We start from the raw sequence: 57,671 nt of genomic DNA, 5'->3' as shown, positions 1-57,671 counted from the left end.
TCTTTACCAAGCTGCCCTTCTTTGATTCTATAAATTAGGAGGTAAGTTTCCTTGTCACTGATATAATGGTAAGGAAAAAGTGGACAATTGCAATATCTCCAATGGAGATAGCCCGGGACTGGATTTGTCTGAATCTGCTCGGAATTAGAATTGCTGCATTCGACTTTTCTGATCAGACCCTCTATGCTTTTCCAATCACTAACTTGGATAAGATTTTTACTTTTCCCCACGTTAAGATTGAAGTGCATTTTCAATGGCAATTTCCCCCATTTCTCCCATCCCATCTTTAAATATCCTGGCATGCTTTCAGTATTCGGCGTATTGTAAATAAGATCAACACCTTCAGCTTTTAATTCTTCGATCAGCGAAAGTGTAAGGCTTTTAAAAATACCCTTGCCCTGATAGTCTGGATGTATAGCCGTATCTACAGCTCTACAAGCTTTGATTACTGACTCACCCTGTCGGAATTCCCATCGTAGAAAAACCCGCACTCCACAGATAATTCCCTTGTCATCAGCTACGAGTACCGGCGACTTTCCGAAAGGATTGTCCTCATGCTTCCATTTCCAAAGTTGCTCTGACTTTGGGATCATACTTTCCCCCAATGAAGCTTTTAGTAAGCAGATTATTGCCGGGAGGTCTTCAGCAACGGCCTTTCTGATTTGCATAGGATGAAGATAAGAAGATTTGCGAGACACGAAAAGTTAGCGAAAGTCTAATATTGCCTCACTAATTTCTTTCTAAATGAAATAAGCCTTAGAGTTTCGGGAAATCATCTCTACTTGTTGATGGCGGAACACTCTCAATGAACTTGACCTTTGAAAATGGATAATTAACAAGCAAACCCTTGTCCTAAAGTATTTTTAATATATTTGAGCCAAGCTAAATCTGTGCTTCCTGTATGAATAAAATCCTGTTTTTCGCCTTTTTGGTGTTTCTTATGTCAAGTTGTATCAGTAATAAGCGAATTACTTATCTGCAAAATCTACCGGAAAATACCCCGATTGAGCTGGATGAATTTATTCCTTTTGCTGAGGTAGATTACAGATACATATTACAGCCTTTTGATATAGTGGAGATTGATTTTGCTACCAGCGATCCAGAGTTGATTGAAGCCTTTTCTTTTCAAAATTCGCAGAATATTGGTGGAGTGGGCAGCAGCGGTGGAGGCGGGGGTGGTTCAGATCCTTTGTACTTCAGGGGATATTCTATTGACCAGGAAGGAAATGTGGAGGTGCCGAAGCTGGGAAAAATAAAAATCGCTGGGCTAAACGAGGAAGAGGCAAAAAATAAAGTTCAGGTGGAAATCAATAAGTTTTTCAAAAATGAAATTTATGTCAAGCTAAGGATAGCCGGGATTAGATATACCACTCTTGGAGAGTTTAATTCTGTGGGAGTCAATGTGATCTATAAGAATAGGGCAACCATTTTCGATGCCTTGGCTAACTCAGGGGAAACCACCATTCTGGGGAAGAAAAATAAACTGTTTATCGTACGTCAATACGATGGTGGAACCAAGATTCACCAGATCAATCTAAACGACCGGGCTTTACTGGCTAGTCCATTCTACTTCATCCAGCCAAATGATATTTTATATCTTGAACCTATGAACATCAGGCAGTTTGGTAATGCTGATAACTTAACTGCTTCGCTTGCACTATTTGCAGGTTTACTGGCATCCACGCTCTTAATTATTAACTTAGTAACAGGTAACTAGGTAATATGGAGAAATTAGATTTAAGCCAGCTAGACAACGAGGAGAAGGCACTGGAAATCAGGTATGTGATGGCCAAGTATATCCGCTATTGGCCCTGGTATCTACTTTTTATTATCCTGTTTCTCATTGCTACTTTCCTTTTCCACCGCTATACGGTGGATGAGTACGAGGTATCCGGCTCCATGGTCATCAAGACCAACACTTCTCCCGAAGCACGTATTCTGGATAGATCCAATATTTTTTCCACCGGACTGAATCTTGAAAACGATATTCTCCGATTGAAATCCAAAGGATTGGCCCATGAAGCATTGAAAAAACTTCACTTCGATGTGGAGTATTTTGCAAAAACAAATATTAAAGCAGTTGAGCTATACGATAGATCTCCTATATATGTAGAGGTGGATTGGACTCATTTTCAGGTTTCAGAAGTGCCTGTTCAATTGGAAATACTTTCCGAGAAGACATTTAGATTGGCTCAGGAGGAACCTGGGTTGATGGATTTTAATTCTGCGATGGCAGCAGGAGACGAATCCATTTACAACAAGACTTACTCATTCGGGGAGGAGATAGAAACCTCCAAATCAAAGTTTGTGGTGCACCTGGTGAATCCCGGTAGGATCAATGAGCAATTGGTGTTTAAGTTGAGGAATCCCAGTACGTTGGAGGACAATTATGCAAAATCCATTCAGGTGAGTTTACAGAATGAATACAGTTCTGTGCTTCGGCTGAGTACCACTACCAAGGTCGTGGAAAAAGGAAGGGATTACATCAATGCGCTTATGGAATCCTATATAGACTACGATCTAAACGAAAAGAATAAAATACAGGAGAACACATTGGCTTTTATCGAGGAGCAATTGGGCTTTTTGGAAGATTCACTGCAGCAAAAAGAGCGGGAATTACAGGATTTCAAGGTAGATAACAAGTTGCTGGATGTGTCGGCAGAATTCACAAATATTCTTGGTAAGATGAATAATTTGGATGAGATGAATTCAGAGATTGATTACCAGTTGGAGTATTTTGAACAGATTCGCTCTTACATGGAGAAAAAGAGCAAAGATTTTTCGGATGTAATAGCACCATCTGTAATTGGTGTTCCCGATCCTTTGTTAAATGGGCTTATTCAAACCTTGGTAACACTTTCTCAGGATAGAAGAAAATTGCTAGCCACAGTGAATGAAAATCATCCAGAGGTTCAGAAGATTGATGTACAAATGGACAAGGTGCAGGATGCGCTCTTCGAAAATGTGGTCAATCTGATAGAGAATACCAAGCAAAAAAAGAATAGTATACAGCGAGATATACGGTTTTATGACGCGGAGTTTTCTACTCTTCCCGAATCCGAATCAGAATATTCAGGGATTTTCAGGGAATTCAAACTTAGGGAATCCTTATATACCTATTTGTTGGAGAAGCGTGCAGAGGCAGGCATTGCTATGGCTTCCAATGTGTCTGATAATGCCATTTTGGATGCTGCCCGCAAGGGAACGCTGATCTTCCCAAAGAAGCAGCAGAACTATGGTTTGGCTATTGTGTTGGGATTTTTGCTGCCATTCGGATTTGTAGTGATTCGGGATATTTTTGATGATACCATCAAGGATCAGCGTGATCTGAAAAAGCACTTTATGATTCCACAGCTGGGTATAGTTGGTTTTAGCCAAAAGGATACCAATAAGGTAGTTCTAGATTTTCCCAAGTCGGCTGTGGCGGAATCCTTTAGGTCTCTGCGCTCCGCTATCACCTATCTGGCTAGCGGAAAAAACACTAAAAAGATCCTAGTGACTTCCTCCGTATCGGGAGAAGGGAAGACCTTTACTTCCCTGAATCTTGCTTCTGCGATGGCTTTAGGGTCTAAGAAGACAGTTGTAGTCGGAGGTGACTTGAGGAGACCCAAGCTGGCATCTTATTTTGATCAATCGGACCGGGTAGGCTTATCCACGTATCTGATAGGCAAGGTAGGCGCAGACGAAATCATCCTGCCCACTACGAATGAAAACCTATGGTTTGTGCCTTCCGGTATTATCCCTCCCAATCCTGCGGAGCTTCTACAGACTGCAAAATTGACAGAATTTCTAGATTACCTTGAATCAAAATTTGATGTGGTGATTTTTGATACTCCACCCATGGGATTGGTGTCCGAGACCATAGATCTGATGAGATTATTCGATATCAATCTGTATGTGGTAAGGCAGAATTACACCATGAAGGACCATTTGGTGATGATCAATGACTTATTCAATAACAAGCAGGTAAAGAATGTGTATGGAGTATTTAATGGCATTGTCAATTCAGGCTACCACTACGAAGGTTATAATTATGGTTACGGGAACACCTACTTGTATTCCCAAAACAATAAATACATGTACAATTACTACGGTGATGACTTAGAGTCCAAAAAGAAGAAGATTAAAAAAAGCCAGCCGAGCTTTTTCCGGAAACTGATAAAGGTATTCCAGGTAAAGTAAAAGTATACTGCTGTGATGACAGGAGACCGATCATTTAAGGAAGTACATTAGGATTATTTGAAGCCCGTAAATTCCAGAAAGAAAAGTTAGTGGTAGGTAAATTCGCATTGTTACCCATCAAGAGCCAAAAGTATTTTAGGATTTGAGTAACTCGGAAATTTAGCCCGTATTAGCCTGTCCTGCCATATCATTAGTATTCGCCCTTCTTCGGTCTGCTGTTTTGGCAAGTAAAGAAATTTTGGTTGCTGGTAAGATTGCAGATAATTCTATTTATTTACCTATTAAAAAAGAACCAAAGCCAATCAATACCCCCTCTTTAGACTATGCCAAAAGCTGCAGCATTGATTCCCGCCAGGTATGCATCCACCAGACTACCTTCCAAGCTAGTTCAAGATTTAGGAGGCAGATCTGTTATCCAGCGTACCTATTTAAGTACAGTGGACGCCGGGGTCTTTGATGAAGTGTGGGTAGTTACTGATCACTTGGAGATCAAAAAGCAGATTGAAGATATAGGGGGTACAGTGTTTCTTAGCAGGATTGAACATCAGAGTGGGTCTGATAGAATTGCTGAGGCACTGGATTCCGTGGATGCTGAGATCATCGTCAACGTGCAGGGAGATGAGCCCTTTCAGGACAGAAAATCTTTAATGGATCTTGTGAATGTTTTTGAAGATAAAAGAGTGGATGTAGCCTCATTGAAAACCCGGATTACAGCTGCAGAAGCAGAAAATCCAAATCTGGTGAAAGTAGTAGTAGATCTCTGGGGAGATGCCCTTTATTTTTCTAGATCCATCATACCATATAACAGGGACAAGTCAGATAATGGATCCTACTGGAAGCATGTGGGCATTTATGCATACAGGAGAGAAGTACTTAGTTCTTTTACTAGTCTGCCAAAGAGCGAGCTGGAATCCATAGAAATGCTGGAGCAGCTAAGGCTCTTGGAAAATGGGTATAGAATCCGCATGGTACAGACAGAGCATCAGACTGTGGCAATAGATACCGCAGAAGATCTGGAAAAGGCCAGACAATTACTGTAGAATAAATGTCTTAAATAATATAAATTATGACGTTGATTATTGAAATCAATTCAGATTTTGCCAATCTGTTAAAAAAAATCAATATTTACCGTTAAATGTTTAAGTTTGCGCAGATTTCTATAGAAATATTAAAAAATGCATATATGAAGTACTTGTCAAGGGGAGTGATATTGTCCCTTACTTTTCTTTTAGCTTTTGGCTGTATATCAAATGAGAAGATCATCTACCTTCAGAATCTGGAGGGAAATACGCCCATAGAAGACGGGGAGTTGATTACTTACGAAATACCCGAGTACAAGCTTCAATACAACGATATCATAGATGTGAATGTGCAGACTGTGGATGATATGGTTGAGAACGGCTTTAATAATAAAGCTGTAGGAGGTTCTAGTCAGATGGGAAATGTTGCCAGTCAGTCCGGAGGGGATATTTACTACATGACGGGATATACTGTGGACGTCAACGGGAATATACGCTTACCTATAGTGGGAGAGGTGAATGTGAAGGATAAAAGTCTGGAGGAAGCCAGAATTCTGATAGAAGAAAAGCTGAGAGTGTACGTTACCACGGAACTCTATGTTAAAGTAAAGTTAGGTGGGATTCGTTACGCAGCTTTGGGGGAATTCAGAACACCTGGTAAGTTTGTGGTTCTGCAGGACAGGATGACCATCTTTGAAGCCATCGCCAATGCAGGGGATCTGAGTACAGTGGCTAAGCGGGACGAGATTCTTTTGATACGTCAGTATCCTGATGGGACAAGACTACATAGAATTAATCTGATAGATAGGCAGGTAGTGGAATCCCCCTTTTATTTTATACAGCCCAATGATCAACTCTATGCAGAGCCTATGAAGGTAAGGGAAGTGGGAGCAGGGGAGAATGCGGCACAATCCCTTGCCTTGGTTATCTCTGCAGTCACTGCCCTAGCCCTGATCCTGAATCTAATTAAATAAGCATTTATATGTACCCGAATACTCCAACCACTCCCAATGCCGGGCCCAATCCTTTTATGGTGCAGAAGGAGGATGAAATAGATCTGAAAGTACTATTATTTAATTACTTACAATACTGGCCAATCATATTGGCTTTTATGTTGGCAGGATTGGTCTCTGCTTTTCTATTTAACCGCTATGCTACCAATATCTACAGTGTACAGTCCAGCATATTGGTAGAAGATGATAAGGCCAGTCTGGGTACGGACTTATTCGAATCAGCAGGATTTTCAATGCAGGGTAAAAGCAATATAGAAAATGAAATAGGTATACTCAAATCCTATTCCCTTGCAGAGGAGACCATTTCAGCTTTGAACCTGAATGTGCAGTATTTTCATGAGGGGTTTCTTTCTACCACCCAACTCTATGATAAACTACCCATTATCGTTAGTGTAGATTGGAAGCAGCCCCAGTGGGTGGGAGGAATGTTTAGCATAGAGGTGCTGAATGAAGATTCCTTCGAACTGAAAATTGAGGATGAAGGCTTTAGCGTGTTTAATCCTGAGGACCCCTTCTATAAATCGGGGTTAAATACCGTAGCGTTAAAGAAAGCTGTATACAGTTTTGGGGAGCAAATTGAGGAAGAAGGCTTATCCTTTAAGGTCAATTCCATCTATGCCAACCCCGGGGATAAAGTCCTTTTTAAATTGACGGATACCCCTACATTAGCACTTATCTACAAAGGGGAACTCTCTGTGTCTCCATTAAATAAACAGGCTTCCATACTTACCTTAAATCTACAGACGCCTGTCAGAAGACTGGGGGAGGATTACATCAATAAGTTAATGGAGATGTATCTCAACCGGGAGCTAAAGGAGAAAAACAGGGCATCAGAAAGCACTATACGCTTTATAGATCAGCAGCTAAGTGGGATTTCCCAGTCGTTGGAGGATTCTGAGGATAAGCTTCAGAAGTACCGCTCGGATAACAATGTATTTAATCTTAATGAGGAGGGATCTGTAATTTTTCAACGATTACAGGACTTGGATAGGCAAAAGGGAGAGACGGAGATGAGTCTGAAATATTATGAGAACCTAAATTCTTATCTGGAAAATAATGAGGGCGGTGAATTAGTTGCTCCTTCTATTATAGGTGTTACTGATCCCTTGTTGAATTCTCTGGTAAATGCTTTGGCAGAGCTGCAGGCAGAGCAGATCCGCATAAAATCCAATTTTACGGATGAAGCTCCAATGGTGCGTGAAAATTCCACCAGGATCGCCAATACAAAAAAGCAGTTAAAAGAGAATGTAAACTTGGCCAGAAGTAATACAGAAACGGTATTGGCTGATATCAATGCCCGCATACGACGGATAGAATCGGATATCAATACTATGCCTAAAACGGAGAGGGATCTCTTGGGTATGCAGCGTCAGTTTAATTTCAACCAGAATATATTCGTATACCTTCAGGAGAAGAAAGCGGAGGCTGAGATCACCAAGGCTTCCAATATGCCTAAGAACTCAATTTTGGATTTTGCCAAAGCAGGCCAGGCCCCTGTTGCCCCAAAGAGAAGTCTTAATTTACTCATAGGTTTGATTCTGGGACTGATTTTGCCGATAGGTTTTATTACAATCAAGGATTTCCTGAATACTAAAATAGAAGATCCAAAGGAGCTAGAAAATCAAATTAAGGTGCCTTTGATAGGTATGATAGGGCGAAATGCCTCTGAGGATAACGTTCCGGTAATGAATAATCCCAGATCTTCGGTGACGGAATCTTTCCGCTCCCTTCGCGCGGATATGTCTTACCTAAGTCCACATAGGGATAATCTGACCATCCTCTTTACTTCCTCAATTTCAGGCGAGGGAAAGACTTTTGTATCGATCAATGTAGCCTCCGTTTATTCCCTGATGGGTAAGAAGACCTTACTGGTGGGACTTGATCTTCGCAAGCCAAAGATCGCAGAGGACTTTGGTATGACCAATGATAAGGGGATGAGTACCTGTCTCAGTTCCAACATTCCTTGGCAAGAGGTAGTCAAGAAAACAGATTACGATAACATGGATGTGATTCTTTCAGGTCCTATTCCTCCAAACCCGGCGGAGCTATTGCTTCAGGATAAGTTTAGTGAAATTGTCAAAGAAATCAAAAGAGCCTACGACGTGGTAATATTTGACTGCCCTCCAGTAGGGTTGGTATCGGAGACCAAAGAGCTTTTTGGCTATGCCGATATCAGTTTCTTCGTATTCCGTCAGGGGTATTCCATGAAGGGAAATACCCAGATTCTGAATAACCTAGTAGAAAAAGGTGGGGTAACGAAAATTTATGGAATACTGAATGATGTTCATATAGATAAGGGGTATGGTTATGGATACGGATACGGATATGGCTATGGCTATGGAAATAATTCTTACGGTTACCATGAGGAAGCACAGTTACCTTGGTGGAAAAGGGCACTGAGGATGAAGAAATAATGGGGAATAATTTTGTTGCTTTGGCAATGCGGTACTAACAGTAACTATCTTTCAATTGACATTAGTTTAGACCAAGGTAGAAAACATATAGATAGTAAATCCAATAAAGTGGAGTGCCGATATATTCCGAAGTAGCCATCCGTGGATCTACGGATGGCTTTTCACCTCTGTCCAGTGTTGTCTGAGCACCTGTGCCACTTCAAACCGTGCTTGCACTTTCTGGACAGGTAGAGCCGATCCAGTCGGTAGAAGTCACGTCAGGCTTTGAATATAGATCATCGTAGTATCGATGCGTTCATGCCCCAGTAAATCTTACTTAACTATTGGCGGATTCTCTAAGGGAGGCCAACAGTAGCTTTTATTCTTTAGTCTCTATTGGCAATTGGCTTTCTAACAATGCTAAAAAATCTTCTGTAATCATGCGACTTGTAGTCGTATTTGATTTAAAATTTATATGAGGTGAGGCTGTTTCATAAGAAAATGCAACACTTCAAAAACCAAATTTCGAAGCAAATCATATTAATGAGGCGTAGTCAGTTGCATACTCTCTAAACATCTTCTCTAACACCATTTTAATCTCTCCAATTGATTATCATTTAGTTCTATAATATATTGCCTGTCTGAAAAGCGGAATAAGCGGTAACATACCCAAAATGGTGAAAAAACTTGGGTGAAAATACACAATAATTGGCTCTCATGATTGCCTTCAAGAGGGACCCAGTTATATGGGATTAAAGCATTTGCAAATAGAAGTGCCTGTTTATGTACTTCATAAATTTTGTTAGCAAAACGAATCTTACATCTACCCTTTAAGATACTTCTTTATAGAAATTTGGTCTGCTAAAAGGAATAGGCTCTATACAACAACTAGACAAATTTCAAATAGTTGCCACTTTAAAATCTCCCAAATCATTCGTCATTTCAAATTTTTAAGATTTATAAAAGCTTCGGATAGTTTCATTTTCCATATTTCTAATAGACGAAATTCAAATTTTTAATTAGGATAAGCCAGCAGGTAGCAATGTATAAGAGCAATCCGGACGGCATGACTAAAGTTGATTGTTTTGGCATCAATTAAAACTTCACGTAATCGGAAAGTGAACTCTCCAAAATGCTCCAAGCGCTTATTCTTGTCGATTTGATGTAGTTTCTCAGCTCCATAAGAACCCGCCAAAGTTTGAATTACATAGCAAGATGATAGTCGTGTATGATACAATTATAGTTTATCTGTTGCATTATTATCTAAGATCATATCATTTAAGATTCTGGTCATTCTACAGTGGATTTTGATAATAAGACCGCTAGAGTAACCAATTAAATTTGCATCATACTGAAGAAGGATAGTCAGTATTGTAAAATGAATTTTAGTATAACAATTTAGAAAATGAGCAAAAAAACCGTATTAATTACTGGAACAAATAGTGGGTTTGGATGGCTTACAGCCCATTCTGTAGCAGCTTTAGGACATAGTGTTTACGCTACTATGAGAGATACCAAGGGAAAAAATGCCGATAAAGCAAAAGCCTTGGCAGAGGTAGAAAATATCACTGTTCTTGATGTTTCCTTAACGGATGAAGAAAGTGTGAAAAACGCTATTGACACAATAATCGCAAAAGAGGGAACAATTGATGTGTTGGTTAACAATGCAGGTTCAGCGATGTTTGGTGTCGCTGAAAGTTTCACCACTGAGGATGTTAAATGGATGTTTGATGTAAATGTCAACGCTCCTTGGAGATTGATGAAATTGGCATTACCGTTTATGCGTAAAAAATCAGAAGGTTTAATCATCAATGTTTCTAGTGGATGGGGAAGATTCTCAGCTCCTTTTTCAGCGGTATACGCAGCTTCTAAGTTCGGTTTAGAAGGTTTGAGTGAAGGTTTGCATTATGAAGTTCGGCCATTAGGCATTGATGTAGCCATTATCCAGCCAGGTGCGTTTCCTACAGAAATGGCTCAAAAGATTCAGTTTGGGTCGGATACCTCAGTAGTTGACGGTTATAGCGCGATAGCAGAAGTTCCAAACAAAATGGGCAGTGCCCGTGACCAAATGTTTGAAACTGTAAAACCAGACCCTCAGGATGTCGCTGATGCAGTAGTAAACCTGATAAATTTACCACAAGGAAAAAGACCATTGAGAACAGTCGTAGATCCATCTACAGGAAAAATTGTACAGGCCGCCAACGAGGCTGTAGAAGTCGAATACGCAAAAGTATTAAACGCTTTTGGGATGAAAGAGCTTTTAGACTAAGCTGTCACTTGCTCTTTTAACTTGTGTTGCAATAAACACCTGATGGATCTGTTTATTGTACCAATAATCGAAGGCAGTGGATAAATTCCACTGCTTTTTTATTTGCTAAGAGCGTTATAAGCGCTTTTTTAAAACCTGATTTGATAATGTTCAAGCAAGTCAAGTCGCCAAATCATTCCCTACGATTTTCATTTTGGCTCGTAACAAGGCAAAGTCAACGGAGAAATGTTTGACAATACTAACAGGCGGTGAAATTGAAGGTTCTACTTTTTTAGCTATTTAATTCTCTTGGATTATGAATTATTGCCTTTCCTGAATTCCGTAGGTGTTACTCCAATATATCTCTTAAACTGTCTGCAAAAATGACTCTCGTCAGTAAAGTTAAATTCGTGGGCAATTTCGCTTAAGGAAAGTTTACTGAAGGTTAGCCTGGCTTCGATAAGTCCGAATCTATAGTTAGAGATATACTGCTTGATTGATTGACCTACCTGTTTTTTAAAAAAAATGCTAATGTAATTAGGGGATAGATTAAATCTCTCCGAGAGCGCTGAAATGCTCAAACGGGAAGGAAAATAAATATTTTTCTTTATATACATCAATATAAATTTCACCGAATCCGAATGGGAAGAAACCTGGTCTGCGCTTTCGGATAGCCTGAGTTTCCTGCCAAGAATAATCAATATGCTTCTCATCAAGCTGTCACGGACTATCTCATAATACGGCGAATGGTGGTTTTCATACTCACTCTCGAGCACACTAAGTAGGCTCATCAGCTTTATTTTATCCTGTTACCTTTATTAGGGAGCCACGGCTTTGCCTAGGGCTATGGAGCAAGGTGTCTATGATATTTTTAGATGAAGATTCATCCCCAATACTGAGTATTTTGCTAAAGGGCTCATTAAATCTTATAAAACAGAACTCAGTCAATTCGATTATGTCGAAGGTGTGATAATCCTCTGGTCCTAAAAGAAAAGTATCCCCCTGCTCATAGTCAAAGCTGTTGTCATTGAGATGATGTACTCCTCTTCCTTTGAGAATAAAGATAATTTCAAAATAGGTATGATTGTGAAGAGGGTGCTGCCATTTGTCTGTTTCAAAATGATAAATATTGAATGGAGTATGTAATAAAAATCGCTTCATGAAATTTTCAATTTCTGTGAATCCTGCCGTCTTTTTATAAAGGATTGACCGAGGTTTGGGACGGCTAGATAGTAATTTTAAGAACCTTCCACAGCCAGACAGTATTTTTAATGGTTGCCATGAAATGTACTTATTAATAATGGATTTTTACAATTAAAGTCAGGTTGCGAAAATCTATTTTTGATCGTACAAAACCAATAATAGTGACTTCATGAATTTAATATTAACTTTTATAATTACCGTTATATCTTTCTTATCCGCTTCAAACACTAATTTCAGTGAGGAATGGGAAGATTTGCTTGACCCGCAACTCAGTAAGTGGGAGAATTACCTTAGCTACCGACATAAGCTGGGAAATGATGGAAAAATACCAAAGGATAAAAATGGTGTAGAGATCAGTCCCATTGGATTCAACAAGGACGAAACAGGAGTTTTTACGGTTTTGAACGAGCAGGAAGGACCGGTTTTACGTGTGAGTGGAAAGATTTATGGCAGTGTTTATACCCGAAAGAGTTATAGAAATTATCTTCTCAAGCTTCAGGTCAGGTGGGGTAAGGACAAATATGAACCGCGCGAAGACTTACTAAAGGACTCTGGAATTCTATATCATTCTATTGGTGAACCAGGTGTGGAATACTGGAGATCCTGGATGCTATCCCAAGAATTTCAAGTGATGGAGGGTCACATGGGTGATTTTTGGTGTCAGGGGAGCTCTGCTATAGATATAAGATCTTTTCCCTCCGAAGGAGAATTGATGATCTCTGTAGCGGATGTTACTCAACCTTTCCGTCCCTTCCAGAGTGGATATGATTTCTTTTGTCTTAGATCAGCGAATTATGAAACTCCTGATGGAGGATGGACTTCCCTCGAGCTTATAACTTTTGAAGGCAAGAGTCTTCATATTGTAAATGGTAAGGTGGTAATGGTACTAGAAAACTCCAGATATAAGAATGAGGAAGGCATAGATATACCTTTATATGAAGGGAAAATCCAATTGCAGAGTGAAGCTGCCGAAGTATTTTTTAAAGACATCAAAATCAAGCCAATAGAATCACTGCCACAAGCCTACGAAGCCTTATTTTAATAAATACTAGGTTAATTTATTTAAGTGATTACTAGTCCAACGGCTAATTTGATATGAACTTCTTCTTTTCAAATTGATGAATAAAAGTTCTAATTTTTGGGGTTATGTTTCATTTTCCTAAGTAGGGACCTGCTACTTGATAATCCAATCCAGGTTAGGATAGCTATCCTGGCTACATTCATGAGGAAGTTTTCTGAATTAAAAGTAATTTATTACCTTATTTTCCTGAATCCGGCGCAATTATTTGTTGAAAGTTTTTTACTAATCCTCATTTTTGGTGCAAATAAGCACATTAGGAACTTTTTAAAGTTTTAGAAGATGTGAGTTGAAGATGCTAGGTATACTTTTCCGAGACATTTTCACTATTATCTTTTTCTTACTCTTTCCCGTTTTGCTTACTTGAAGCTTCCACTGAAACTAGAACTATGCACAAAACGGCCCCATCCATTTCTAAACTGTCATTATCTGAGTGGAAAAGTATTTTGCTTAAAGTAAAAAGACGTATTGGCGAAAATAATGTGGTAATTGTCGCTGCAGGAGTCGGTTTTTTTGGTTTTTTGGCCATTTTTCCAGCAATGATGGCGCTCATTTCCATTTATGGATTTTTAATCGATCCCAAAGAAATTGAGGAGCAGGTGTCCAATATCAGCTCCATGATGCCGGAGCAAACCCACGAAATCCTTCAGTATCGGGTAGACAACTTTATCAAACCCGAAGGAGAATCCCTTGGCTGGAGTACGTTTTTGGGGATTCTGCTGGGCATTTGGATTGGCAATCTTGGGACAAAATCCTTGTTTAGGGGTATAAATATTGCTTATGGGACAAGTAGTAAAAGGGGTATCATAAAAAACAACGGGCTAACCTTATTATTTACTTTTGGTGCGATCATCCTAATTATTCTAAGTGCCGCGCTGATCGTGGCATTTCCGGCATTGATTGAGAAAATAGGTTTACCCGATAAGATTTCATGTTTGATCAGTTGGATGCGATGGCTAGTCATGGGGATTGTGCTGGTGGGAAGTATTGGTCTGATTTATAATTTTGGACCAAAAAGGAAGCGGCCAGGGTTTAAGTGGGTGTTACCCGGTGCTGTTATTGCAACTTTCTTGTGGCTTATTGCTTCTTGGACATTTTCATTTTACCTCCGAAATTTCTGGAATTTGAGTGAAATTTACGGATCCATTTCCGCTGTTATTTTTCTAATGCTATGGTTGTTTATTAGCACATTTATAATTCTCCTGGGTGCTGAGATTAATTATGAAATTGAATGCCATGTTAAAGAGGGATAAGCCTATGGTATTCCGATATAGTTGAGATGCAAAAGAAAAATTTGAAAAAAATTATAATGATAAGACCATTCACAGCGAATATTTCCGAAGAAATTCTTGATGATTTAAAAAGGAGAATTGAAAATACACGTTGGCCAGATGAAATAACTAACTCAAATTGGATATACGGAACAAATCTTTCTTTTATGAAAGAATTATCCAATTATTGGCTTCACGAATTCAACTGGAGAAAAATGGAAGCTGAAATAAATTCTTTTCCGAATTTCATTGCAACCATTGATGGTTATGATATTCACTTTATACACGTAAAGGGAAAGGGTAAAATAAACATTCCATTAATCATAACTCACGGTTGGCCTGGTTCCTTTATCGAAATGCTTAAGCTAATACCTAGGTTGGCTAATGAGGAAGAAATTTCTTTTGATATAGTAATTCCTTCTATTATCGGATTTGGGTATTCTGGGAAAAGTCAGGTTGAAGGCTGCAATTCAGAATTTGTGGCGCACCTATGGCACAAATTAATGCTGGAGTTAGGATACTATAAATATGGAGCGCAGGGCGGAGACATTGGATCCGGAGTTAGCTCCTGGCTTGCCTTAAAATACCCTCTAAACCTAATTGGTTTGCATCTAAATTACATTCCTGGCTCTTACAAACCATTCTTAAAAGAAGGAGAGCAATTGACAGATGAAGTGGTTGCTTTCCAAAAATATGCATTGGATTGGGCATCTAAAGAAGCTGCCTATTCATATATACAAAGTACGAAGCCTATCACGTTAGCCTTTGGATTAAATGACTCACCCGTAGGATTATGTGCCTGGATTATTGAAAAATTTAATTCCTGGACTGATAACAAGGGGGATCTCAATTCCATTTTTGCAAAGGATGAATTACTTGCAAATGTGACACTCTATTGGATCACCCAAACGATTCATTCGTCCATTAGAATGTATAATGAGAACAGCAAACATCCCTTACAACTTGCCGAAAATGAATATATTGAAATCCCTGTGGCATTTATAAAATTTCCGAAAGAGATACCCACGCCACCGCGTTCATATATCGAGGAAGGATTCAATATTACACGTTGGACTGAGATGCCAGCCGGCGGACATTTTGCAGCGATGGAGCAACCAGACTTACTAGCAGAGGATATTAAAGAGTTTTTTAAAGAATTATCTAGTTAGGTATTTCAACAACTATCTGTAGCTAAACATCAAACCATATATGTACCTCGGAAAATGGGCTATCGATCCCTGAATGTAACACCTGACCAGGCTAATGCTGAATTGTCCATATGGCCAAATGCCGTCTTGCCCATATTAATTATACAGGTAATTTTATGATTTTCAGATAAAAATCTGTATATATAAAGACCGGCTTAAAGGTTGTGTTCTGTGGATACTTTTAGCGAAGGGCTTTTAGCTATGAGCATCGCGATAACAAGTGCCCTAACTGAGGACTAATTTTCTGTCATTTTATTTACGTTCTTAGCATTTTAGTTTTTAAGATCAATATTCCATGAAGTGAAGTATCTAGTGAGCAACCTAGCAGCTTCTTATCAGTAATTTCCATCTGGAGAAGGGTGGAACTTTTCCTTCTAAAGGGCAGCCTGACCCAAAGTATTTCGGGAAGAGTACAGAGGATTAAGCAAAATTATTAATCCTCCCATAGCCAAATAGTAATTGTACATTTTCAACCTAAGGTATCTAACACTTACTAAATTTATTTAAGGAGTTGATTCCTAATTTATATATAGTTGAGAGGTGAAGAGCTGTATATAATCGAGATATTGGCGAAATAGTGTAGTGGGAGTTGAGTATATACAAGTTTCTCCGCAACAAGTATGTAGCCCAATGATCAATAATTGAAAAATGGAAGAAAACAGAAAACATTCAAACATCTTCTTCACCCAACAGGCTTCAAAATTGGCTAGAATTGGAAGTTGGGAATTTGATGTTGCCAGCAACAAACTTTATTGGTCAGATATGGTATACGAACTCCACGAAACCAACCCGAAAACGTTTACGCCTAATTTAGACACAGGCTTTAGTTTCTACAGGGAAGATTTTCAATCAATGGTAAGGGAAATTGTACAAACATCTATTGAAACCGGTCATGAGTTTGACTTCGAAGCTATAATAGTCACCGAAAAAAAGAATGAATTGTGGGTTCGGGCAATTGGTGATGTAGAAATGATCCATGGAAAGTGCCGACGGGTTTATGGTAGTTTCCAGGATATTCATGCTTCCAAGATGTTGGAACTCCAGATCCGTGAGATTTTGGGAAGTATCTCTGATGCTTTTTATGCTGTTGACAAAGACTGGAAATTTACTTATTTCAACAAGGAAGCCGAGAACTTACTTTTAAAAAAGGCTGATGCTGTTTTGGGCAAAAATATTTGGGAATTATTTCCAGCGAGCGTGGATACACCTATTAGGAAGATGTATCAAAGGGTCGTCCGTACTCAACAAAAGGAGTCCTTTGAATATCATTACCAGGGAGATGGAAAATGGTACGAAATAAATGCCTATCCCACGCAAGGTGGTCTATCTGTTTACTTCAAAAATATTGATGAACGTAAACAGGCATCAGAAAAACTTGAAAGATCCTATCAGGAGAAAATCAATATACTGGAAAGTATTGGGGACGCTTTTTTCCATGTTAATACCGATTGGGTTTTAACCTATTTAAACAAAGAAGCTGAAAAGGTCTTAGGCAGGAAAAGAGATAGCCTGATTGGCAAAAACCTTTGGGATGAATATCCTGACTCCATTGAGACTGACTTTTACCGCCAATATCACAAAGCGATGGAAACTCAGGAAAATTTGACTTTTGAAGAGTTTTATCCCACATTAAATATATGGCTTGATGTGATGGTATATCCTACCACCACCGGGCTGTCTGTTTATTTTAGAGATATTACAGAGAGAAAAGTGGGGGAATTACTCCTGATTCAGTCCAATGAACGTTTTGAAAAAGTAACGGAAGCGACCCATGATGCGATATGGGATTGGAATATCCTGGAAAATACTCTGTATTGGGGAGCCGGGTTCAAAAATCTGTTTGGATACCAAGTTGAAAAAAATACACCAACTCTAAAGGCATGGACTGACTACATCCATCCGGATGATTTTGAGCGGGTATTGCAAAGTGTTTATAAATCACTCGAAAAACCTGACGAGTCTGATTGGATTGCTGAGTATCGCTATAAAAAAAATGACGGAACTTTTGCAGATGTGATTGACAGGGGGATTGTAATAAGAGATGCGAAAGGAGCGCCTGTGCGGATGGTCGGAGCCTTGAATGATATCACGGAACGAAAGAATTTTGAAATAAGCAGAAATAAATATGTGCGTCAAATCGAAATTCAGAATGAAAAGCTCAAAAATATTGCCTGGACCCAATCACATATAGTTCGGGCCCCTCTTGCGAGAATGTTGGGCGTAATGAATATTATTGACGATAATAATTCAGATCCAGATGATAATGTAACCTGGTTAAAACATTTGAGGGACTCCGCAAATGAATTGGACGAAATTATAAAGAATATGATTGACAAGGCACAAGACATAACTTTTAGATAAAGAAATGGGCAAAAAATTACTTATAGTGGATGATGATCCAATTGTTAGGTTAATTATCCAAAAAATGGTTCTTAAGTCTGATAGTTCAGTTATTTGCTACCAATGTGATAACGGACAAATTGGTTTAGAGGTATTGGAAAAACTACGGACCGAGACCGGAGCTATAGTTGTATTGTTAGACATTAATATGCCTGTTCTAAATGGATGGCAATTTTTAGATGGGTTGCAAAAAATAAATCTAAATTCTATAAGTCAATTTCATCTTTATATGATCACATCCTCCACCGACCAAAGCGACAAGTTGAAAGCACAATCATATCCTGTGATTAAAATGTTGTACCATAAACCTCTTTCCAAACAGGATATTGAAATGATCTTAGGTTCTAGTGAAATAAATTAAGTTTTACGCGTCCAAGCCATCGTCAATTTAACTTTAAATAGTCTTATAAATAGTCGAATACCTGTTCATAGCAGCGGCTACCCATACACGTGCATTCACTAGTTAAATCGAGCTTTAAATTGCACATTTTCAACCTTAAGGCTTCTATGCTTTACTAAATTTGGAATACTTTGTTTTAGACATTGATTCCAAAATTATTCTCAGTTCTCCCTACTTTACAACGCTCCTTGGAATTGCAGCAGGCAGCCTGCTTAGCATTTCATTATTCAGAAGTTGAGTTACCTGTGAGAATGAACTGATATTGATGGTATTGTTATTTTGCCTTCCTACCAAGACTACCTCATCACCCACCTGAACATCAGAAAGATTGGAGATATCTACCATAAAAAGGTTCATATTGATCAGCCCCACGATCTGTACTTTCTTCCCTTTGATCAACACATGGCCGCTGTTGGATTGTGCTCTTGGATAGCCATTGCAATAGCCTAGCGGCATCACCGCAACTTTCATATCCTGGGAAGCTTGATAGGAAGTGCCATACCCAATAAACTCACCTGCTTCCACATCCCGGACGTCCATCACATCAGTTTTCCAGGTAAATATTCTTTTCAGTGCACCGTCTGATTGCTTACCGGTTTCTTGCAAATGCATGTAGTAAATATCAGGACTCGGCCAGAATCCATATTGCGCCACTCCAATCCTTACCATGTCATAAACGGTATCCTTATAAGCCAAAGCAGCAGCTGAGCAAGCGATATGTCGAATCTCAGGCATTAGGTTCTTTTGCTTGCATTGCTTTAGGAAGTTTTTATATCGCTCATGCTGCATCGTGATCTTAAACTGATTTGAAAAAGTCTCTGCCCCACCGAAGTGGGTGCAAAGGCCTTTGAAGGCTATCTCTTCTGGATGTTTCTTTAAAAAAGTTAAGGTAGCAGGAAACTCTCCTTTGGTGAGTCCAGTACGATTTGCTCCTGTCTCTACTTCTATGTGAACTTTGGCTTGCTTTCCTAGCCTTTTTGCTGATTCCAGGACCAGTGGTAGGCGGGCATAATTGAAGACATAAAACTCAATCCCATTTTCCACTGCCCAATCAATATCCTCATCATAAAGAATCCCCATAATCATGGCATCGCTACTGGCAGACTTAGCAGCTAGGACTTCCTCTGCCTCAAAAGCCGAGGCGGTAGCAAAATGATTGACTCCCGCTTTTTCAGCCATCTTAACAAATTCACGAATCCCATGACCATAAGCATTTGCTTTGACCACAGAAGATATTCTCACTCCTTCACCAACTTTCTTTTTAATGAAGTTTATATTATTCGTAAGCGAGGATTGACTTAGCTCTATTCTCGACGAGTGTCTTACCATAATTTTGTTTGTTGATTCCAGAAATAGGATTTACCCCAACTCTCTCGCCCCATCTTCTCTACTTTGGCTATTTCCTCAGCCGGAACATCGTTAATCCTGTTTTTGACATCCAACGTACTGTAGTGAAAAGCATAGACTCTTGCTGCAAATTGGTAAAAGGGTAGAGAAGACTCACCCTTTTTTTCTCCCTTTCCATAAACAGAAGGCAAAATGCTTTGACCCCAGTCCTGCCTACCCTCATTGTTGGGATTAAGAAAATAAGCACGAATTTCTCCTTGAGGACTTTTTTCCACGCGCAAAAGTGAAACAGCATGAAACCCTATCATATCACCTTTATTGCTTGTGATGAAAATTCCTACAGGATTAGGATAAACCATCTGTTGGTTTCCATTGTATTCCGGGTGAAATGCTGCATAAAAGATCCGGGAATATCCGGGGTAATCCATGATGGAATTACTCATGTAATCGTAACAGGATGCAAACCCAACCTGAATCCACTGACCATACATGGCAGGGTTCACCCATTTGTGGGGATCATCTAATCTGCCGGTGGAAAGTCGCATCATCTCATTGTAGATTTTATCCAAGTGCGGTACCAAAACTACAGACACCACATCCAGATTATAATCCAACTGATCAAGCAGACCTTTGATCAGATTATTGGAAACCAGATTTTGGTTTTCAAAGCGCATAATCAGGTTATTCTGAGTTGCCACCGTGATAATCATATCAATTAGTTTGGCAGGAGAATGCTGGCTCCACATGCTGATTCCCCGGGCGGACTGGCAGGTTGGATTATTGCCCTGACCCACGCCGAGTGGCTGACCAAGTACCTTGATGGTTCCTCCGATCAAATATTGCAAAGCAGTAACTTCAGCATCTCGATCAACCAAGGATTTCAATATTCTTTTTTCTACCTGAGGATTAATCTTGATTCTGCGAAGATTTTCCAACCCCACACGCACTGCTCTTCTGGAAAAGAGATTCTTTCTTAGCATACGAGCCAGTCCATAAATGCACTGACAATTATTCCAGCTCACTGTTTCCAGAATCAGAGAAGAAACTAACTCATGATATTTCTCCCACTCTGCAATTCCTCTGTCATTAAGATTAAGACAGATAGGAACTAGGTCCGCATGTTCTTTTACTATATGCTTCAAGAAAACTGCCTGATAGCCACTTACCAGTCCAGTTGCATTCATATATTCACCCATTTCATGAGCCTCACCTGCTAAAACTGTTTCATTAGCACCTGCCAAAAATTCAAGATAGGCTTGCTTCCCCTCGTTCGCTTTGGATCCTTGGGAAGGAGCATATAATGCATGGATATAGACCCGAATTTCCTGATCTTTTTCAGTTTTTCCGGAAGTGTCAAACCTTCTATTTACCAGACTTATTAGCTCCCGGGCTTTTGAGGTTCGAATAGGTCGCTGCTCGCAAATCAAGCGAATTTCCTCAACCAACTTTTCATAGACCCCTTGCAAATCCATTTCAGACATGATAAAGCCAAACAGGTTGAAAGCCTTCTTTAACTCACGTTCTGGCATTTTCACCCGCGTTTCTTCGGTTGGTTCACGCAAAGCAAACTCCAGATTATGCACAACCACTTCTTCTAAGAAGCTTTGTGCATCTCTTGCTGAAACTACCTCATGAGTATCTTCACCTTTTGCATAACGCAACATCCGAAGTTCGGAAACTGTCTCAAAGCTGGAAGATGGATGACCGTACTTTAGCGTTCCTTTTACTAAAAAAGGAACAAGTTTAGCTGGATCACTCCAGGAAGTTCCTTTGAAAAATTCAGCACGATCGAGTTCTACACTTTTGCTATATAAAAAAGCAAGACCAGATCTGGTCAAGCTTAGTATATCAATATGACTGGCTAATTTTGTGGCTTTTTCCTTTTGGGTAAGCGGTCCTGAGTCTATAAACTCTTGGAGACTTTGATCAAAATTAGAAAATACCTTATCGGTGGTCAATTCCATTTATTACTTTAAAATTTATACGTAAAACTCTTCTTCCTCGTAATGCTTCAGCAACTCAGTCATACGATCTGGGTCTTCTCCTTTAAAGTTGATAGTACCAAAGTGATTTCCAAAACCATCCCGATCTGCACTTAGCTTTTGACCTTCGTAGGGAGCGATAAGCGTATGCTCGACAAAGTAGGGCTCATTATTCAGTGATTCTGGGATTTCAAGCTTGGAAAACTGCCGCTTGTGAGGATAAATCATCACATTTCCATGGTAGTTTTTGGGCTTAAAATCTTTGGCAGGGAAGATTTCATCCAATTCCTCCTCAGTTGCATTAGGATCGTGACTGATCACAAATGCCGCTAATGCATCAAATTCGTAGGACTTTGAACATAATTCTAAAATATGTCCTCCTGGGATTCTGCAGGCAGTTTCTCCAAAGTTGAGTTCATCCTTATCTGTCAAGAACCACTCTGGGTGTACCATTCCATATTCAATTCCGAAGATGTCCACCATTTTTTGAACTTCTTTGTGGATTAAATCACGCTTGCTTTCCAGGTATTTTCCTTCGGGAATGAAATTGGAATATCCGAGCTTTACATATTCTGTAATATTCAGAAATCGAATTTTTCCTTTATTGATAAATGCCTCACAGGAGAACTCACGCCCAGGAAGATGGCTTTCTGCCAAACATGGGAAATCACTGTCCTCACATTTTTCATCCACATCGCTCATTGAGCGTAGGAGTCTGTGTCCGACAGTGCCTGCAGAAGCAAAAGGTTTGATGTGTACCCAGCTATCCTCTTCTCCATCTAGCTGAAGGTTTGCTTGATTAAGTCGCTTCATAAAGGCTTTGACACCTTCCTTATTAAATACTTCCTCAAAAAGCCCAACTCGTAAACCTCCGATAAGCGCTTTTCGCTTCATCATGGCTTTGTTTCGGAATAAAAATGCTCTGTTGAGTACACGTGGATCACCCCGATAAATGGAGTTAAGTGCTCCTGCCCATTCCACCGTTTCTTCATAAAGTGGCACAGCCACATCCACATCAAAAGCTTTTAACTTTTCAAATAGATCGATTGAGTTTGAAGTATCACTCCACTCGTCCAATGGATAGGAAACGAAAGGAATATTATTTTCTGCTGCGTAGGGTTCAAAATCTGAAAAGGAAACTACTACAAAAGGTCTTCCGGTCTTCTGCATACTTTCAATTACCGGTAAACTCCATCCTATTAATGCGAAACATTTAGCCATTATACTTTTAAGGTTTAGGGTTAAAAATCTTTTAAAATCTGGTGCCTCGAGCAACACGGGAAATGTTAAGGGAAATGGACAGAACTGTCGAATAGATCACGGCACGCACTAATACAAGGGTGCTAAGTGGAAGATCGTTCCATCTATTTTCAATCCCTTCGCTGAGTGCAGAATTTTCTTGGAATATTAGAATTGAATGGAGCTAACGCATCAAATTCGTAATATTTCAGGACGACAGCTAGCAATTAAAGTAGTGGAAACTTGAGTTGATAGGATTTTCTCCGTTGACGGGTCATTAGAATCCCAAGCTTTGATTAATAATAGTTGGCCTACATAATCAGATTGTCTTTTATTTTGAGTCTGGAAAGTGTAGTAGTTGTTCTCAGCATAGGATTCTGAGCCACAATCCATCCTCCTTTTCTTCCTTCCCGGCAATTTGCCTCTTCTCTAAAAACTTCCGAAAGAGATTTTCTTAATGCTCAGCCTTTCAATGAAAAAGATTTGACAGATAAAATTTTTTAAACAATTATGTCCAATTCAGCCAGTCTGGATTGTTATTGAAGTATAAAACAAATATTCACTAACGGTTAAAAAAATGAAAGAATTCATTCTTATTTTCAGACACGAAAATGCAAATGGGAAAGTATCACCAGAGCAAATGCAACAATGGATGAAACAGCAAAAGGATTGGGTGGATAGCATTGCTGCCCAAAACAAATTTATTGGCGGAACAGGACTGCTTTTTGATGATGCAAAAGTTGTTGACCATAACAAAATGGTTACAAATGGCCCGTTCGGGGACATTAAGGAAACCCTTGGCGGTTATATTACGGTTAGAGCAGAATCAGCAAATGAAGCTGCCGAATTTGCGAAAGGATCGCCTGTTCTGCAAGGCGAGGGAAACACCGTTGAAGTAAGACAAATAGTTACCCACTAAACTCTACCAACAAGCCCCTGAATTGGGGCTTTTTTATGGAAAGAAATGACATCATATCAAACTTGTTTAGATCAGAGTTCTCCAAAATAGTTTCTGTACTTTCCAATATATTTGGCATCGATCATATTGAAATTGCTGAAGACATTGCGAGCGAAACTTTTCTAACAGCAATGGAAACATGGCCATATAAAGGCATCCCCAAAAACCCTTCAGCTTGGCTTTTGGAGGTAGCAAAAAACAAGGCTAAAAATCATTTTACAAGAAACGGCATATTTAGGGATAAAATTGCAAAGCAATTGCAAGAAAATGGGATAGAAGATCTCAGCATTGACCTTTCCGATAAAAATATTGCTGACAGTCAATTGCAAATGTTGTTCGCTGTTTGTCACCCAACCATTTCAGAAAAATCACAAATCAGTTTAGCTTTAAGGATACTATGTGGTTTCGGAATAGATGAAATTGCTGATGCTTTTTTGACTAATAAAGAAACCATTAACAAAAGGATTCATAGAGCAAAGGAAAAGTTAAGGTCAGAAAACATACCAATGGAAATTCCATCGAACGACTATATGGTATCCAGATTGGATTCTGTTTTACGGACAATATATTTATTATTTAATGAAGGGTATTATTCCGAAAGCAGTAGTACTTTGGTAAGAAAGGAACTTTGTCTTGAAGCGATGAATTTAAATTATCTTTTGCTTCAAAACTCCCGTACAAATACCCATTTTTCCAATTCCCTGATGTCGCTGATATGCTTTCATTCCTCTCGATTAGAAGCTAGGCTAACGGATAGTGGTGAAATAATCCTTTATCAAGACCAGGACGAAAAAATTTGGAACACAGAACTAGTTGAAAAAGGATTCTACTATTTACAACAGGCATCGAAATGGGAGACTGTCTCAAAATATTACCTTGAAGCAAGCATAGCTTATTGGCATACGGTTAAAAAGGACTCTAAAGAAAAATGGGAAAGCATTTTTAAACTGTACAATATTTTATTGAAAATCGATTATACACCTATTGCAGATTTAAACAGAATATTTGCTCTTTCAAAAATCGAAGGAAACGAAAGTGCATTAGCAGAAGCCGAAAAACTTCAATTAGAATATAATCACTTCTACCATCTACTTTTAGGTGAACTATACAAAGGCTTGGACGAAAACAAAGAAAAAGATGCGTTTGATAAAGCATTGCAACTTTGCAAAACAGAAACTGAAAGAAAATCCATAAGACAGAAAATGGAGAGATTTCACAAACACTAAGAAATAGAGCCGCACAACCAATTAGATTTCACCAACACTTCTTACACTTTGAGCCACATCTCATTCTTCTTATTTACCTTCCCTGCAATCTGGCTCCTTCACTAGAATGTCTCAAGGGAGATCTTAACGCTCGGTTAGACTAGTACTCAAAACAGCTGGATTTTTAAAGTTTGGAGTGACTTTAGTAAGACCTGGATCTTACAAACACCCAATAAGCACCTGACAGAAAAAATAAGGTTGCCACGATGCCGAATCATTTTTAACAAACCATATTGGCACATTTGCTTACGCATACCATACTAGACGATTTACAGCAAAACCGAATAAGGCAACCTCGCCAATGCCTAGGTGACTGACATCTTTACAAAATCTTTATATATCAATACCTAACTTTGAAACAAAAATTTTGGACTTACTAAGAACAAGAAAATACAGTAAGAATAACCAATACATAATAAGCGTATTGCTTATTGTGATAACTGCTGTTTTGTCTTTTTTTGCCGTTGACTATATTGGATACAGAGCAATAGCACTCATACTATTAGTAGTCGTCTCAATAAATGCAATTCTATTTGATATTTTTCCAGTGTTGCTTTCTGCATTATTAAGTGCATTGATATGGAATTTCTGTTTTATTCCGCCGACACTTACTTTACACATAGGCACTCCCGAAGACGGTCTTATGTTCCTGATGTATTTCGTCATTGCTTCTATCAATGCTGTTTTGACCTATAAAATCAGAGAGGTAGAACGAAAGGAACGAGACGAAGAAGAAAAGGTAAAAGCAATAAAATTGTATAATACCTTACTCAACTCTCTTTCACACGAATTGAGAACGCCAATTTCAACAATTATCGGAGCCATCGACACCATTAAGGACAATAAAACTATACTATCCGACAAGAACCGAAATGAATTATATTCTGAAATTGAAATTGCAGGTTTTCGTTTAAACAGACAGGTTGAAAATCTGTTGAGTATGAGTCGGCTAGAAGCAGGTTTTATTCAGCCTAAAAACGATTGGTGTGATTTAAACGAAGTTATTTTTACTGTAATAAAGGACACCAAGGATGAAGCAAACAATCACAAAATTGAATTCAGTCCTAACGAAAATTTACCCTTGTTTAAATTGGACAGCGGACTGATTGAGCAAATACTTTATAATTTAATTCACAACGCGCTACAGTATACAACTGAAAATTCTACGATAAAAATTGAAGCCAATAACAGCGATTCAAATTGCATCATTCAAATCACAGATAATGGCCAAGGATTTCCTGAAAATGAGATTGATTTTGTCTTTGATAAGTTTTACCGGTTGAACAAAACCGCAACTGGCGGAACAGGTTTGGGGCTTTCCATTGTAAAAGGCTTTACTGCAGCAATGAACGGAAAGATATATCTAGAAAATGTACCGGAGGGCGGTGCGAAGTTTACTGTGGAGTTTCCTTGTGAATTTTTACCAAACACCAACTTGGAAAATGAATAAGGCAGAAATACTCATCATAGATGATGAGCCGCAAATAAGAAAGTTGCTTCAAATAAACTTGGAGAGCAATGGTTATAATGTAGTTCAGGCCAGCACAGGAAAAGAGGGGTTGATTTTTTCTGCAAATCATCCACCTGACTTGATTTTACTTGACATTGGATTGCCCGATAAAAGCGGACACGAAATTTTAAAAGAACTGAGGGAATGGTACAACAAGCCGATAATCATTCTGTCGGTGCAAGACAATGAACTTGACATCGTTTCGGCATTAGACAACGGTGCAACCGATTATTTAACCAAACCATTCCGCACTGGGGAATTATTGGCAAGAATCCGTTCGGCCATCAGGAGAAGTCAGCACACGGAAAACAGATCAACCATCAGTTGCGGAGATATTAAAATTGATTTGATTTCCCGAATTGTGAAACGAAAGGGAGAAACGATTAAACTTACTTCAACTGAATATAATCTGCTGGCACTTTTTGCCAAGAATGAAGGCAAGGTTTTGACACATCAATATATTTTAAAAGAAATTTGGGGTTATAGCTACCAAAATGAAACACAGTATTTGCGTGTATTTGTCGGGACAATCCGTAAAAAGCTGGAAGACAACCCCAACCACCCACAGCATATTATCACTGAAAGTGGCATTGGATATAGATTTGAATAGTCTTTATAAAATCTTTATATAAGGCCGTTAAACCTTGATTTTTTGCTTATCCCTTTCAACTGACCTTTGTAGCATCAAAATGTTACAAAATGAAATGGGATTTTTTTATGATGGAGAAAGCAGTAAACCTTACCAACCTTTTCAGGATTGGCTTAAAGGACATCAGTCAGTTGATTATTGCGACTATTATCATGATGGTTTTCGGAACTGCTGTTTATCTCTGCTTCAAATACTTTCCATTTCTAAATTTCAAATCAATCTAAAAATGGAACAAGTACACAAGTTACACAATGGCTATGGCAATAAATCAAAGTCAAATAAATGGTATCCGCTAATAAAACGATACCGAAAATTTCAATTATCCCTCTCACCTCAACAAAATTTGCTGTATGGTTTTTTGACGTACACTTTCATAGGTTGGCTTCTTTTATGCATTCCACTTTTTCATAAACAAGCCGTTTCTGCTCTGGATAGTTTGTTTATAGCAACCTCTGCCATTTCCACAACAGGGTTGGTAACGGTCAGTCTATTTGATACATACAACTGGTTCGGTCAGTTCGTAATCATGGCCCTCATCCAAATAGGCGGAATCGGGTATATGACTTTTACCTCGTTTGTATTACTCTCAAAAAAAAGCCCGCTGACCCATTGGCACCAGCGTGTATTGGGTGCGGAATTTACAATGCCAAAAGGTTTTGAAATCAAGGATTTTTTAAAGTCAGTGATCATCTTTACAATACTTATTGAAGCCATAGGAGCATTATTCCTTTACATTGCGTTTACACGGGCTGACATTGAACCAAATTTCGCTGTCTGGAGCAGTATCTTCCATAGTGTTTCCGCATTTTGTACTGCAGGCTTCGGGTTATACAATGACAGTTTTGAGCAGTTCGCAGACAACACGTTCATCAATGTCATACTTTCAGTTTTGTCAATTTGCGGCTCGTTGGGTTTTATTGTAGTAACCGACTTTTGGAACAAGATCTCAGGGAAAACCAAAGAGGTAACATTCACCACTAAAACCATTTTTGCCGTAATCTTTTTGCTTCTTACAGTTGGCACATTGATGATTTACTTTTTTGAGCCTTCTATAGATCATCTGGTAGAGAATAAATGGATGGCTTCCTTTTTTCAGTCAATGACGGCTCTCACAACAGTTGGATTTAATACTGTTCCGTTGGGCAGCTTCTCGTTAGCTGTTATGCTAGTGCTCATTTTTTTGATGTATGTTGGGGCATCACCATCGGGAACTGGCGGGGGTATGAAGTCCACCACATTAACTGCTCTAATTGCAATCATGTGGAATAGGATTAGGAACAACAAACAGGTAACATTTTTCGGAAAAGTGATCCCTCTTGAACGGCTGTACGTGGCGACTTCCGTCTTTATCCTTTATGCTTCGGTGATTTTTATTTCCACTTTTCTATTGGCAATGACTGAAGATTTGCCTTTGGATAAAATTCTTTTTGAAACTACATCAGCCATCGGAACAGTGGGCTTAAGCACAGGTATAACAGGATACCTCACACCCTGGGGAAAATTGACGCTGATTTTTGTGATGTTTGTGGGACGTTTAGGCGTATTGACATTTGGCATAGCCATTCTTGCCAGAAGAAAAGGAATTAGTACAACAGCAGATGAAGGCGACTTGGCAGTTTAAAATAGGGATGGTGTTGAGTTTGTTAAGTTTTAAATTATCTATACAAACGGATAATAGTTGACATCAAAAACACACTCTGACTATTTTGGATTTGCTGAGGTTTTCTAACTGTATGATTTTAACCGAACACAAGGCGCAGAACGAAAAGCGTTTTTATTCATTACAATCAACTAAACAGGTTTAACCTTAATTTGAAATTTATAAGATTAGTTTTGGAGCTGTTAAAATACAGAATCAATATTGCTGTGCAACATCAATGACTGTAGGTAATCTTCCTATACGGGCTATTTTATCAAATGAGCTTGACTAAGAACTGATTTTATACAAAAATCCCTTTACTTTATAGTTATCAATTCTTTTTGAATTTCATAAACCCATTTCCTAATGAAAAGAGCTTTTCAATCCTTCTACTTTCTTCTGTTCTTTTTAATCACTTTTTCTGTAGAATGCCAAATTAGCCTTTCTAAAGTAAGTTCATTCCAGATCAACTCTTTGTTGGACGTTTCTATAGTGGATTATTCTCCGAAGAATGACCTTTATTTGGGATTTATCAATTCTCCCAAAGGGGAAAGAATTGTTTTGATAGATCAAAATGGAAAAATCATAGCTAATGAACGGCTGCAGGGAGAAGGACCCAACCAGTATGTTTCCCACTTAAACTGCATGGGATTTTCTGAAGACGGGAACATTTGGCTTCAAACAGTAACTCATTTATTTCGTTATGACACATCCCTTCAAAAATTGGAACGGATTCCCTTTCAATCAAGTGTAAAACTTCAGATATATGGAAGAAAGGAAGTTTTTCCATTTTTTAATCAAAGTGGTCAAGATGCTTTATTTTCCTTCATTACAAACCCTTCGGGTTCTAATTCCTATGTGCCGAATGCTCCTTTTAATAAGGATTTAATTGAAATTTTTAATGTTGGAGAACAAAGAATAAAACGTATAGCTCCTGTTTCGGACAGATCCATTTCCAGCAAATTGGATGAATCACTCCAAAGTTCTATGTATTTTATTGTTTACGCTGTGGACAGAAATAAGCAAAAACTTTATCTAACCTCCAGAATGGATAATGAAATAACCGTTTATGATTTAAATTCAGGGAGATTGGATTCTAGAATAAATATCCGTCATGGAGATTTTGATCTTTTAAATCAAAATTCAATTTCCGTTAAAGATCTGAAATCTAGTGGAAGAGAATTTTTAAGCTCTAGAAATCATAAAATATATTCATTGAAGGGAGGCCTGGTTGCATTAGATTATGTGACTGAAATCCCAGAGGGGATATTTCAACAAAAAAAGATGATGGATCCAAAGTACTCCAATATAATGGATCCTGATTATCATAAATTGATATTTTTTGATTTAGAGAAACAGTTGACTGATGATATTTCTGTGCCGAAAAATGGAGAATTAAGGGCTGTACTTCCGGGACAAAAACTTTTATTCAAGATAATTGATCCTGAAGTAGAAGAAGATTTTATTACCTATGAGGTGTATCAGGCTGTCAGAAAATAATTTTTAAATATCAATTGAAATATATAAGCTAGGGAAGTATGAGTACAGGATGTAAGGTTAGGGGCGAATCAACATTCACCCAATTGGAAATGGCTTGATGCGAAAGATCAGGCCATTTTTGTGGAATAAGAATTACAGATAAATGATAATCCATTTAAAAATGAAAAGAATTGTATTGGCTGCTGTTTTGACCTTCTTTGCAGCTCAGGGATACGCTCAAAAAAACGTGAAGAAAGTACTGTTTGTGATTGTCGATGGAATTCCTGCTGATGTCATAGATACAGTTGCTACCCCAAATATTGATAAGATAAGTGCTGTGGGAGGATTTACAATAGCTAGTATGGGAGGGGAAGTTGGAGGTTATTCCGAAACGCCTACTATTTCAGCCGTTGGCTATAATTCTCTTTTGATAGGCGTTTGGGCTAATAAACACAATGTTTGGGACAATGATATAGAAGCTCCCAATTATAATTATCAGACAATTTTCCGGATGCTCAAAGAATCCGATCCTACCAAGAAGACCGCAATTTTCTCTACTTGGCTTGACAATCGGACCAAATTGGTAGGTGCCAACTTGCCCGAAACGGAAAGGTTTGCCTTTGACTATTTCTTTGATGGGATGGAGTTGGATACACTAAATTTTCCTCATGACAAGGATAAGATGTATATCCATAATATCGATGAGGAAGTTTCCAAAGATGCCGCACGCTATATCTCTACCGAAAGTCCCGATCTTTCCTGGATGTACTTGGAATATTCTGATGACATGGGACATAAGTTTGGAAACAGCCCTCAGATGGTAGATGGATTGCAAAAAGTAGATGAACAGATTGGCCGGGTTTGGGAAGCTATCCAATACCGGGAAAAGAAATATAAGGAAGATTGGCTGATAATAATCACTACTGATCATGGAAGAACAGAAGATGGGTTCGGTCACGGTGGACATAGTGATAGAGAACGTGCCACTTGGATAGTTACCAATTCTAAAAACACTAATTCCCATTTCAGGCAGACACCTGAAATGGTGGACATTCTGCCTTCCATTGCCCATCACTTGGGGTTAAGTATTCCAAAGAAAATAGCCATGGAATTGGACGGTACACCATTTATCGGTCCTGTGGCTGCCACTGATCTTAAAGCTGAATTGAAAAATGGAGGGATATCCATGACTTGGAAAGCTCTATCCAACGGGCAGAATGGCAGAGTTTGGATAGCTACAACCAACCATTTTAAAACCGGCGGATTGGACAATTATTGGTTAGTAGGTGAGGTCTCTTTAGGTGAGGGCAAAATGAATTTCCCATTAAACGGTATAGAATCTGAAATTTTTAAAGTAGTACTGGAAACTCCTTCAGGCTACCTGAATTATTGGATTCTTAACCCAAGAAATTAGAGTTGTTGGGAGAATTTTGAGATTTAGGGCACAAAAAAACCTGTAAAGAATTTCTCTACAGGTTTTTAATAAATCTTACTAAATCAATACGATAACGAACTTGATTTTTCAGCAATTACATACTGGATTTTTTAACTTTCAAGAAGTTATCATACTGAAACCAGGCTTCTCCTAGTTATATGTGCGCTCGGAAGGATTCGAACCCTCAACCCTCAGAGCCGAAATCTGATATTCTATCCAGTTGAACTACGAGCGCGGAATGTACTGAAGAGAAATCTTCAGTACAGGTTTAATAATTTAAGCTTCGAGTACAGATTGTACTTTGTCAGCAGCTTCTTTCAGCGTGATAGCAGAGAATACTTTCAATCCTGAATCGTCAATGATTTTAGCTCCTTCTGCAGCATTTGTTCCTTGTAATCTTACGATGATAGGAACTCTGATGTCTCCGATAGATTTGTAGGCTTCCACCACACCACTTGCGATTCTGTCACATCTTACGATACCACCGAATACGTTGATTAGTATGGCTTTTACATTAGGATCCTGAAGGATTATTCTGAAGCCTGCCTCAACAGTAGTAGCATTAGCCCCTCCTCCCACATCTAGGAAGTTAGCAGGTTCGCCACCTACCAATTTGATCATGTCCATAGTAGCCATCGCAAGACCAGCTCCGTTCACCATGCAACCTACGTTTCCGTCAAGTTTCACATAATTCAAACCTGATTCTCCAGCTTCTACTTCCAATGGATCTTCTTCAGCCACATCTCTCAATGCTGCCAATCCTTTTTGTCTGTACAACGCGTTATCGTCGATATTTACTTTAGCATCTACTGCCAAAATCTTATCATCAGACGTTTTCAATACTGGGTTGATCTCAAACTGAGAAGAGTCCGTTCCTTCGTAAGCATTGTAAAGAGCCGTGATGAATTTCACCATTTCTTTGAATGCAGTACCTGAAAGACCTAGGCCAAAAGCTACTTTTCTAGCTTGGAAAGGCTGAAGACCAACTTTAGGGTCTATCCATTCTTTCATGATTTTCTCAGGAGAGTTTTCAGCAACTTCTTCGATGTCCATACCACCTTCGGTAGAGGCCATGATTACATTGCTACCTGTAGCTCTATCCAAAAGGATAGATAAGTAATATTCTTTGGGTTCAGAAGCACCTGGATAATAAACATCCTCCGCTATCAAAACCTTATTTACAACTTTACCTTCTGGTCCCGTCTGGTGAGTAACCAAGGTGCCGCCAAGGATATTTTTAGCTTTTTCAGCGACATCGTCTAATTTCTTTGCAAGAACCACTCCGTTCGAACCAGTTTCATTGACTTTGCCTTTTCCACGACCACCTGCGTGAATTTGAGCTTTGATCACATACCAGCTAGTACCGGTTTGCTCATTCAACTTAACGGCTGCTTCATGAGCTGCTTCAGGTGTGTCGGCGACTATACCTTCCTGAATACGGACTCCGTAACCTTTTAATACTTCTTTAGCCTGATATTCGTGAATATTCATGTGTGTATGATTTTTTTCTCAAATGTCACAACCTGTCCCGTGACCAAGGAAACGGGATGGAATCTTGCATCGTTGGGTTTGTAGCCCTTGCGACTTTTCAGTCATGCCCGATTTCATCCTTTGGAAATTTTTGCTCGAAGTTAAGTCCTAAGACTCGATAAATCAAACCTGAGTTTTTCCTTTTTACTTAAAAAAAGCCTTTAATTTCCCAATTAGATAGGCATATGTTCTATTTTTGAACTGATTAAAAAAGTTAGCATGCTGAAAGCCAACGGAATCCATAAATCCTATGGAAGCCTTCAAGTATTAAAGGGAGTAGATCTAGAAATTTTAACTTCTGAAATTGTTTCCATAGTCGGCTCCTCAGGAGCTGGTAAGAGTACTTTACTTCATATTCTCGGGACTTTAGATCAGCCCGATCAGGGATCTTTGGAGATGGATGGTAAAAAACTCCTGAATCTAAAAGGAGATGACTTGGCAAAATTCAGGAATGAGCGAATTGGTTTTATTTTTCAGTTTCATAACCTGCTACCAGAATTTACAGCTCAGGAGAATATTATGATTCCGGGCTTGATAGGGAAAACGAGTCCTGAGAAATTGAACAAGAAATCCGGTGAATTGGCAGAGCTGCTTGGAATTTCCCATAGACTGGATCACAAGCCCTCTACACTTTCCGGAGGAGAGCAGCAAAGAGTAGCTGTGGCCAGAGCTTTGATTAACAGTCCAGCAGTTGTTTTCGCAGACGAGCCCAGTGGAAATTTGGATACTCAAAATGCCAGAGGGTTGCATGAATTGTTTTTTACGCTCCGCAAAGAATTAGGACAGGCATTCGTAATCGTCACCCACAATGAAGAGCTGGCCGCCATGGCTGATCGGAAAGTGGTGATGAAGGATGGGTTGATTTTATAAGATTTTAGACGCTAGATTCAAGACATTAGAGTAGAAGGGGAGATTCGAGAACAGGAGAAAAGAGATTGGTGATTTAATTTCTTTTTTACTTAACTGTTTAAACCTGTCACTGTCAGGCTGAGTAGAGTCGCAGCCTAATATAGTCCTATGCTATTTCAAAATTAAGCTTAAACTGACCCTTCGACTTCGCTCAGGGTGACAGATAATGCGTTTAGGTTGACAAATAGAAGTATATCAAACGTTGCGCCTCCGCGCCGCTCCAAGCATTAAAACCTACTTCTTTATACTCTTCAACATACTTTCGATATGTCCCTTTGACTCAAACATGTCCGAAAACACAGCTGCAATCTTATGATCCTTATCTATCAAATAGGTAATTCGCTTAGGCATTTTTATTAGGGGAATCAATGCGTCATATGCTTTGCAAACTTCACCGCTTGGATCGGACAGCAGATCAAAAGGAAGTCGATGCTCTTTCTTGAATCTTTCGTGCGTAGGTATATCATCTTTGCTTATCCCTAAAACAGGAATGTCCAGATTACGGAAAGCTTCAAATTGATCCCTGAACTCACATGCCTCAGCTGTGCACCCTTTGGTGAAATCTTTTGGGTAAAAATAAAGTATGAAGGCTTGACCTTTCAAATCCTTCGAAGAATCAATTGATTTTTCTCCTGTAGACTTCAGGTTAAATGCCGGTGCTATATTTCCTATTTTCAATGCCATAGTGTCTAGAACATAAGCCGAAAGGAATGGTTCGAAAGCCTTATAAGATTTTGTGAATAATTTTTGAACCATTAAAGGTTCAATTTCCTTAGAAAAACATCACTCTTAAAACCCATTATTTTGAAGATTAACAGTGTCCAAGCCATGCTTCTGGCTGGAATATTTTTCGCTATGATGAATGTCTCAGTAAAATACATTCCACATATTCCTGCCATAGAGATTATTGTTTTTCGATCTATTTTCTCTTTGATTTTCAGTTATTTGGTTTTGAAAAAGCAGAAGGTAAATGTTTTTGGTAACAACAAAAAATGGCTTATTATCCGTGGTGTAGTAGGTTCTATAGGTTTGATATCCTTCTTCTACACATTGCAAAATATCCCCTTGGCGAGCGCCGTCACTATCCAATATTTGTCTCCTATCTTCACTACACTTTTTGGTGTGTATCTGCTGAAAGAAAAAGTGAAACCAATCCAGTTTCTATTCTTCGCCATTTCTTTTGCGGGAGTGCTGCTTATTCAAGGAGTTGATGCCCGCGTAGATATGTTCTGGGGGACTGTTGGGATTGTTTCAGCCATATTTTCCGGCTTGGCTTACAATGTTATCCGCAAGTTGAAAAATACAGAGCATCCGCTAGTAATTATCTTCTATTTCCCGCTAGTCACCCTGCCTTTTGCACTGATCGTCTCGGCTTTTGGATGGGTGAATCCAGTAGGATGGGATTGGGCTATTCTACTGTTTATTGGCATTTGTACTCAGACAGCCCAGTATTTCTTGACCATTGCCTACCAGAATTCCGACGTATCCAAAGTGGCAAGTCTTACCTACATAGGAATTGTATATGCGTTGATATTCGGATTCTTCTTTTTTGAGGAAACGTTCCCAGCAATAGTATATGTAGGTATGGGACTTGTTTTGATTGGAATCTTGCTGAATATGCGTGTCAAGCAAGTTGCCCAATAGAATTGGACAGGAATCTAAAGCAGGTTATTTTTGAATTAAGCTAAAAATTAACAATGAAAATCACCAAAGATCTTTATCAAGGCTCACTCGCACTTTTAACAGATTTCTATCAGCTCACTATGGCTTACGCATATTGGAAATCTGGAAAAGCTGAACAGGAGGCTGTTTTCAATCTTTTCTTTCGCAAACATCCTTTTCAGGGTGGATTTACAATCACTGCAGGTTTGGATTACATAGTGGATTATTGCAAAAATTTCAAATTCAATAAGGAGGATATTGATTATCTGGCGGGGATGAAAGGCAAAGATGGACAGCCAGTTTTCGCAAAAGGATTTTTGGATTACCTCAGCGAAATGAAGTTCACCTGTGACATAGATGCAGTGGAAGAAGGAACGGTTGTTTTCCCCAATACACCTTTGGTGCGGGTAAAAGGACCTTTGATACAATGCCAGCTATTGGAAACTCCACTTCTGAATATTGTCAATTTCCAGAGTTTGATTGCAACAAAAGCCGCCCGAATCAACTTGGCTGCTCAAGGTGAGCCTGTCTTGGAATTTGGTTTGCGGAGGGCGCAAGGGATAGATGGAGGGTTGGCGGCTTCCAGGGCAGCATACATAGGAGGATGCACTTCCACCAGTAATGTCATGGCAGGTAAACTCTTTGGGATTCCGGTATCAGGAACTCACGCGCATAGCTGGATTATGTCTTTTGAGACAGAAATGGAAGCATTCGAAGCGTATGCAGATGCCTTTCCCGAACAATCCATTTTCCTTGTCGATACTTATGATACGGTCAATGGAATCAAGAATGCTATCAAGGTTGGGAATGCTTTGCGAAGTAAGGGAAAGGAAATGGTGGGCATTCGAATAGATTCCGGTGACTTGGCTTATTTCAGCAATTTAGCGCGAGAGATGCTTGACGCAGCTGGATTTCCCGAGGCAAAGATTGTAGCATCAAATGACTTGGATGAGCACATCATCACATCATTGAAAGGACAGGAGGCATCTATCAATGTGTGGGGGGTAGGTACAAAGCTGGTGACGGCATTTGACCAGCCAGCACTTGGTGGAGTATATAAATTGTCAGCCATTCGGGATGAGAAAGGTTCCTGGGTTCCAAAAGTGAAACTTTCTCAGCAATCCTTAAAAATTAATATTCCTGGCGTGCATACAGTAAAGCGGTTTTTTTCGAAGGGAAAGGCTGTCGCTGACATGATTTATTTGGAAGACCAGGAGTTGAACCCACAGGCGGCTCTGATCATTGATCCCAATGATCCAACCAGACGAAAGCGGATGATGCCGGCGTTTTATCAGGAAGAGATTTTACTTAAACCTATTTTCTCAAGTGGCAAGCTGATTTACAAATTGCCTACCATAATTCAAATAAGAGAAAGGGTACAAGCCCAGCTTGATTCATTGGATAAAACACATAAGCGGTTGGTAAATCCGCATTTGTATCCAATTGGGTTGGAAGAGAACCTTCATCAGTTAAGAATGGATTTAGTATTGAAAGCAAAACAAGTAGATAATGGCAATGAATCTGAAAAATAGTGCATTACTGATCGTAGATGTGCAAAATGACTTTTTACCAGGTGGAGCATTGGCAGTAGGTGGAGGTGAAGAAGTAATTCCTCTTATCAATGCTTTGCAGCAGCATTTCAATTTTATAGTGGCTACGCAGGACTTTCATCCCGCAGATCATGGGAGTTTTGCAGCAAATCATGAAGGGAAAAAAGTAGGGGAAGTTATAGATCTAAATGGCTTACCACAGTTTCTTTGGCCAGTTCACTGCGTGCAAGGATCTATGGGAGTCGAATTTCATGAGGAATTAAACCCAACCAATTGGACTGCAATTTTCCAAAAAGGTAAAAATTCTGAAGTTGATTCTTATTCAGGTTTCTTTGATAACGCCAGGAGAGAAGATACTGGCCTAGGTGATTTTCTACAAAATGAAGGGATCATGAATGTGTTTGTAACAGGGCTGGCCCAGGATTACTGCGTGAAATTCACTGCATTGGATTCTGTCAGTTTAGGATTCAAAACCTTCCTGATCACTGACGCTACTAAAGCAGTGAATGTGAATGTTAGCGACGAAGAAAAGGCTCTGGAAGAAATGAAAAATGCTGGAGTGGTACTTATCGAAAGCTCAGCTATACTAGACCATGTTCGAATTTAACTCAGAGAAGCATTATCCCAAGGAAACAGAAAGCAGAGTTCTGATCAGATTTCAGGACTGTGATCCTTTACGTCATTTAAACAATGCGAAGTATTTCGATTACTTTTTCAATGCACGGGAAGATCAGGTGCCAAAACTTTATGGTGTCGAGATGATGGACTTTATCAAAAAGTATCAGGCAGCCTGGGTGATTTATAACCATAACATCTCCTATGTGAAACCAGCCATGGTGGGAGAGTGGGTGCGAATAAAGAGTCGAATTATATGGCACAATCACAATACTGTTATTTTAGAATACTATATGACGGATGATAGCGAAAAGCAATTAAAAACTCTTTTGTGGACTACGATGCGCTATGTTACACTTGCTGATGGGAAATCCACTGATCATTTGGGAGCTGTAAATGATTTCCTTTTGGCAACTTCAATGAATCGGGATATTTCAAATATGGATATAAAAGACCGTGTCAAAGAGCTAAGTCTGAGCCTAAAAAATAGTTGATATAAATCAATTTCTGTCTCTTAGCGAACGATACCTGTGCACGAGCGTACAGGTTTTCATTTTTTAAAATATTTGTTTTCAAGCACTTACATTATTTCCTAAAATTAATTTTCACTAACCTATACAATAAAGTGTAACCTCAATTTTAGTGGTTAAAGCTCAAAACTGTTCGGAGATATTACAATTTTCATCTAAAATGACCACTTTCTATACAGTTTTCAGGTAGTGATTCGGTTATTTACCAAATTATATTTTTCGCAAATGTTAAATTTTGTAAATGCCTAATCCTCACAAAATGCCTTAGAAGCGGGTTTCTGGCGCTGTTGGTATGAGCTTCGCATCTAGGAGAAGCATAACTCTAAACCAACAATGTTATGAAAACCTTATTCACATTCGCACTAGCTGGACTTTTAGCGACCAGTACATTTGCATCCAATGATCTTGAAGATTTGAAGGCAAATTCATCAGTTCACACTACTTATAAGAAAATCGCTGTACATCTAAATGAAGGTGTTGGCAAAGCAAAAATTGCCATTTTAGATATGAGTGGCAAAAAGCTTCATTCAAGATCTGTCAAAGCCAAAGAGGACCTTCACATTCCTTATGATTTGAACAGTCTTCCTTGCGGCGAGTATCAGGTATTAATTTCTACGGAAGATGAAGAAGTTTCTTATATCGTTGAAACTGTGGAAAAAGAAGAACCAGCTCCTGTAGTGTATCCATTAATGGCCTACGGCAAGAAAATAAATGACTACACGATCAATCTGGTGGTAGTAGGATTAGAAGAGGCTGGCGTAGACGTCAAAATCAAAAAAGTTGTTGATAACAAGGTTGTGCACGAAGAGATTATAGATCAGCCGGAAGGCTTCCGAAAGGACTATAAATTAAACGGAATACAGCCTGAAGATGTGTACTTTCAAGTGACTGATGCAAAAGGTAGAACACGAAAAATTTACATTTGAATTCTAAACCAAGTTCTTGCTTCTAAACCCTGAATCGGAAGATTTGGGGTTTTTTATTTATTTAAGCGCAAAGGAAAACGTAAAGACCATAGCGCTGTGATTTCCTGAATCATTGGGCTTTTCTAATAGCATTACATGTTTTTACAATAAACTTAGGTAGGCGCGAAACACTTCTCGACCATTAATAAGGTGAAAATTGTAGCATTGGCAAGCTGTTAAAGAGGTATCACTTCCCCAGCATATGAGCAGTCAATATGTTTGCAGTTTGGGCTAAGTCAATTCCAAGTAGCTCCTTATTTACTTTGAGGACTTTTTCTCTCTCTAGTTTTGGCAATTGCTCGAAGCCATAAAAAGCTCCTAAAATCCCTCCAGCCACCGCCGCAGTAGTATCGTTGTCTCTGCCATAATTCACCAGAAAGGTCATTGTACCCATAAATTCAAAATCTGAATAAAGAATAGCGGTAAGTGTCTGAAGCCAGATTTCCCCAGCGTGAAATGGCATGTCCTGCAACCTCTGATCCAGCTGGGTAAATGCAAACTCTAAAGCTTTGCTATCTGTTTTTAAAATATTCCCTAGACTATCCTGCTTAGCTGATTCGGCAGTAATCCAAAGCGCATTTTTCAGAATATTATGTGATGTTCTACCCACGAGCCGACTTTCAAAGTAGTGCTCCGGATCTAAGCGCAACGATGAGAGCAAATCTTCCTTAGTTGCTCCCGTTCGCATTCCGGCAGAAGTCATCGCTGCAGATAGGGCGGAAATATCTTTAGCATAGCCCAGATCATAAAAGGAAAGTTTGTACGCTTCTTTATAGGCTTTTTCAGGATTTCCAGGGAAATATGATCCTAAAGCTGGGGAATACAGCAGACCGGCACAGACCATTTCTCCTCCGTAGAATTTTCCCAGAGAATCTGCATACCCTAGCATATTACCATCTATAAAAGGCTGACTGACTTTAGCCCATTCCTGCAGCCATCCCATCTTTAAGGAAACATATTCAAATGGTTCTGGATCAATGCTTTGTATTTCTTTAATTTCCTTGGTATACAATTCATATGTGGATAAAATTTGCTTTGCAAAGTCCTCAGCATCTAATTGATTGGGACTTTGAGATAGTAGGTAATTGGCTGTCAATACTTTCCAACGGGTGTCATCTGTGGTGCATCCAGCAGGCAGATTCGCCTTCCAGATTCCCTCAGGTGATACCTCCCGAACCATTGAATCCAGACTTTCCACAAATCCATACTCTAGTTTAATTTCTTCACGGGACCACACCTCGGTAGGAGCTCCCATGGCATCACCAATTGCGGATCCTACAAGCATTCCCAAGATTTTATCATAAAGCTGCTTTTCAGTCAATCCAATTTCTGGCACTTCCTGATCAGAAAATTCAACAGGCGTTGTGGATTTCTTGTTATTGCAAGCTGAAAATGAGAGAAGGAAAATTACTACCAAACAGCAATTTTTCATCAGGATAGAATAAGGTTTCTTGCCTTCTCAAGCATTGTTTTCTTCTGGCCTAAATCTAACGAAACAGGCAACTGTGCTATGCCTATCAATCTCCGCATTATTTCCACTCCATGATAGGCATTCAGTAAGTTTTCGGAAATGGTATGCCTATACTTCTGGAGAAAACTTGTTTTCAAACTCCCTTCTTGCAGGGTAAGGTCAAAATGTGCCAACAAGACTCCCAGATCAAATTCCCGATCACCTAGGAATCCAAATTCGGGATCAATTACTTTCAGTCCATCGACAGTGGATAGCCATGAGCCAGGGTAAAAATCCCCATGAAGCAGAATATTTCCATTGCTCAGGTATTGCTCACCAAGTCCTTTTACGGCTTTTTTGAGTGATAAATCAGTTTTGTATTCCATGCTTAAGTCTTGCAGGCCTGTTTGTATCGTATCCAAGTCAAAACCGTTTTCTTCCAAAAATGGGAAATGAAATATATGCTCATGATTAAGATTCTTCATTGCTGAATTGTCAGGGAAATGAGTGATTTCCAACCCGTGAAGAGCGTTCAGGTAATCTACCAGACTTTCCAAATCGTTGGATTTTAACTTTTCATCAGCTTGATACAAAGCGGCAAAGTCAATTCCTTTTCCCAAGTCTTCTGTCAGCAGAATATGTTCATTTGGATAGTAAAGGAGGACAGTGGGACTATACTTTTTTAGTGTGGGATCGGACTGTATTATTTCGTAATAGGTGTGCTCCACTTCTATTCTTTCGATTGGAGCAGGCATTTGAGGGAATTTTCTAACGTAGGGCTTAGACTGTTTTAAGATTACGGATCGTAAACTTGTCTCGATCCTAAGGACTAAATTCATGTTGCTTTCCCCGGCAGGTTTTGCCGAAATCAGCTCCTCCTTTTCTTTCCAGAGAGGGAGGGAACGAAGTGTCTGCAGACTGGATTGCTCAGTTAAATCGATCATAAATTCTAATTGGGTGGTAAGTAACGAAGCTAAAAATAAGAATATAGATATAGATATGGATATGTTTTGTCTAAAGTTGGAAAATCAACTAAAAAAGATCTTTCATAAATGAATTTGAAGGCTAGGGAGTAAAATTCCTTATTTTTGGTTAGAATAAAACCCTAAAAATAAACAGCATGTTTGGACTACCCCGAACTCTTTTTGACGAAGAGCATGATCTTTTTAGAGCCAGTGTGAGAAGTTTTATTGCAAAGGAAATCACTCCCTACAATTCTACCTGGGAGAAAAATAAGATGGTTTCCAGGGAAAGTTGGCAGAAGCTAGGAGGGTGTGGTTTTTTGGGAATACAGGCACCGGAATATCTCGGAGGTCTGAATATTCAGGATTTTCGATACAATGCAATTTTTATTGAAGAGCTTGGATTGAGCGGTTGCTCTGGTCCAGCGATAGGATATCCCCTTCACAATGATATTGTGCTGCCTTATATATTGCATTACGGGACAGCAAGTGCTTTGGAAAAATACATCCCAAAGATGATCACAGGTGAATATATTGGTGCGGTAGCTATGACTGAGCCCGGAGCGGGAAGTGACTTGCAAGGTATCCGGACCAGCGCAGTAGATCAGGGAGATCATTATTTGGTAAATGGCAGCAAGACTTTTATTACCAACGGGTATCTATGTGATGTAGTAGTGGTCGCAGTGAAGACTGATCCAAAGAAAGGTGCTAAAGGAATTAGTTTGGTGTTGCTGGACAACACAATGGAAGGTTTCACCAAAGGACTACCCTTTGATAAAGTAGGCCTTCATGCTCAGGATACCTGTGAATTGTTTTTTGAAGATGTGGTCGTTCCCAAGGAGAATTTGCTTGGCGCTGCAGGGGAGGGTTTTAAATACCTGATGACAGAATTGGCACAGGAGAGATTAGTAGTTGCGCTTGCAGCAGTAGCATTAGGTGAATATATGCTTCAGGAGACGATCAAATATGTCAAGGAGAGGAAAGCTTTTAATCAGGCAATTTCAGATTTTCAGAATACACGCTTTAAACTAGCTGAGATGTGTGCAGCATTGGAGCAAGGAAGGATCTATTGCGATTATCTGGTACAACTACACAATGACGGCAAATTGGATTCGGCTATGGCTTCCGCTGCTAAATATAATATGACTGAGCTACAGTGTAAAGTAGCTGATGAGTGTGTGCAGCTTCATGGAGGCTACGGATATATGTGGGATTATGGGGTAGCACGAGCGTATGCGGATGCCAGAGTCCAGAGAATTTATGCAGGTACAAATGAAATAATGAAGGAATTAATTGCCAGAAAAATTTTGAAATAGACATAAGATCTTTTGACCTGAGTCTAGATTTTAATTAATTCAACAAAAATACATAAACCCAATACCAAGATATTATGAAGGATTTTCCCTGGTTTAAACATTATCCAGAATCTGTTCCAAAAGAAGTAGACTGTGAAGCCTATTCCAGCGTCGCAGAGCTTTTCGAAGAAAGTGTTAAAAAATATGGTGATGCTGTAGCTTATGAATGTATGGGGAAAACCATGTCATTCAATAAGTTAAACAAACTAAGTGAGGATTTTGCTTGCTATTTGACTCAAGTATTGAGATTGAAAAAAGGAACCCGCATTGCCATTCAGATGCCAAATACTCTTCAATATCCAGTGGCAATGTTTGGGGCTATTCGTGCAGGAATGATAGTGGTGAATACCAATCCACTATATACTCCTTCAGAAATGAAACATCAGTTCAAAGATTCGGGTGCTGAGGTGATCGTCATCGTCGCCAACTTTGCAGGTAATTTGGAAAAAATCCTAACTGAAATCCCAGCCAAGTACATTATAGTTACCGAACTAGGGGATTTGCTAGGTGGTCTTAAAGGGACTATCGTTAATCTGGTAGTGAAGCATATTAAAAAGATGGTACCGGCTTTCTCTATTCCAAAAGCAGTTACTTTCAAATCAGCATTATCCCAGGGAGCTAACCATAATTTCAAACCTGTAGAGCTATCCTTAGAAGATACTGCTTTCCTTCAATATACAGGAGGAACTACTGGAGTTTCTAAAGGGGCCGAATTAACGCACAAAAACATTGTAGCGAATATGCAGCAGATCTCTGCATGGATGAAGCCTAAATTGAGGGAGAATGAAGAAATAGTAGTGACAGCTCTTCCCCTATATCACATTTTTGCATTGACGGTAAATTGCCTTGCGATGCTTAAAATAGGGGCGCACAATCTGCTGATCACTAATCCGAGGGATATGTCCGCATTTTGCAAGGATTTATCCAAGTATAAATTTTCGGTCTTCACTGGAGTCAATACACTTTTCAACGGATTACTTAATCAGGAAGCCTTTAAGAAACTCGATTTTAGCGGATTAAAGATAGCTGTAGGCGGAGGAATGGCAGTGCAAAAAGCGACTGCCGAAAAGTGGATGGCTGTGACGGGAACACCTTTAGCTGAGGGCTATGGACTTACAGAGACTTCTCCGGTAGCCTCTTGCAATCCTATAGACGGTACAGAAAGAAATGGCACGATCGGTCTTCCACTTCCGAATACGGAATTTATGGTTATAGACGATGAAGGAAATATTCTACAGGCAGGAGAACGTGGGGAAATATGCATTAAAGGCCCTCAGGTGATGAAAGGCTATTGGCATAAGCCAAAAGAAACTGCTGAGGTCATGCTTGGAGATTGGTTCAAAACAGGGGATATTGGTGTGATGGACAAAGATGGTTTTACCAAGATTGTAGATCGCAAGAAAGAGATGATACTGGTTTCTGGATTCAATGTCTATCCCAATGAAGTGGAGGATGTGATTGCTTCTTTTCCGGCAGTACTTGAGGTAGGAGTGATCGGAATTCCGGATGAGAAATCCACCGAGAGAGTGGTAGCATACGTGGTAGCAAAAGACAAATCCATTACCAAAGAACAAATAATTGCTCACTGCCACGAATCATTAACGAATTATAAGTGTCCAAAAGAAATTCATTTCACAGACGAACTCCCAAAATCAAATGTGGGAAAAATCCTAAGAAGGAAGATTAAAGAAGCTCATTTAGAGAAAGTAGGTAAGTGATATGCTATGATCAGAATGTAGTGAACTTAGAGAAAAACAGCATCAGAGATTGGTGAATCAAGCTTGGCCTAAATGATGATGATATGCAGGAATTTCCAGATATTTTTATCCCGAGAACAAGGTGATTCGGGAGCAAATCGTATCTGGAAGAAGGCAAGGTGAGGCATAATAACTAATCCGATCCAGTGACAAAAGTAATTTCATTATAAAGATCATTACTTTATCTCTCCCAATAAGATAAGGTGCCTGCGCATTCGTACGTAGATAAGGCTGCCCATAATTTCTACATAAATTTATTAATAACAGCAAGATTATCATTCTAAATGGCGCTTCGCCACCTTTGGTTTCTCCACGAACCGCAGAAAATAGAGATTACCACAGATCAAAACCAAAATAATTCCAGTTTCCATCTTGCTGGCTAACGCCTTCTTTCCAAATGATGATTGTGGGTCAGCGCTGGTGAATGAATATAATCCTTTATCCCAGGGTTGAAACCTTGGACTACCCACAGTTTGTCCCGTCAGGTCTTTTTATAATCGCATTTATCATCTACATAGAGGCGAATAACATTCTCCCTTCTTTACCCATTACAAACATAAATCCCACATTCTCATTAGAATCACCAGACTTATGTTACATTGAGCAAAGTCGAAATGTAAAGAGCCAAATTGAATGGTGGTTTTCATATTTCAAAAGATTTGTAAGTCCATTCCACTTTAAGGACAAATAATCACCCGCCAAAGAATTACTGTAGTGCCTTAAAATTACCTCACGGCATTCAACTTCACCCACACATTTAGTACATCAGCAGTATCACATCCTATGACATAAGTCAGTTTCAATTGAAATACTTCTCAAGTTTTCAGGAGGAATAGGCGGGTACTTTTGCCAGTGCATACAGTGCAAAACCAATACACTATTCCTATGAAAAGTATCTATGTTACCTCCTTTGTTATTCTATCTGTGCTACTCTTCATGGTCAGCCCCATCTATGGTCAGCGGTCTTATAAATTGTCTGGAGCACAAAAACTGACGGTTTCTGGCACTTCCACTATCCATAATTGGCAAATGGAAGCTATGGATAATACTAAGGGGACTGCTGAGCTGACTGTAGAAAACGGAAAGCTGGTCAACATACAGTCCATGACAATAGAAATGCCGGTTAAAAGCTTAAAGAGCGGTAAGGGTGGGATGGATAACAATGCTTACGAAGCCCTGAAAGAAAAAAAGTATCCCTCGATCAAATTTGTGATGTCTGAATTTATTTCAGTCACAGGAAACTCTGTAAAGGTTAAAGGAAAATTAATAATTGCAGGGACTGAGAAGTCTATACTTCTGGAAGCCACATACGCTGTAAATGGAGGGTCAATCCAATTTAAGGGAGTCCACGACATAGCATTCACTGATTTTAAAATAGATCCGCCCACGGCAGTCTTTGGTACCATAAAGACCGGAGATAAACTGACACTCGGTTTTGAGACAAGCTTTTCTCCAATTAATTAAACTACACCAACATGAAATTATTTACGCTAAACTTTATCGCCTCCTTCTTATTTGGGGCTTTGCTTACCTGCAGCGCTGCTTTTGCTCAGGAAAAAACGGAACTGCAATATTTCCGGCAAAACAGTAAAGAGGGTTTGAATGTGTTTGAATCCCCTAAAGAAAAAGGAGGAGACTTTGACAAAGTACGTGTCTTTGTAGGGGGAGATTTTGCCCTTCAGTTTCAGTCTCTCAACCATTCCAATTCCTTGAATAATCTGGTGCAACTTGGCTCCAATTTCAACTTGCCAAGTGCAAACCTTAACATCAACACACAGCTCGCAGACGGGATGAGATTGCACCTGAGAACTTATCTCTCCTCCAAGCATCACAATGAGGCATGGGTAAAAGGAGGATATGTTCAGATTGACCGATTGGGATTCATCAAAGAAGGTTTTCTCGATGGGGTCATGGATTATACCACTCTTACATTTGGTATGGATGAGTTTAATTACGGGGATGCACATTTCCGGAGAACGGATAATGCCCGGGCTATCTATAATCCATTTATCGGTAATTATATAATGGATGCATTTTCCACGGAAGCATTTGGAGAAGTAACTGTTCAAAAGGATGGCCTTATTGCAGTCGTAGGTCTTACCAATGGCAAACTAAACCAGGATGTGGTAGTAAATGACAATACAGACAACAAGCTTTCCTTCTACGGCAAATTAGGTGTGGACAAGCAATTGAATGAAGATTTCAGGTTTAGGCTTACAGGATCCTGGTACTTGAATAACGGTACTACCACCGGAACATGGCTATATGGTGGAGACAGGGCAGGAGGGCGCTATTATCATGTTTTGGAACCTATAGAAGGAACTTCAAATGACTTCGAAGGAAGATTCAATCCACGATTCAAACAGATGACCGCATTCCAATTCAACCCTTTCATCAAATATAAAGGATTGGAGTTCTTTGGGATTTTGGAATCAGTAAGTAACTCCAAGGATCAGGGCGATGGAAGTTTTACTCAGGTTTCAGGTGAGCTTCTTTATCGATTTGGAAGCACTGAGCAATTTTATATCGGCGGCAGATACAATACAGTCAAGGGGAAAAATAATGATTCAGCTCCTCAGGACCTTGAAATAAGCCGCGTCAATGTAGGAGGAGGATGGTTTATGACCAAAAATGTGATCGTCAAACTTGAATATATGAATCAGGAATACAAAAATGGGTTTGATGCAACATCTCTTTATAATGGAGCCAAATTCGATGGTTTCAATCTAGAAGCAGCTATCAGTTTCTAACTTTCCTAAAGCAGCCTAGTCAATTTAACTTTCTAAATCCGACTAGGCTTTTCTATTTATAAACATGTGGAATTTACTTCTATTCATCACCAATTGCTGCTTAGTGATTACTTCTGGAGAAAACCCGGAAGTTAAAACATGGAAAATAGATTCAGGCAGTGTCATCGAAATAGCAGGAAGTTCCAATATCTCCGGGTTTCACTGCGAGTCGAGTAAATATCAAGGACATGATATTTTAAAGGAAACGTATTTTCCTGATAGTGGAATTACCAGATGGAGCGGAGTGCTTACATTAAACACGTTGGATTTTGATTGCTTCAACGCAATAATGACTAAAGATTTTCGGGAAACACTTCAGACAGATGACCATCCTACAATCAGTGTTCGCTTCATTAATCTGATCAGGGAATCAGAAAATATCAATCAGGAAAATCTAAAAGGAGAAGTGGAAATCACATTGGCTGGCGTTTCCAGAATCTATCCGATTTCCTGTGTCTTTCTGGCTAAAAACGACGGCAAGGCTCTTTTGGCGGGTACACGTAAGTTAACCTTTACGGATTTCGAAATTGTGCCTCCGGTAAAGTTCCTTGGGACAATAAAAGTGAGAGATTCTATTGAAGTTAATTTTGGATTGGTACTGGAAGAGCAGATGTGAATTTATTTTAGTAAACTAATCTGTAAGGGCGAATTTCCTCACTTGAATTCTGCTTTGGTATGCGCTGCTGTCGAGTTCATTCTTGACAGTCAAATATACAGTTTCACACCTTCAACTGAGATCACTGGTGTAAATCAAATAAACTGAAGAATACAATAGGCCTTAATGATTTTTAAAACCGATTCTTCTTTCTTTCCACATTGTAAATTCTATGACCATTAACCCAACTTATTGCTATGATTAATTATGTCACTCCGGAAACAGCCGTTTCCTTCATTCAAAGTAATCAGCGGGTTTTTATCCACGGAAGTGCTGCTACTCCCACCACACTTTTGTATGCTCTGGCGGCAAGAAAAGATGAGTTGAGAAATGTGGAAATCGTAGCCATTACCACGCTGGGTGAGATGCCCTTAGTTTCACCTGAATGCAAAGAAAGTTTTTACATGAACTCGCTCTTTGTATCCCAAAACGTAAGGGAAGCAGCTAATTCTGACCACGGAGGGTATGTACCGATATTTTTGAGCGAGATTGGTAATTTGTTCAGGCAAAATATTTTAAGAATCGATGTGGCAATTATTCAGGTGTCTGAGCCCGATGCGCATGGCTTTGTCTCTCTGGGTACATCTGTGGATGTCGCTAAGCCAGCGGTGGAAACCGCAAGAATCGTAATAGCACAGGTTAATAAGCAGATGCCACGAACTCATGGCGACGGACAGGTACACATTTCTAAAATTCATACCGCCATCTATGTGGATGAGTTACTGCCAGAAGTGAATTACAAAGAAAAAATCACTGATATAGAACTGAAAATAGGAAATCACTGTGCCGCTTTGATTGAAGATAGGTCTACTTTGCAAATGGGGATAGGGGCGATTCCTGATGCTGTTCTGGATTCCCTAAGACAGCATAAAGACCTTGGTATTCATACTGAAATGTTTTCCAATGGTATATTAGGTCTTCTACGGTCCGGCGCCATTACCAATAAATACAAGAAAAAGCATCCGGGGAAAATTGTTTCGGCATTTGTCACAGGGTCTAAAGAACTATATGACGCAATAGATGATAATCCGGAATTTTCATTCCATGAAGCTGCATATGTCAATGACACCGCCGTCATTCGTAAAAACCCGAAAGTAATCTCAATTAACAGTTGCGTGGAAATGGATTTGACTGGCCAGGTTTGTGCCGATTCCATCGGTAGCTACCAGTACTCCGGAGTGGGCGGACAAATGGACTTCATGCGAGGGGCATCACTTTCTGAGGGAGGCAAGCCGATTATGGCCCTGACTTCGTCCACCCGAAAGGGAACTTCAAAAATAGTCCCTTTTTTAAAGGAAGGAGCAGGAGTGGTCACTACAAGGGCACATATGCAATACGTGGTCACCGAATATGGAATGGTCAATCTGTATGGAAAAAATCTTCGCCAACGGGCTTATGAACTGATGCGGATTGCTCATCCAGACCACAGGGAATTTCTGGAAATGGCCATTGTAGATCGGTTTGGGTCTTCCATATATCCATTCAGATAAAGGATTCTAATGACTTATCTCTTCTTTGTTCGTCCATTCTTTTATTACCCAATCAAAAGATTTTCCTTGGGTTATTATCCAAAGCGCGGAAAATAGCATTGGTTTTTAGTGGGCATTTTAGATAGTTTCTATCTGTGATACAATAGGTGAATAACCTTCACCTATCGGCCCGATAAAGGAATTATTATGTTTAGAAACCATGTACCTTACCTCAACTTCTTTAATTCACCAGGTCTTCAGAATTACAACAGCAGCATGCTGATTCAGATCTATCTGCACTCGGATGAACAGAGACTAAAATCCGTTTTTTATCTCTTGAAATTTCAACCTTTAAGTGATAATTCTCCTCTTGAATCAAAGCAATTTTGGCTGCACTTCCCTTGCCTGATCCGATTGTGTAATATGCTATCGTCGGCATAGGTGCACTAATGACTTTTTCAAATGAGATTATTACCTTTGCAAGAAAAATTTATGAATAGAAGAGGGCCGATTGTTATAATTGAGGACGATATAGACGATCAAGAACTGTTTCAAGAAGCGTTCAAATCTTTGAATTATCAAAATGAAGTTATTTTTTTTTGGGATGGGGACGCAGCCTTAAAATATTTGACTGAAACGGAAGTCGAGCCATTTATTATGTTCTCTGATATCAATATGCCCATACTAAGTGGAATTGAATTGAGGGAAAAAATTCATCAGAATGAACAACTTCGGTTGAAGTCAATACCATTCTTATTTTTTTCAACTAGTGCAGAGCAAAAACATGTTGTTGATGCCTATTCTAAATCTGTTCAGGGTTTCTTTGTAAAGCCATCGAGTTTTTCAGGTTTGAAGGAGACGCTGAAAATCATTTTGGAATATTGGTTGAAATGTGTTTCACCAAATTACGTCAAATAGCATTTTATACAACCTCCTGTTTTGCCGATAATGCCAAGATTTAGCTAAGCAGGAGGTTCTGTTTTTTGACCAAATTCTTTATCACCTGCGGATAGAGCGCAATTCGATTGATTACCACCGTCCTAAAGCGGCAAAACAGTAATATTACATGCTGTCAACTATAAAAGTTGACCTGATATGGTAATACGGTAAAGGAACCCAACCATTTTTCGCAAAATTCAATCTCTCTTAAGGGTTCATTTTTAGGCCTGCGTCATAAGAAAAGATGGTATCCATTAGCACTGGTTGGAAGTGGGCCGGTCTAAACCGTAATATAAGTGGGGGAAAAATAGGAGAGCAAGAATAAATGTACTGAGCTAACTAAAACCATTACTTTTTCAAGGACGCCGTCGCAGCGCACGAGTATAGAAACTTATTAGCTCAATGAAATACCTGATCATTTCGGTTTGATCAGTGTAATGAGTATCGGACGCATAATTTTCCCAAGAAACTCATTATTACCTGTCACTATGACTAATTTGAATTAACAGCGACAACAACAGCTAAAACTTAGTCGTTAAACTATATTCATAGCTCGTTTATTGGTTTTCAAGTTCTTCTCGGTTCAAAGGACCTCTTCCCGTCTACCACCGAACTTTTAGCCAGAAATGTTTTGTGGCATTGCGCGAAATATTCCTAGCTTTTCTTTTGGATACAAAGTGCGTAATGATTACTTCAATAGGATGAAACTTATTCGATATGTACAGCATACCCTCTTTGCGAAATTAAACTCGATGAAAAATGAGAAAACCAATCTTAGGCAAACAGACCTTTCTAAAGGATAATACAGAAAGACTTATATCCTTCGAGAAATTCATAACAGAAGTATATGAACGACCAGTTGATCAAAAGCCTCTCTATACAGGACGATATCTCGTAATTTTAAAGGAGGGTGTAAAGAGTTTTACTAGTACTCAAAAACTTTTTGAATCCAATTTAGGATTCACAGTCGCTAACTCGAATGACTTTACTTCCGAATCATTGGACGACAATAAAATTCAGGCGGCGGATGCTTTAATATATAATGACTTGGGAATTGCCTTGGTAGGTGGAGAAGAGGAACAAATACAGATATTAGAATCTGCAAACGCTGATTTTATTATTGAGCCTGAAAAAATCGTCTATGTTCCAGACGAAGCACCTGCCACAATGAACGTCCCATCAACTTGGGGAGTAAATGCAATTCAAGCAGACATCTCGCAGTTCACTGGTTCGAATGTAAAAGTAGCTGTTCTGGATACTGGATTTGATGTCGATCATCCCGACTTTGTGGGAAGAAATATCACCACTAATTCATTTGTCCCCGATGAGACTATACACGATACACATGGACATGGCACTCATTGCATTGGCACGGCTTGCGGAAATACAGATATTAATGGACAACGGTATGGCGTAGCCAAAGACGCTTTAATCTATGCAGGTAAAGTATTAAGTAATGAAGGAAGTGGAGCACAAGCATGGATATTAAATGGCATGACTTGGGCTGCAAATAATGGCTGTAAAGTAATTTCAATGTCCTTAGGCTCCAGAGTTTTTCCGGGGCAAGGTTACGACATCGCTTATGAGCGAGCGGCTCAATTCGCTTTATCAAAGGGAGCAGTGGTCGTTGCTGCTGCGGGAAATGAAAGTAGGCGTGCCTGGAATCAATTTAGTCCCGTTGGGAGTCCAGCAGATTGCCCTTCAGTGCTTGCCGTTGCGGCACTAGATTCTAACCTATCTATTGCGGATTTTTCCAATAGGGCAATAAACCCAACTGGACTTGTCGATATTGCAGGACCGGGTGTGATGATTTATTCTTCTTGGCCACTACCTATGAGATATAGAACCATTTCGGGGACAAGTATGGCAACACCTCATGTCGCAGGAATTGCTGCACTGCTTTGGGAAAAATTTCCGAACTATACTCCTGATCAGATTATTTATGAGTTAAAAAGAATAGCAAAGATTTTGCCCTTACCAAATATTGATATTGGTGTGGGTTTGACAATGGCACCATAAGTCTACTAGTAGCATGAAAAATATTGTAATAACGATTTCGGAAAATTACTTGAACAACCTAAAGTCCATTGCTGACTTGTTGAGACAGGAAGGATTGACTATTACCAATTTATATGACTTTGGGGTGATTACCGGTTGCGCAGAGGAAATAATCATCAAAAAGCTTCGTGAGCATAAGGAAGTAATTTCTTTGACAGAAGAAAAACAAGCGTATATAGCTCCGCCGGACTCGGAGATACAATGATAGAATTAAACACGGATCGATACAGTATTTTGGCTCACTGGGAAGCTTTAGTAGTAAGGTAAACATCCAGCATCAACATTTGCGGTACTGACAGTTTTGTGCTCTCAGCCGCTGTGCAAAGAGAAAAACCCCTTTTGCCCGTTAATCTAGATTTAAGAGGAACTTTTTGATAGCTATCTGCTTAAAATACAGGTATTTGATCTTGAATTACAGAGGAAAGCGACTTTCTGACTCTGTTGAAGTAATAAAGTAGTATTGAGTTTTTTTGGTCCTGCAATCAGTTAGGGACTAATCAACATTCTTCCAAAAATAACTCATGAATTAAAGGTATCAGCATCAAAACGAACACTGTAATTATTGGACAAAATTTAATTGTTTAGTAAATTAGATCTTTAATAAACAATCAAAAAAAATGAAATAGATTTGCCTTAAAGTCAGAGTAAAAATGAAAACGGCATAGAGAAGAAATAGGCGGGATTTTGAACTCTTTTGCGTTTGGATACCTTGAGGAAAAGCTGAAATACAAGTAGATTCTTCCTGGGTTCAGAAGGTCAGCGAGTCATTCAACCTGCGGAATTTCTCTAGTTAAATAAAAACCAACACTATTTTTTGCTTAAAAAAGCGAATTACAGATTAAATAGACCCAAAATGAACAATTCACACATTACAAAGCCAATCTCTGTATTAATACCAGACGGAGATACAAATAATGCAGTCGCAGTAGTAAGGTGCTTAGGTGAATCGAAAAACAGTAAAATTTTTGTTCTGTCCAAAGATGAAGATAAACCTGTAAGATACTCCCGGTACATTTCAAAATATATCTACATTCCCAGAGGCGAAAGTAAGCAAGAACAACTAGCGGCAATAGTAAAGGCGATTAAACAGACAAACGCTGATGTTTTGCTGCCTATACATATAGAGACAATTAGGCTGGTTTCTGAATTCAAAGAACAACTATCAGAACTGATATCCATAGCCCCTGTCCCTGAGGTCGGTTCGTTTGATATCGCCGATGATAAACATCTGCTTTCGTTATGGCTTCAGGAGAATAACATTCCTCATCCGAAGACAATATTTTTTGATAAAAACAGGGATTTAGATGAGGTTGTATCTTCAATAAAATTTCCAATAATTGTTAAGCCTACGATTGGCTTTGGAGGAACTGGGATCGAAATCATAGAAAATTCCAATGAGCTTCAGCTTTGGCACAATAGAATTGATCAATCGGGAGATTATATTTTTCAATCCTACATCAAAGGATATGACATTGATTGCAGCGTGATCAGTGTAGAAGGTAAAATCCATGTTCATACCATACAAAAGAGTATAAAAATAATGAGGATGATACCTGGGCATATGCCATGGAATTTTTACAGGATGAAGCTGTTTATTCTGTAGTCCAGGAAGTAATAGAAAAATTCAACTGGTCAGGAGTGGTTAATATAGGTTTGAGGTATGATAAGGAAACAAACCAAATCAACCTAATTGAAATGAATCCTAGGTTCTGGGCCAGTGTAAGTGCATCCATATTTGCAGGGGCTAATTTTCCGTATTATTCCTGTCTTTTGGGCCTAGGGCAAGAACTTCCTGAAATTACCTATACGAATAAAATTGTAATAAGAACAAGTCCTGCGTTCAAAATGATTATGCGAAAAGTTCTGCTGAGAACCTACCAGAAATTTGATAATACCTACTTGGAATTAAACATCAAGGACCCCGTTCCTACGTTTATGAAAGAGTTTTATAAGTATTCTATCAAGCTAAGAAGAAATGGCAGTGTCACCTCAGTTAATCTCTGGACAAGTCTAACAAACAGGTTTTCATCATTGGTGAATTTGGGGCAAAGGTAATTAGCTACAACCGGTACTTTTATAGGGGGTATAACTTTGCCACCCTTCTCATGTTACGCTTAAGCCACCGTTCGTATCTCCACTTAAGCCATCGTTCGTATCTGCACTTACGCCGCCGTTCGTGTCTCCACGAACGGCTGAACATCGGTATCGCCACAGATGAATACCAAAATAATTTCCGCTTTCATCTTGCTTTCACTGCGTCCTAATCATCAATTATTATCTTAGCCTAGCGCTGTTGAATTAATTCATTCTTTTTATCCAGAGTTGAAATTCTTGGCTACTAATAGGGATACCTCTCCGTTATTTTTTTATCCTTGCGTATAGACCGAATCAGCACCTATCCATACCTGTTTCAAGGATAGCATGAATCATCCATCCTTATTAGAATCACTAGACTAGTGTCACATTGCGCGAAGTCGAAATGTAAAGGGAGGACAATTGATACCCAAAGATTCATTAGCCTTCTGTCTTAGGATAATTAGCCAACTCTATCCTGCCTGATTATGGGGAATACATATTTTATTAGCCAAGAGGGAAACAGAAGCTTGGCTCACTTAAAAGATTGCGAGCAATCCCATTACAGGCCTTTTGATTTGCCTGCAATAAACTCCAACAAGTAATATTAAATCCCTTTAAAAAAATCAGTCCGGTTTTGTCTCCGGATGCTTCTCCCAGTACTGAACAATGGAAGGCATATATTCATCGCTTTCGATGGTGCCTTGCAAATCAGCTTTCTGGCCTTGATAAAGATAAATTTTATTGTTTTCCACCTTTTCTACGGTCAGCGCTTCTTTTTCCAGTAGTTCCTGCACTTTTTTCCAATCCTCAGGGTCTTTAACGAAAGTTTCAAAACGGATATAAAATTCCTCTCCGATAGGAGGGATAGGGTAATCGCTTGGAATCTCAGCGCTGATCACAGGATCTGTGGGAAAAATGAGTTTCATAACTGTGGCAAATATTTGATTTATTAAAACTAACTAGGATTGCCTAGAAAGACAACCTAATTTCTTTCTAGGCAACTTAAAGTTGTTTCAACCCTCTAAGATAGGAAGAGGACTGCTTGGTGCCTTAATTATGAGGATTGGAGCTAGCTTTTCGGCTCCCAATATTACAAGGACATTTTGTAGTCCAGTATAAAGAATATAAAGCTACTGGTATCACCAGTAGCTAGTATACTGGTATTTAAATGTATAAGATATAATCCTGCGGATAAATTGACCTTTTTGAAATAGATAGGTAATATTCGCCGCACGCTGTAATAGGGATCAACCTGTTTGTCGCCAGTTCTTCCTGTTGAAATCCTTCAGTGAAGAATGTAAAAATCCAGGATTTGGGATCTTTGATGTGGATGATGTTTAACTCTCCACCAAATCCATTAAATATTCCGACCGCTTTTCTGAAGAATTCCTTGAAAAGTAACTTTAAGTGCTGTGGGTCTCCTTTGATTAAGGGAAGTGCACTATCAGCTTTGATTTTAAAATTGACCTTTCCTTCAAAATCATTAATTATTCCCTTGACCAAATCATAGCTATCTACAATTTGATCTTCATGAATAACCCCGTATTGGGTTGTGCTTAGATCTGTTTGGTTAACCATAGTTTTGTTTTTTTAGGTGAATGATTTGAATAGTTAATGTGTGGGTGAACAAACAACTTACTCTCCTCTGTATTTTTCTTTGACTAATGCTCTTATATTCTCTTTGTTAAATGTCTTTTTAAAGTGAATAGCTGAAATCCTATATTCTTAAGATAGCACTTTCTAAGCTTTGATTTATACAAATGTGCTAATTTGAAAAAACTTAAAAGAAGAATTTAGGACAAACACAAATAGCCTATCGTCCAGTTGCACTTATCTTTCGATGAATGGAAATCGGGGGAGTGATGGATAAAGGTGATAAACTATCAAAACGCATTAAACATCAATTTAAATTGACACTTTGGGTGCTTACTGTGGCGCTTTAGAACTATCATTCCAAAGCAAAAGCCTACATAAAAGTCAACATGGTAGTACATCCGATTTAGGGTAACCGGACACAGTATTTTATATAGAGTATGATCTATTGCGCAGGTAATACATACTGTTTTTGAAGATCATCTTAATACCAAATATATCAAGCCTTTCCGGCCGATTGGTCCATTGTTTTTTAGCCAAATTTAATGGAAGTTTTGGCTACGTCCATCATGGCCGCTAATCCTATTATAAATCTGATGCTTAGATGGCTTAAAAGTCTGTGATTTAATACGTTTTTAATGCTTCCATAAGGAGATTTTTTAGGGTGAAAATATTTTGAATTAAAACATTAAAAGTGTTTTGCTTTGTAGTTATTTTCCATGGTCAAAACCACTCTTACCATGAATAGAAAGGCACAATTAAAGTATTGCTCTGCATGTCTAAATAGGAAATTTAATCCCAATCACGGGATAGTTTGTGGCTTGACCGACAAGGCTGCAGATTTCGTGGATACATGTGATCTTTATCAGGAGGATGACATCAAGAAACG

50 protein-coding genes and 1 tRNA gene (2 of these 51 cut by a window edge) are annotated in these 57,671 nt (G+C 39.1%); 37 read left to right on the top strand and 14 right to left on the bottom strand.

All coding sequences use genetic code 11. The annotated features are described in order from the left end of the window. Positions 1-668: the 5' portion of a GNAT family N-acetyltransferase gene (locus AACZ73_RS15580; RefSeq protein ID WP_339879246.1), read on the bottom strand. 271 nt of this gene lie to the left of the window's left edge; only the first 668 of its 939 coding nucleotides appear in the window; it begins with the start codon at positions 666-668; the stop codon falls past the left edge of the window. Between the two features lie 233 nt (positions 669-901). Between AACZ73_RS15580 and AACZ73_RS15575 the strand changes: the two genes are divergently transcribed. From AACZ73_RS15575 to AACZ73_RS15550, 6 genes are all read left to right on the top strand, one after another. Continuing rightward, complete coding sequence (locus tag AACZ73_RS15575; RefSeq protein WP_339879245.1) at positions 902-1,717, top strand: polysaccharide biosynthesis/export family protein; 816 nt, start codon at positions 902-904, stop codon at positions 1,715-1,717. A gap of 5 nt (positions 1,718-1,722) precedes the next feature. Beyond that, the gene (locus tag AACZ73_RS15570; RefSeq protein ID WP_339879243.1) at positions 1,723-4,182 is read left to right on the top strand and encodes a polysaccharide biosynthesis tyrosine autokinase; all 2,460 of its coding nucleotides are present in this window, start codon (positions 1,723-1,725) and stop codon (positions 4,180-4,182) included. A gap of 323 nt (positions 4,183-4,505) precedes the next feature. Continuing rightward, positions 4,506-5,222, top strand: a complete 717-nt coding sequence (gene kdsB, locus AACZ73_RS15565; RefSeq protein ID WP_339879241.1) for a 3-deoxy-manno-octulosonate cytidylyltransferase — start codon at positions 4,506-4,508, stop codon at positions 5,220-5,222. 143 nt (positions 5,223-5,365) lie between these two features. Further along, positions 5,366-6,175, top strand: coding sequence for a polysaccharide biosynthesis/export family protein (locus AACZ73_RS15560; protein WP_339879239.1), 810 nt, complete (start codon positions 5,366-5,368; stop codon positions 6,173-6,175). An 8-nt stretch (positions 6,176-6,183) separates the two neighbouring features. Further along, complete coding sequence (locus AACZ73_RS15555) at positions 6,184-8,628, top strand: polysaccharide biosynthesis tyrosine autokinase (protein WP_339879238.1); 2,445 nt, start codon at positions 6,184-6,186, stop codon at positions 8,626-8,628. Positions 8,629-10,012: 1,384 nt separating this feature from the next. Then, the gene (locus tag AACZ73_RS15550) at positions 10,013-10,876 is read left to right on the top strand and encodes an SDR family oxidoreductase (protein ID WP_339879236.1); all 864 of its coding nucleotides are present in this window, start codon (positions 10,013-10,015) and stop codon (positions 10,874-10,876) included. A 293-nt stretch (positions 10,877-11,169) separates the two neighbouring features. Here AACZ73_RS15550 and AACZ73_RS15545 read toward each other — a convergent pair whose 3' ends face one another. Together AACZ73_RS15545 and AACZ73_RS15540 are read right to left on the bottom strand one after the other, a co-directional pair. Then, a complete protein-coding gene (locus AACZ73_RS15545; RefSeq protein ID WP_339879234.1) occupies positions 11,170-11,646 on the bottom strand; it encodes an AraC family transcriptional regulator in 477 nt (158 codons plus the stop codon). Between the two features lie 10 nt (positions 11,647-11,656). After that, positions 11,657-12,016, bottom strand: coding sequence for an AraC family ligand binding domain-containing protein (locus AACZ73_RS15540; RefSeq protein ID WP_339879233.1), 360 nt, complete (start codon positions 12,014-12,016; stop codon positions 11,657-11,659). A 211-nt stretch (positions 12,017-12,227) separates the two neighbouring features. On the opposite strand from AACZ73_RS15540, the gene AACZ73_RS15535 reads away from it, so the two are divergent. From AACZ73_RS15535 to AACZ73_RS15515, 5 genes are all read left to right on the top strand, one after another. Continuing rightward, entirely contained in the window at positions 12,228-13,100 is an 873-nt protein-coding gene (locus tag AACZ73_RS15535; protein WP_339879231.1) for a DUF1080 domain-containing protein, read from the top strand. Between the two features lie 425 nt (positions 13,101-13,525). Beyond that, a complete protein-coding gene (locus AACZ73_RS15530) occupies positions 13,526-14,389 on the top strand; it encodes a YihY/virulence factor BrkB family protein (RefSeq protein ID WP_339879229.1) in 864 nt (287 codons plus the stop codon). Between the two features lie 26 nt (positions 14,390-14,415). Then, positions 14,416-15,576, top strand: coding sequence for an epoxide hydrolase family protein (locus AACZ73_RS15525; protein WP_339879227.1), 1,161 nt, complete (start codon positions 14,416-14,418; stop codon positions 15,574-15,576). A 687-nt stretch (positions 15,577-16,263) separates the two neighbouring features. Continuing rightward, on the top strand, positions 16,264-17,976 hold the full coding sequence (locus tag AACZ73_RS15520) for a PAS domain S-box protein (protein ID WP_339879226.1): 1,713 nt from the start codon (positions 16,264-16,266) through the stop codon (positions 17,974-17,976). 4 nt (positions 17,977-17,980) lie between these two features. Next, positions 17,981-18,376: a response regulator gene (locus AACZ73_RS15515; RefSeq protein WP_339879224.1), complete on the top strand. Its 396-nt coding sequence runs from the start codon at positions 17,981-17,983 to the stop codon at positions 18,374-18,376. A 210-nt stretch (positions 18,377-18,586) separates the two neighbouring features. On the opposite strand, the gene alr is transcribed toward AACZ73_RS15515, so the two are convergent. Genes alr through AACZ73_RS15500 form a run of 3 tightly spaced genes read right to left on the bottom strand, consistent with a single transcriptional unit; the run spans position 18,587 to position 22,965 of the window. Next, positions 18,587-19,744, bottom strand: coding sequence for an alanine racemase (gene alr / locus AACZ73_RS15510; RefSeq protein WP_339879222.1), 1,158 nt, complete (start codon positions 19,742-19,744; stop codon positions 18,587-18,589). Continuing rightward, positions 19,738-21,726 (bottom strand): hypothetical protein, encoded by a 1,989-nt coding sequence (locus AACZ73_RS15505; protein ID WP_339879220.1) that lies wholly within the window; start codon positions 21,724-21,726, stop codon positions 19,738-19,740. The genes alr and AACZ73_RS15505 overlap by 7 nt, the downstream gene beginning before the upstream one ends. A gap of 15 nt (positions 21,727-21,741) precedes the next feature. Then, entirely contained in the window at positions 21,742-22,965 is a 1,224-nt protein-coding gene (locus AACZ73_RS15500; protein ID WP_339879219.1) for a carboxylate--amine ligase, read from the bottom strand. Between the two features lie 595 nt (positions 22,966-23,560). Here AACZ73_RS15500 and AACZ73_RS15495 point away from each other — a divergent pair. The 8 genes from AACZ73_RS15495 to AACZ73_RS15460 all read left to right on the top strand — a co-directional run bounded on the left by AACZ73_RS15495 (position 23,561) and on the right by AACZ73_RS15460 (position 31,897). Beyond that, a complete protein-coding gene (locus AACZ73_RS15495) occupies positions 23,561-23,902 on the top strand; it encodes a YciI family protein (protein ID WP_339879218.1) in 342 nt (113 codons plus the stop codon). A 35-nt stretch (positions 23,903-23,937) separates the two neighbouring features. Beyond that, on the top strand, positions 23,938-25,167 hold the full coding sequence (locus AACZ73_RS15490) for a sigma-70 family RNA polymerase sigma factor (protein WP_339879217.1): 1,230 nt from the start codon (positions 23,938-23,940) through the stop codon (positions 25,165-25,167). 406 nt (positions 25,168-25,573) lie between these two features. Next, on the top strand, positions 25,574-26,656 hold the full coding sequence (locus tag AACZ73_RS15485; RefSeq protein ID WP_339879215.1) for an ATP-binding protein: 1,083 nt from the start codon (positions 25,574-25,576) through the stop codon (positions 26,654-26,656). Next, positions 26,649-27,326: a response regulator transcription factor gene (locus AACZ73_RS15480; RefSeq protein ID WP_339879214.1), complete on the top strand. Its 678-nt coding sequence runs from the start codon at positions 26,649-26,651 to the stop codon at positions 27,324-27,326. Before AACZ73_RS15485 ends, AACZ73_RS15480 begins: the two co-directional genes overlap by 8 nt. 89 nt (positions 27,327-27,415) lie before the next feature. Beyond that, the gene (locus AACZ73_RS15475; RefSeq protein WP_339879212.1) at positions 27,416-27,589 is read left to right on the top strand and encodes a hypothetical protein; all 174 of its coding nucleotides are present in this window, start codon (positions 27,416-27,418) and stop codon (positions 27,587-27,589) included. 2 nt (positions 27,590-27,591) lie between these two features. After that, a complete protein-coding gene (locus AACZ73_RS15470; protein WP_339879211.1) occupies positions 27,592-28,986 on the top strand; it encodes a potassium transporter TrkG in 1,395 nt (464 codons plus the stop codon). A gap of 384 nt (positions 28,987-29,370) precedes the next feature. Beyond that, positions 29,371-30,504: a hypothetical protein gene (locus AACZ73_RS15465; protein WP_339879210.1), complete on the top strand. Its 1,134-nt coding sequence runs from the start codon at positions 29,371-29,373 to the stop codon at positions 30,502-30,504. Between the two features lie 160 nt (positions 30,505-30,664). Continuing rightward, entirely contained in the window at positions 30,665-31,897 is a 1,233-nt protein-coding gene (locus tag AACZ73_RS15460; protein ID WP_339879208.1) for an alkaline phosphatase family protein, read from the top strand. A gap of 182 nt (positions 31,898-32,079) precedes the next feature. Here AACZ73_RS15460 and AACZ73_RS15455 read toward each other — a convergent pair. Both AACZ73_RS15455 and sucC read right to left on the bottom strand, forming a co-directional pair. Continuing rightward, a tRNA-Arg gene (locus AACZ73_RS15455) sits at positions 32,080-32,153 on the bottom strand. Positions 32,154-32,194: 41 nt separating this feature from the next. Further along, complete coding sequence (gene sucC, locus AACZ73_RS15450; protein WP_339879207.1) at positions 32,195-33,409, bottom strand: ADP-forming succinate--CoA ligase subunit beta; 1,215 nt, start codon at positions 33,407-33,409, stop codon at positions 32,195-32,197. Positions 33,410-33,667: 258 nt separating this feature from the next. Here sucC and AACZ73_RS15445 point away from each other — a divergent pair, with 258 nt between their 5' ends. After that, the gene (locus AACZ73_RS15445; protein WP_339879206.1) at positions 33,668-34,318 is read left to right on the top strand and encodes an ABC transporter ATP-binding protein; all 651 of its coding nucleotides are present in this window, start codon (positions 33,668-33,670) and stop codon (positions 34,316-34,318) included. Positions 34,319-34,591: 273 nt separating this feature from the next. Here the strand turns inward: AACZ73_RS15445 and AACZ73_RS15440 are convergent, their stop codons facing one another. After that, positions 34,592-35,113, bottom strand: coding sequence for a peroxiredoxin (locus AACZ73_RS15440; protein WP_339879205.1), 522 nt, complete (start codon positions 35,111-35,113; stop codon positions 34,592-34,594). 72 nt (positions 35,114-35,185) lie between these two features. Between AACZ73_RS15440 and AACZ73_RS15435 the strand changes: the two genes are divergently transcribed. The 5 genes from AACZ73_RS15435 (at position 35,186) to AACZ73_RS15415 (ending at position 39,640) form a co-directional block, all read left to right on the top strand. Continuing rightward, positions 35,186-36,001, top strand: coding sequence for a DMT family transporter (locus AACZ73_RS15435; protein ID WP_339879410.1), 816 nt, complete (start codon positions 35,186-35,188; stop codon positions 35,999-36,001). 53 nt (positions 36,002-36,054) lie between these two features. After that, positions 36,055-37,551 carry a nicotinate phosphoribosyltransferase gene (locus AACZ73_RS15430; RefSeq protein ID WP_339879204.1) on the top strand — a complete coding sequence of 499 codons (1,497 nt, stop codon included), beginning with the start codon at positions 36,055-36,057 and terminating at the stop codon, positions 37,549-37,551. Then, entirely contained in the window at positions 37,529-38,176 is a 648-nt protein-coding gene (gene pncA / locus AACZ73_RS15425; RefSeq protein WP_339879203.1) for a bifunctional nicotinamidase/pyrazinamidase, read from the top strand. The genes AACZ73_RS15430 and pncA overlap by 23 nt, the downstream gene beginning before the upstream one ends. After that, positions 38,163-38,678 (top strand): acyl-CoA thioesterase, encoded by a 516-nt coding sequence (locus AACZ73_RS15420; protein WP_339879202.1) that lies wholly within the window; start codon positions 38,163-38,165, stop codon positions 38,676-38,678. The genes pncA and AACZ73_RS15420 overlap by 14 nt, the downstream gene beginning before the upstream one ends. A 374-nt stretch (positions 38,679-39,052) precedes the next feature. Next, positions 39,053-39,640, top strand: coding sequence for a hypothetical protein (locus tag AACZ73_RS15415; RefSeq protein ID WP_339879200.1), 588 nt, complete (start codon positions 39,053-39,055; stop codon positions 39,638-39,640). Between the two features lie 226 nt (positions 39,641-39,866). On the opposite strand, the gene AACZ73_RS15410 is transcribed toward AACZ73_RS15415, so the two are convergent. Both AACZ73_RS15410 and AACZ73_RS15405 read right to left on the bottom strand, forming a co-directional pair. Next, positions 39,867-41,111: an ADP-ribosylglycohydrolase family protein gene (locus AACZ73_RS15410; protein WP_339879199.1), complete on the bottom strand. Its 1,245-nt coding sequence runs from the start codon at positions 41,109-41,111 to the stop codon at positions 39,867-39,869. Beyond that, entirely contained in the window at positions 41,111-42,073 is a 963-nt protein-coding gene (locus tag AACZ73_RS15405; RefSeq protein ID WP_339879198.1) for a phosphotransferase, read from the bottom strand. Before AACZ73_RS15405 ends, AACZ73_RS15410 begins: the two co-directional genes overlap by 1 nt. A gap of 176 nt (positions 42,074-42,249) precedes the next feature. Between AACZ73_RS15405 and AACZ73_RS15400 the strand changes: the two genes are divergently transcribed. From AACZ73_RS15400 to AACZ73_RS15375, 6 genes are all read left to right on the top strand, one after another. Further along, positions 42,250-43,407 (top strand): acyl-CoA dehydrogenase family protein, encoded by a 1,158-nt coding sequence (locus tag AACZ73_RS15400; protein WP_339879196.1) that lies wholly within the window; start codon positions 42,250-42,252, stop codon positions 43,405-43,407. A gap of 74 nt (positions 43,408-43,481) precedes the next feature. Then, complete coding sequence (locus AACZ73_RS15395; protein WP_339879194.1) at positions 43,482-45,164, top strand: AMP-binding protein; 1,683 nt, start codon at positions 43,482-43,484, stop codon at positions 45,162-45,164. Between the two features lie 924 nt (positions 45,165-46,088). Continuing rightward, on the top strand, positions 46,089-46,667 hold the full coding sequence (locus AACZ73_RS15390) for a YceI family protein (protein WP_339879192.1): 579 nt from the start codon (positions 46,089-46,091) through the stop codon (positions 46,665-46,667). A gap of 11 nt (positions 46,668-46,678) precedes the next feature. Further along, the gene (locus AACZ73_RS15385; RefSeq protein ID WP_339879190.1) at positions 46,679-47,953 is read left to right on the top strand and encodes a hypothetical protein; all 1,275 of its coding nucleotides are present in this window, start codon (positions 46,679-46,681) and stop codon (positions 47,951-47,953) included. Between the two features lie 64 nt (positions 47,954-48,017). Continuing rightward, entirely contained in the window at positions 48,018-48,608 is a 591-nt protein-coding gene (locus AACZ73_RS15380; protein ID WP_339879188.1) for a hypothetical protein, read from the top strand. 236 nt (positions 48,609-48,844) lie between these two features. Further along, on the top strand, positions 48,845-50,137 hold the full coding sequence (locus tag AACZ73_RS15375; protein ID WP_339879186.1) for an acetyl-CoA hydrolase/transferase C-terminal domain-containing protein: 1,293 nt from the start codon (positions 48,845-48,847) through the stop codon (positions 50,135-50,137). Between the two features lie 220 nt (positions 50,138-50,357). Here the strand turns inward: AACZ73_RS15375 and AACZ73_RS15370 are convergent, their stop codons facing one another. Continuing rightward, positions 50,358-50,555 (bottom strand): hypothetical protein, encoded by a 198-nt coding sequence (locus tag AACZ73_RS15370; protein ID WP_339879185.1) that lies wholly within the window; start codon positions 50,553-50,555, stop codon positions 50,358-50,360. Between the two features lie 23 nt (positions 50,556-50,578). Here AACZ73_RS15370 and AACZ73_RS15365 point away from each other — a divergent pair, with 23 nt between their 5' ends. The 5 genes from AACZ73_RS15365 to AACZ73_RS15345 all read left to right on the top strand — a co-directional run bounded on the left by AACZ73_RS15365 (position 50,579) and on the right by AACZ73_RS15345 (position 55,168). Continuing rightward, positions 50,579-51,034 carry a response regulator gene (locus AACZ73_RS15365; protein ID WP_339879183.1) on the top strand — a complete coding sequence of 152 codons (456 nt, stop codon included), beginning with the start codon at positions 50,579-50,581 and terminating at the stop codon, positions 51,032-51,034. Positions 51,035-51,814: 780 nt separating this feature from the next. Beyond that, positions 51,815-53,074, top strand: coding sequence for a S8 family serine peptidase (locus AACZ73_RS15360; protein WP_339879182.1), 1,260 nt, complete (start codon positions 51,815-51,817; stop codon positions 53,072-53,074). 13 nt (positions 53,075-53,087) lie between these two features. After that, positions 53,088-53,318 carry a hypothetical protein gene (locus AACZ73_RS15355; protein ID WP_339879181.1) on the top strand — a complete coding sequence of 77 codons (231 nt, stop codon included), beginning with the start codon at positions 53,088-53,090 and terminating at the stop codon, positions 53,316-53,318. A 648-nt stretch (positions 53,319-53,966) separates the two neighbouring features. Continuing rightward, a complete protein-coding gene (locus AACZ73_RS15350; RefSeq protein WP_339879180.1) occupies positions 53,967-54,716 on the top strand; it encodes an ATP-grasp domain-containing protein in 750 nt (249 codons plus the stop codon). Beyond that, positions 54,680-55,168, top strand: a complete 489-nt coding sequence (locus tag AACZ73_RS15345) for an ATP-grasp domain-containing protein (protein WP_339879178.1) — start codon at positions 54,680-54,682, stop codon at positions 55,166-55,168. The genes AACZ73_RS15350 and AACZ73_RS15345 overlap by 37 nt, the downstream gene beginning before the upstream one ends. Positions 55,169-55,812: 644 nt before the next feature. Here AACZ73_RS15345 and AACZ73_RS15340 read toward each other — a convergent pair. Together AACZ73_RS15340 and AACZ73_RS15335 are read right to left on the bottom strand one after the other, a co-directional pair. Continuing rightward, positions 55,813-56,115, bottom strand: a complete 303-nt coding sequence (locus tag AACZ73_RS15340; RefSeq protein WP_339879177.1) for a hypothetical protein — start codon at positions 56,113-56,115, stop codon at positions 55,813-55,815. Positions 56,116-56,353: 238 nt separating this feature from the next. Further along, on the bottom strand, positions 56,354-56,767 hold the full coding sequence (locus AACZ73_RS15335) for a hypothetical protein (RefSeq protein ID WP_339879176.1): 414 nt from the start codon (positions 56,765-56,767) through the stop codon (positions 56,354-56,356). A gap of 755 nt (positions 56,768-57,522) precedes the next feature. On the opposite strand from AACZ73_RS15335, the gene AACZ73_RS15330 reads away from it, so the two are divergent. Beyond that, a protein-coding gene (locus AACZ73_RS15330; RefSeq protein WP_339879175.1) for a hypothetical protein crosses the window boundary here: on the top strand, positions 57,523-57,671 show its 5' end (the start). The gene runs 1,759 nt beyond the window's last position; the window shows 149 of its 1,908 coding nt (coding positions 1-149); its start codon is at positions 57,523-57,525; its stop codon lies beyond the right edge, outside the window.

This window comes from uncultured Algoriphagus sp. (genome assembly GCF_963974835.1).
Classification (GTDB): domain Bacteria; phylum Bacteroidota; class Bacteroidia; order Cytophagales; family Cyclobacteriaceae; genus Algoriphagus.
This window is presented reverse-complemented; position numbering and strand designations above follow the sequence as displayed.

Excerpts from the sequence above, each read along its gene's own strand:
- AACZ73_RS15345 (WP_339879178.1), top strand. The coding sequence starts at position 54,680 with ATGGAATTTTTACAGGATGAAGCTGTTTATTCTGTAGTCCAGGAAGTA.
- AACZ73_RS15575 (WP_339879245.1), top strand. The coding sequence starts at position 902 with ATGAATAAAATCCTGTTTTTCGCCTTTTTGGTGTTTCTTATGTCAAGT.
- AACZ73_RS15555 (WP_339879238.1), top strand. The coding sequence starts at position 6,184 with ATGTACCCGAATACTCCAACCACTCCCAATGCCGGGCCCAATCCTTTT.
- AACZ73_RS15410 (WP_339879199.1), bottom strand. The coding sequence starts at position 41,111 with ATGAAAAATTGCTGTTTGGTAGTAATTTTCCTTCTCTCATTTTCAGCT.
- AACZ73_RS15415 (WP_339879200.1), top strand. The coding sequence starts at position 39,053 with ATGAAAACCTTATTCACATTCGCACTAGCTGGACTTTTAGCGACCAGT.
- AACZ73_RS15430 (WP_339879204.1), top strand. The coding sequence starts at position 36,055 with ATGAAAATCACCAAAGATCTTTATCAAGGCTCACTCGCACTTTTAACA.
- AACZ73_RS15545 (WP_339879234.1), bottom strand. The coding sequence starts at position 11,646 with ATGAGCCTACTTAGTGTGCTCGAGAGTGAGTATGAAAACCACCATTCG.
- AACZ73_RS15375 (WP_339879186.1), top strand. The coding sequence starts at position 48,845 with ATGATTAATTATGTCACTCCGGAAACAGCCGTTTCCTTCATTCAAAGT.
- AACZ73_RS15490 (WP_339879217.1), top strand. The coding sequence starts at position 23,938 with ATGGAAAGAAATGACATCATATCAAACTTGTTTAGATCAGAGTTCTCC.
- AACZ73_RS15505 (WP_339879220.1), bottom strand. The coding sequence starts at position 21,726 with ATGGAATTGACCACCGATAAGGTATTTTCTAATTTTGATCAAAGTCTC.
- AACZ73_RS15530 (WP_339879229.1), top strand. The coding sequence starts at position 13,526 with ATGCACAAAACGGCCCCATCCATTTCTAAACTGTCATTATCTGAGTGG.
- AACZ73_RS15500 (WP_339879219.1), bottom strand. The coding sequence starts at position 22,965 with ATGGCTAAATGTTTCGCATTAATAGGATGGAGTTTACCGGTAATTGAA.
- alr (WP_339879222.1), bottom strand. The coding sequence starts at position 19,744 with ATGGTAAGACACTCGTCGAGAATAGAGCTAAGTCAATCCTCGCTTACG.
- AACZ73_RS15420 (WP_339879202.1), top strand. The coding sequence starts at position 38,163 with ATGTTCGAATTTAACTCAGAGAAGCATTATCCCAAGGAAACAGAAAGC.
- AACZ73_RS15550 (WP_339879236.1), top strand. The coding sequence starts at position 10,013 with ATGAGCAAAAAAACCGTATTAATTACTGGAACAAATAGTGGGTTTGGA.
- AACZ73_RS15350 (WP_339879180.1), top strand. The coding sequence starts at position 53,967 with ATGAACAATTCACACATTACAAAGCCAATCTCTGTATTAATACCAGAC.
- AACZ73_RS15480 (WP_339879214.1), top strand. The coding sequence starts at position 26,649 with ATGAATAAGGCAGAAATACTCATCATAGATGATGAGCCGCAAATAAGA.
- pncA (WP_339879203.1), top strand. The coding sequence starts at position 37,529 with ATGGCAATGAATCTGAAAAATAGTGCATTACTGATCGTAGATGTGCAA.
- AACZ73_RS15435 (WP_339879410.1), top strand. The coding sequence starts at position 35,186 with ATGCTTCTGGCTGGAATATTTTTCGCTATGATGAATGTCTCAGTAAAA.
- sucC (WP_339879207.1), bottom strand. The coding sequence starts at position 33,409 with ATGAATATTCACGAATATCAGGCTAAAGAAGTATTAAAAGGTTACGGA.
- AACZ73_RS15395 (WP_339879194.1), top strand. The coding sequence starts at position 43,482 with ATGAAGGATTTTCCCTGGTTTAAACATTATCCAGAATCTGTTCCAAAA.
- AACZ73_RS15465 (WP_339879210.1), top strand. The coding sequence starts at position 29,371 with ATGAAAAGAGCTTTTCAATCCTTCTACTTTCTTCTGTTCTTTTTAATC.
- AACZ73_RS15460 (WP_339879208.1), top strand. The coding sequence starts at position 30,665 with ATGAAAAGAATTGTATTGGCTGCTGTTTTGACCTTCTTTGCAGCTCAG.
- AACZ73_RS15440 (WP_339879205.1), bottom strand. The coding sequence starts at position 35,113 with ATGGTTCAAAAATTATTCACAAAATCTTATAAGGCTTTCGAACCATTC.
- AACZ73_RS15355 (WP_339879181.1), top strand. The coding sequence starts at position 53,088 with ATGAAAAATATTGTAATAACGATTTCGGAAAATTACTTGAACAACCTA.
- AACZ73_RS15380 (WP_339879188.1), top strand. The coding sequence starts at position 48,018 with ATGTGGAATTTACTTCTATTCATCACCAATTGCTGCTTAGTGATTACT.
- AACZ73_RS15475 (WP_339879212.1), top strand. The coding sequence starts at position 27,416 with ATGAAATGGGATTTTTTTATGATGGAGAAAGCAGTAAACCTTACCAAC.
- AACZ73_RS15495 (WP_339879218.1), top strand. The coding sequence starts at position 23,561 with ATGAAAGAATTCATTCTTATTTTCAGACACGAAAATGCAAATGGGAAA.
- AACZ73_RS15520 (WP_339879226.1), top strand. The coding sequence starts at position 16,264 with ATGGAAGAAAACAGAAAACATTCAAACATCTTCTTCACCCAACAGGCT.
- AACZ73_RS15540 (WP_339879233.1), bottom strand. The coding sequence starts at position 12,016 with ATGAAGCGATTTTTATTACATACTCCATTCAATATTTATCATTTTGAA.
- AACZ73_RS15560 (WP_339879239.1), top strand. The coding sequence starts at position 5,366 with ATGAAGTACTTGTCAAGGGGAGTGATATTGTCCCTTACTTTTCTTTTA.
- AACZ73_RS15525 (WP_339879227.1), top strand. The coding sequence starts at position 14,416 with ATGCAAAAGAAAAATTTGAAAAAAATTATAATGATAAGACCATTCACA.
- AACZ73_RS15370 (WP_339879185.1), bottom strand. The coding sequence starts at position 50,555 with ATGCCGACGATAGCATATTACACAATCGGATCAGGCAAGGGAAGTGCA.
- kdsB (WP_339879241.1), top strand. The coding sequence starts at position 4,506 with ATGCCAAAAGCTGCAGCATTGATTCCCGCCAGGTATGCATCCACCAGA.
- AACZ73_RS15535 (WP_339879231.1), top strand. The coding sequence starts at position 12,228 with ATGAATTTAATATTAACTTTTATAATTACCGTTATATCTTTCTTATCC.
- AACZ73_RS15515 (WP_339879224.1), top strand. The coding sequence starts at position 17,981 with ATGGGCAAAAAATTACTTATAGTGGATGATGATCCAATTGTTAGGTTA.
- AACZ73_RS15335 (WP_339879176.1), bottom strand. The coding sequence starts at position 56,767 with ATGGTTAACCAAACAGATCTAAGCACAACCCAATACGGGGTTATTCAT.
- AACZ73_RS15405 (WP_339879198.1), bottom strand. The coding sequence starts at position 42,073 with ATGATCGATTTAACTGAGCAATCCAGTCTGCAGACACTTCGTTCCCTC.
- AACZ73_RS15340 (WP_339879177.1), bottom strand. The coding sequence starts at position 56,115 with ATGAAACTCATTTTTCCCACAGATCCTGTGATCAGCGCTGAGATTCCA.
- AACZ73_RS15445 (WP_339879206.1), top strand. The coding sequence starts at position 33,668 with ATGCTGAAAGCCAACGGAATCCATAAATCCTATGGAAGCCTTCAAGTA.
- AACZ73_RS15400 (WP_339879196.1), top strand. The coding sequence starts at position 42,250 with ATGTTTGGACTACCCCGAACTCTTTTTGACGAAGAGCATGATCTTTTT.
- AACZ73_RS15390 (WP_339879192.1), top strand. The coding sequence starts at position 46,089 with ATGAAAAGTATCTATGTTACCTCCTTTGTTATTCTATCTGTGCTACTC.
- AACZ73_RS15570 (WP_339879243.1), top strand. The coding sequence starts at position 1,723 with ATGGAGAAATTAGATTTAAGCCAGCTAGACAACGAGGAGAAGGCACTG.
- AACZ73_RS15360 (WP_339879182.1), top strand. The coding sequence starts at position 51,815 with ATGAGAAAACCAATCTTAGGCAAACAGACCTTTCTAAAGGATAATACA.
- AACZ73_RS15365 (WP_339879183.1), top strand. The coding sequence starts at position 50,579 with ATGAGATTATTACCTTTGCAAGAAAAATTTATGAATAGAAGAGGGCCG.
- AACZ73_RS15470 (WP_339879211.1), top strand. The coding sequence starts at position 27,592 with ATGGAACAAGTACACAAGTTACACAATGGCTATGGCAATAAATCAAAG.
- AACZ73_RS15385 (WP_339879190.1), top strand. The coding sequence starts at position 46,679 with ATGAAATTATTTACGCTAAACTTTATCGCCTCCTTCTTATTTGGGGCT.